This is a genomic window from Streptomyces sp. NPDC051913, assembly GCF_044593635.1.
Taxonomy (GTDB): Bacteria; Actinomycetota; Actinomycetes; order Streptomycetales; family Streptomycetaceae; genus Streptomyces.
Genome location: NZ_JBIUCI010000033.1, coordinates 1 through 42,223, shown reverse-complemented (window position 1 = coordinate 42,223; position 42,223 = coordinate 1). Strand labels below are relative to the sequence as shown.

At 70.2% G+C, this 42,223-nt stretch carries 36 protein-coding genes, 1 tRNA gene and 3 pseudogenes; 20 read left to right on the top strand and 20 right to left on the bottom strand.

The window, feature by feature from the left end:
• Positions 1 to 133: 133 nt before the first annotated feature.
• Positions 134 to 388: pseudogene (locus ACIHIX_RS46500) on the top strand (sigma-70 family RNA polymerase sigma factor); the annotation flags it as partial.
• 81 nt (positions 389 to 469) lie between these two features.
• Here ACIHIX_RS46500 and ACIHIX_RS46495 read toward each other — a convergent pair.
• The 3 genes from ACIHIX_RS46495 to ACIHIX_RS46485 form a co-directional block, all read right to left on the bottom strand.
• The gene (locus ACIHIX_RS46495; RefSeq protein WP_399966732.1) at positions 470 to 817 is read right to left on the bottom strand and encodes a YciI family protein; all 348 of its coding nucleotides are present in this window, start codon (positions 815 to 817) and stop codon (positions 470 to 472) included.
• Positions 818 to 884: 67 nt separating this feature from the next.
• The gene (locus tag ACIHIX_RS46490; protein WP_399966731.1) at positions 885 to 1,793 is read right to left on the bottom strand and encodes a virginiamycin B lyase; all 909 of its coding nucleotides are present in this window, start codon (positions 1,791 to 1,793) and stop codon (positions 885 to 887) included.
• Between the two features lie 78 nt (positions 1,794 to 1,871).
• On the bottom strand, positions 1,872 to 3,341 hold the full coding sequence (locus ACIHIX_RS46485) for an MFS transporter (protein WP_399966730.1): 1,470 nt from the start codon (positions 3,339 to 3,341) through the stop codon (positions 1,872 to 1,874).
• Positions 3,342 to 3,489: 148 nt separating this feature from the next.
• Here ACIHIX_RS46485 and ACIHIX_RS46480 point away from each other — a divergent pair, with 148 nt between their 5' ends.
• On the top strand, positions 3,490 to 4,059 hold the full coding sequence (locus ACIHIX_RS46480) for a TetR/AcrR family transcriptional regulator (protein ID WP_399966729.1): 570 nt from the start codon (positions 3,490 to 3,492) through the stop codon (positions 4,057 to 4,059).
• Positions 4,060 to 4,104: 45 nt separating this feature from the next.
• Here the strand turns inward: ACIHIX_RS46480 and ACIHIX_RS46475 are convergent, their stop codons facing one another.
• Positions 4,105 to 4,488 carry a VOC family protein gene (locus ACIHIX_RS46475; protein WP_399966728.1) on the bottom strand — a complete coding sequence of 128 codons (384 nt, stop codon included), beginning with the start codon at positions 4,486 to 4,488 and terminating at the stop codon, positions 4,105 to 4,107.
• A gap of 80 nt (positions 4,489 to 4,568) precedes the next feature.
• On the bottom strand, positions 4,569 to 5,474 hold the full coding sequence (locus ACIHIX_RS46470; protein ID WP_399966744.1) for an alpha/beta fold hydrolase: 906 nt from the start codon (positions 5,472 to 5,474) through the stop codon (positions 4,569 to 4,571).
• Positions 5,475 to 5,737: 263 nt separating this feature from the next.
• On the opposite strand from ACIHIX_RS46470, the gene ACIHIX_RS46465 reads away from it, so the two are divergent.
• Positions 5,738 to 6,895 (top strand): lipid II:glycine glycyltransferase FemX, encoded by a 1,158-nt coding sequence (locus ACIHIX_RS46465; protein ID WP_399966727.1) that lies wholly within the window; start codon positions 5,738 to 5,740, stop codon positions 6,893 to 6,895.
• Position 6,896: 1 nt separating this feature from the next.
• Here ACIHIX_RS46465 and murF read toward each other — a convergent pair whose 3' ends face one another.
• A complete protein-coding gene (gene murF / locus ACIHIX_RS46460; protein WP_399966726.1) occupies positions 6,897 to 8,243 on the bottom strand; it encodes a UDP-N-acetylmuramoyl-tripeptide--D-alanyl-D-alanine ligase in 1,347 nt (448 codons plus the stop codon).
• 127 nt (positions 8,244 to 8,370) lie between these two features.
• Here murF and ACIHIX_RS46455 point away from each other — a divergent pair, with 127 nt between their 5' ends.
• Genes ACIHIX_RS46455 through vanX form a run of 3 tightly spaced genes read left to right on the top strand, consistent with a single transcriptional unit; the run spans position 8,371 to position 11,043 of the window.
• Positions 8,371 to 9,360 carry a D-isomer specific 2-hydroxyacid dehydrogenase family protein gene (locus tag ACIHIX_RS46455; RefSeq protein ID WP_399966725.1) on the top strand — a complete coding sequence of 330 codons (990 nt, stop codon included), beginning with the start codon at positions 8,371 to 8,373 and terminating at the stop codon, positions 9,358 to 9,360.
• Positions 9,353 to 10,411 carry a D-alanine--(R)-lactate ligase VanA-Sc gene (gene vanA-Sc / locus ACIHIX_RS46450; RefSeq protein WP_399966724.1) on the top strand — a complete coding sequence of 353 codons (1,059 nt, stop codon included), beginning with the start codon at positions 9,353 to 9,355 and terminating at the stop codon, positions 10,409 to 10,411. The genes ACIHIX_RS46455 and vanA-Sc overlap by 8 nt, the downstream gene beginning before the upstream one ends.
• 5 nt (positions 10,412 to 10,416) lie before the next feature.
• Entirely contained in the window at positions 10,417 to 11,043 is a 627-nt protein-coding gene (vanX, locus tag ACIHIX_RS46445; RefSeq protein ID WP_399966743.1) for a D-Ala-D-Ala dipeptidase VanX, read from the top strand.
• A gap of 87 nt (positions 11,044 to 11,130) precedes the next feature.
• Here the strand turns inward: vanX and ACIHIX_RS46440 are convergent, their stop codons facing one another.
• The gene (locus ACIHIX_RS46440) at positions 11,131 to 12,513 is read right to left on the bottom strand and encodes a DUF2252 domain-containing protein (RefSeq protein WP_399966723.1); all 1,383 of its coding nucleotides are present in this window, start codon (positions 12,511 to 12,513) and stop codon (positions 11,131 to 11,133) included.
• Positions 12,514 to 12,816: 303 nt separating this feature from the next.
• Here ACIHIX_RS46440 and ACIHIX_RS46435 point away from each other — a divergent pair, with 303 nt between their 5' ends.
• Entirely contained in the window at positions 12,817 to 13,071 is a 255-nt protein-coding gene (locus ACIHIX_RS46435; RefSeq protein WP_399966722.1) for an amphi-Trp domain-containing protein, read from the top strand.
• A 70-nt stretch (positions 13,072 to 13,141) separates the two neighbouring features.
• On the opposite strand, the gene ACIHIX_RS46430 is transcribed toward ACIHIX_RS46435, so the two are convergent.
• From ACIHIX_RS46430 to ACIHIX_RS46405, 6 genes are all read right to left on the bottom strand, one after another.
• On the bottom strand, positions 13,142 to 13,444 hold the full coding sequence (locus tag ACIHIX_RS46430; RefSeq protein WP_399966721.1) for an SHOCT domain-containing protein: 303 nt from the start codon (positions 13,442 to 13,444) through the stop codon (positions 13,142 to 13,144).
• A gap of 100 nt (positions 13,445 to 13,544) precedes the next feature.
• Entirely contained in the window at positions 13,545 to 13,991 is a 447-nt protein-coding gene (locus ACIHIX_RS46425; RefSeq protein ID WP_399966742.1) for a DUF6325 family protein, read from the bottom strand.
• 249 nt (positions 13,992 to 14,240) lie between these two features.
• Positions 14,241 to 15,098, bottom strand: coding sequence for a DUF1963 domain-containing protein (locus ACIHIX_RS46420; protein WP_399966720.1), 858 nt, complete (start codon positions 15,096 to 15,098; stop codon positions 14,241 to 14,243).
• A gap of 102 nt (positions 15,099 to 15,200) precedes the next feature.
• Complete coding sequence (locus ACIHIX_RS46415) at positions 15,201 to 15,512, bottom strand: hypothetical protein (RefSeq protein WP_399966719.1); 312 nt, start codon at positions 15,510 to 15,512, stop codon at positions 15,201 to 15,203.
• A 36-nt stretch (positions 15,513 to 15,548) separates the two neighbouring features.
• Positions 15,549 to 17,192, bottom strand: coding sequence for a hypothetical protein (locus ACIHIX_RS46410; protein ID WP_399966718.1), 1,644 nt, complete (start codon positions 17,190 to 17,192; stop codon positions 15,549 to 15,551).
• Between the two features lie 350 nt (positions 17,193 to 17,542).
• The gene (locus ACIHIX_RS46405) at positions 17,543 to 18,784 is read right to left on the bottom strand and encodes an RNA-guided endonuclease InsQ/TnpB family protein (RefSeq protein ID WP_399966717.1); all 1,242 of its coding nucleotides are present in this window, start codon (positions 18,782 to 18,784) and stop codon (positions 17,543 to 17,545) included.
• A gap of 550 nt (positions 18,785 to 19,334) precedes the next feature.
• On the opposite strand from ACIHIX_RS46405, the gene ACIHIX_RS46400 reads away from it, so the two are divergent.
• Positions 19,335 to 22,310 carry an AAA family ATPase gene (locus ACIHIX_RS46400; protein WP_399966716.1) on the top strand — a complete coding sequence of 992 codons (2,976 nt, stop codon included), beginning with the start codon at positions 19,335 to 19,337 and terminating at the stop codon, positions 22,308 to 22,310.
• Positions 22,311 to 22,335: 25 nt separating this feature from the next.
• Here ACIHIX_RS46400 and ACIHIX_RS46395 read toward each other — a convergent pair whose 3' ends face one another.
• The 4 genes from ACIHIX_RS46395 to ACIHIX_RS46380 form a co-directional block, all read right to left on the bottom strand.
• Positions 22,336 to 23,193: a hypothetical protein gene (locus ACIHIX_RS46395; RefSeq protein WP_399966715.1), complete on the bottom strand. Its 858-nt coding sequence runs from the start codon at positions 23,191 to 23,193 to the stop codon at positions 22,336 to 22,338.
• 111 nt (positions 23,194 to 23,304) lie between these two features.
• A complete protein-coding gene (locus tag ACIHIX_RS46390) occupies positions 23,305 to 24,171 on the bottom strand; it encodes a hypothetical protein (protein ID WP_399966714.1) in 867 nt (288 codons plus the stop codon).
• 137 nt (positions 24,172 to 24,308) lie between these two features.
• Entirely contained in the window at positions 24,309 to 24,857 is a 549-nt protein-coding gene (locus tag ACIHIX_RS46385) for an AAA family ATPase (protein ID WP_399966713.1), read from the bottom strand.
• A gap of 402 nt (positions 24,858 to 25,259) precedes the next feature.
• Positions 25,260 to 25,339 (bottom strand) — tRNA-Asp (locus ACIHIX_RS46380).
• A 140-nt stretch (positions 25,340 to 25,479) separates the two neighbouring features.
• Here ACIHIX_RS46380 and ACIHIX_RS46375 point away from each other — a divergent pair.
• Both ACIHIX_RS46375 and ACIHIX_RS46370 read left to right on the top strand, forming a co-directional pair.
• On the top strand, positions 25,480 to 26,064 hold the full coding sequence (locus tag ACIHIX_RS46375; protein ID WP_399966712.1) for a dihydrofolate reductase family protein: 585 nt from the start codon (positions 25,480 to 25,482) through the stop codon (positions 26,062 to 26,064).
• The gene (locus tag ACIHIX_RS46370) at positions 26,061 to 26,474 is read left to right on the top strand and encodes a VOC family protein (RefSeq protein WP_399966711.1); all 414 of its coding nucleotides are present in this window, start codon (positions 26,061 to 26,063) and stop codon (positions 26,472 to 26,474) included. The genes ACIHIX_RS46375 and ACIHIX_RS46370 overlap by 4 nt, the downstream gene beginning before the upstream one ends.
• Before the next feature lie 112 nt (positions 26,475 to 26,586).
• Here ACIHIX_RS46370 and ACIHIX_RS46365 read toward each other — a convergent pair.
• Positions 26,587 to 26,670, bottom strand: a pseudogene (locus ACIHIX_RS46365) (epoxide hydrolase); the annotation flags it as partial.
• A 117-nt stretch (positions 26,671 to 26,787) separates the two neighbouring features.
• Here ACIHIX_RS46365 and ACIHIX_RS46360 point away from each other — a divergent pair.
• Positions 26,788 to 27,276, top strand: a complete 489-nt coding sequence (locus tag ACIHIX_RS46360) for a hypothetical protein (RefSeq protein ID WP_399966710.1) — start codon at positions 26,788 to 26,790, stop codon at positions 27,274 to 27,276.
• 181 nt (positions 27,277 to 27,457) lie between these two features.
• Complete coding sequence (locus ACIHIX_RS46355; protein ID WP_399966709.1) at positions 27,458 to 28,366, top strand: hypothetical protein; 909 nt, start codon at positions 27,458 to 27,460, stop codon at positions 28,364 to 28,366.
• Between the two features lie 53 nt (positions 28,367 to 28,419).
• Here ACIHIX_RS46355 and ACIHIX_RS46350 read toward each other — a convergent pair whose 3' ends face one another.
• Both ACIHIX_RS46350 and ACIHIX_RS46345 read right to left on the bottom strand, forming a co-directional pair.
• Positions 28,420 to 29,052 (bottom strand): DUF4232 domain-containing protein, encoded by a 633-nt coding sequence (locus ACIHIX_RS46350; RefSeq protein WP_399966708.1) that lies wholly within the window; start codon positions 29,050 to 29,052, stop codon positions 28,420 to 28,422.
• 247 nt (positions 29,053 to 29,299) lie between these two features.
• Complete coding sequence (locus ACIHIX_RS46345; protein ID WP_399966707.1) at positions 29,300 to 29,776, bottom strand: hypothetical protein; 477 nt, start codon at positions 29,774 to 29,776, stop codon at positions 29,300 to 29,302.
• A gap of 281 nt (positions 29,777 to 30,057) precedes the next feature.
• On the opposite strand from ACIHIX_RS46345, the gene ACIHIX_RS46340 reads away from it, so the two are divergent.
• The 8 genes and pseudogenes from ACIHIX_RS46340 to ACIHIX_RS46305 form a co-directional block, all read left to right on the top strand.
• Positions 30,058 to 30,702, top strand: a complete 645-nt coding sequence (locus ACIHIX_RS46340) for a GAP family protein (RefSeq protein WP_399966706.1) — start codon at positions 30,058 to 30,060, stop codon at positions 30,700 to 30,702.
• Between the two features lie 413 nt (positions 30,703 to 31,115).
• Complete coding sequence (locus ACIHIX_RS46335) at positions 31,116 to 33,389, top strand: M4 family metallopeptidase (RefSeq protein WP_399966705.1); 2,274 nt, start codon at positions 31,116 to 31,118, stop codon at positions 33,387 to 33,389.
• 265 nt (positions 33,390 to 33,654) lie between these two features.
• Complete coding sequence (locus tag ACIHIX_RS46330) at positions 33,655 to 35,415, top strand: S8 family peptidase (protein ID WP_399966704.1); 1,761 nt, start codon at positions 33,655 to 33,657, stop codon at positions 35,413 to 35,415.
• A 209-nt stretch (positions 35,416 to 35,624) separates the two neighbouring features.
• Complete coding sequence (locus ACIHIX_RS46325; RefSeq protein WP_399966703.1) at positions 35,625 to 36,287, top strand: DUF7019 family protein; 663 nt, start codon at positions 35,625 to 35,627, stop codon at positions 36,285 to 36,287.
• A 5-nt stretch (positions 36,288 to 36,292) separates the two neighbouring features.
• Positions 36,293 to 40,612, top strand: coding sequence for a protein kinase (locus ACIHIX_RS46320; protein ID WP_399966702.1), 4,320 nt, complete (start codon positions 36,293 to 36,295; stop codon positions 40,610 to 40,612).
• Positions 40,609 to 41,325 (top strand): hypothetical protein, encoded by a 717-nt coding sequence (locus ACIHIX_RS46315; protein ID WP_399966701.1) that lies wholly within the window; start codon positions 40,609 to 40,611, stop codon positions 41,323 to 41,325. Before ACIHIX_RS46320 ends, ACIHIX_RS46315 begins: the two co-directional genes overlap by 4 nt.
• Before the next feature lie 115 nt (positions 41,326 to 41,440).
• On the top strand, positions 41,441 to 41,923 hold the full coding sequence (locus ACIHIX_RS46310) for a winged helix-turn-helix domain-containing protein (RefSeq protein WP_399966700.1): 483 nt from the start codon (positions 41,441 to 41,443) through the stop codon (positions 41,921 to 41,923).
• Between the two features lie 53 nt (positions 41,924 to 41,976).
• A pseudogene (locus ACIHIX_RS46305) lies at positions 41,977 to 42,223 on the top strand (IS630 family transposase); the annotation flags it as partial.

Below are 42,223 nucleotides of genomic sequence, written 5' to 3'. Positions count from 1 at the left end.
CGCCAGAAACAACCGCTGGACCCGCCCGTTTTCAACCCCTGACGTCGCACTTCGCCCCCGCCAGGGGCGATAAGTCCGACGTCAGCCTCGATACCGTGCATGCAGCCAGACGGTTCGACGACGGGTGTGCCGCATGCATGATGAACCTGTGGATCTCGAGCCGTACCGCAGTGAGTTGGTGGCCTTCTGCTACCGGATGACGGGTTCGGTGCACGACGCCGAGGACCTGGTGCAGGAGACGTTGCTGCGCGCGTGGAAGGCTCGTGAGCGCTACGACCCCGCACGCGCGTCGGTGCGGACATGGCTGTACCGGATCGCGACCAACGTGTGCCTGACCGCGCTGGAAGGGCGCGGGCGGCGTCCGCTGCCCTCCGGCCTGGGTGTGCCGAGACGAAGCCGGGCGGCACGACAGCGACGGCCCCGTGGCCGCCGGGCGCTGTCGTGCCGCCCGGGTCGTCGTCGGTGTCGCTCAGGCGGATTCGAGGATCGGGCGGATCTCGACGGTCTCCGGGGTGGGAAGGCTCTTGGCCAGTTCGAGGGCTTCCTCGCGGTCGGTCACCTCGACGATGAACCAGCCGCCGAGGGTCTCCTCACCGGCCTGTGCGGGGCCGTCGGTCACCGTCGACGTCCCGTCGGCCGCGGTGCGCACTGTCGTGGGAGCCGTGTGCTCGGTCTCCAGGGCGTCGCCGCCCACCAGCTTTCCGGCCGCGGCGAGTCCGCCGATCCAGCCTTCGTACTCCTTGCGGTACGCGGCCCGGTCTTCCTGGATCCGGCGGCGCGACTCGTCCGTCTCGAAGATCACGAGCGCGTATTTCACGGGAACTCCTCTCGGCCGTCCCACGGGCGACCGTTGCGGTTGACGGATGGGGGAGGGGGTGGCCTGTTCAGGTCGTGCCGTCGGCTGCGGCGACGCGGGCGAGTGAGCCGATCTCCAGCGCGGTCCACAGGGCGCCGTCGGGGCCGACGGTGATGCCGTGCGGTTCGGAGCGCGGGGTGGGCAGGTCGTGGACGGTGAGGGAGCCGTCGAAGGTGAGCGAACCGACGCGATTGGCGCCCCATTCGGTGAACCAGACGACGTCGTCGCCGTCGAGGGTGACGGCGTGCGGTCGGGCGGCGCGGTCGGGCAGCGGGAACTCGGTGATCTTCCCGTCGGGAGTGATCCGTCCGATCTGCCCTGCGGCGATCTCGACGAACCACAGCACTCCGTCACGGCCCGCGGCGATCCCGACCGGCGCTGCGGCCTGGGTCGGCAGGGGATACAGCGTGACCGCACCGTCCATGGCGATCCGCCCGATGGCGTTGCCCTGGTTGAGGGTGAACCACATCCCGCCGTCGCCGCCGGCGGTGATCGCCGAGGGGAACGCGCCGGTGACGGGCAGCGGGAACTCGGTGACACTGCCGTCGACGGTGACGCGGCCGATGCGGTCGGCTGCGGTCTCGGTGAACCACAGGGCGCCGTCCGGCCCCGCCGCGATACCGAACGGCCCGCAGCCGGGCGTGGGCACGCCGAATTCGTCGATCACGCCGTCCGTGGTGATCCGCCCGATCCGGTCCGCCCGGTACTCGGTGAACCACAGCGCTCCGTCCGGGCCGGGGACGATGACGGTCGGCCCGCTGTCGGGGTCGAGCCGGTGACGCGTCGGCTCCTCGCCGGGGACGAGCCGGCCGATCTGGCCGCTGTGGACGAGGGTGTACCACAGCGCGCCGTCCGGTCCCGTGGTGAGGGCGTAAGGCCCTGCGCCGCTGTCGCCCACCGTGTGCTCTTCGATGGACACCTGGGTCACATGATTCAAGGGGGATTCCCGTTTCCGTGCTCGGTGGCGATGCGTGCGATGCCGTGGGCCATGCCTCTGGTCATGATGGCGGCGGTGTCAACGGCTTTTCACAGATGCCTCGTTCGAGGAGGGGGCCGTGTCGGGATCGGTGGAACGGTACGTCACCGCAGGGCCTTTCGCGGGTTCGGACCTCGCCAGCCACAGACCGGTCAACACGGCCGTGGCGAGTGTGACGGCGCCCGCCGCGACGAAAGCGCTGTTGAGGCCGGTCTCGAAGGAGGCGCCGCCGGACTGCCGGGTGCGGACGACGACTCCGAGCAGCGCCACGCCGAGCACCGCGCCGATCTGCCGGGTGGTACTGCTGACCCCTGAGGCGAGGCCGCCTTCCTGCGGGCTGACCGCCTGGATGGCGGCGCCTGTGAGGGGGGACAGGGTCAGGGCGAAGCCGACGCCGACGACTGCCAGCCGCCACCACACGTTTCCGTAACCGGTGTCGGCGTGCACCATGCCCAGTGCCACCAACCCCCCTCCGGCCAGGGCCAGACCGACGGTGACCACGACACGGAAGCCGTACCGGGCGGCGAGCCGGCCCGCGTACGGGCTGACGATCACCATCGCGAGGGACATGGGCAGGGTCTGCAGGCCGGCGCGCAGGATCGAGCTGCCCTGGACGTACACGAAGAACTGGGAGAAGAAGAACGACGAACCCATGAGCGCGAACCCCACCACGACCATGGCGGTGTTGGAGACGGTGAACAGGCGCTGCCCGAACAGCCGCAGCGGCAGCATGGGTGCGCGACGACGGGCTTCTACGGCGATGAAGGCCGCGAGGAGGATCGCCGCGGCGGCGAAGCTGCCCAGGATGGCCGGTGAGGTCCAGCCGCGTGCACCGCCCTCGATCAGTCCGTAGGTCAGCGACCCCACCGCCAGCACCGACAGCACCGTGCCCGGGATGTCGATCGCGGGGGCGTTGGGATTACGGGACTCGTCGAGGTGGCGCAGGCCGACCAGCACCAGGACCACGCCGATGGGGAGATTGACCAGGAAGATCGCGGGCCAGCCGAAGGCTTCCGTCAGCACGCCGCCGGCCACGGGCCCCGCGGCCAGACCGATCCCACTGAATCCGGCCCACATCCCGATCGCCTTCATCCGTTCCTGCGGCACGGGATAGGCGGCGGCGAGCAGGGCGAGCGAGGCAGGGCTCAACGCCGCGGCCCCGATGCCCTGGAGCACCCGGCCGGCGATCAGCCAGCCGAGCGTGGGCGCGAGGGCGCAGACCAGGGACGCGGCCGTGAACACCACCACGCCGGTCAGGTACACCCGCTTGCGGCCGAAGCGGTCGGCGAAGACACCGCCGGACATCAGCAGCATGGCGACCAGCAGCACGTACGCGTCGACGATCCACTGCAGACCGGTGAGCTGGGTGTGCAGCCGGTGCTGCATGTCGGGCAGTGCCGCCCCGACGATCGTGTTGTCGAGCAGGACCATGAACTGGCCCAGGCAGGTCAGGGCGAGCAGCAGGGTCTGGTGCGACCGACTGTCTGGCCTCGCGTGCGATACGGCCATGGATCCCCCTCGGTGGTTGTCCGCGCCGGCTGCGGCCGGTACGGGCGGCGGTACAGCACAGCCTCCTAACGCAGGTGCTGGCTGCGTTAGAGCACTGTAGGGAGGTCCGCGTCATAAACGCAAGTGATAACTGCGTTAAGGTGGCGGCATGGATGATGAGGGACAGCGAGCCCGGCGCCCCGGCGGGCGCAGTGCCCGTGTCGGCGCACAGGTGCACCAGGCCGTCACCGACCTGGTCGGTGAGCGCGGCTACGGCAACTTCACCGTCGGCGAGGTCGCGACCCGCGCAGGGGTGGCCGACAGCAGCATCTACCGACGGTGGGGCAGCCTGGAAACCCTGCTCGCCGAGGTGGCGCTCACCCGCCTCAACGCGCAGTCGCCGATGCCCGACACCGGGAGCCTCGACGGTGACCTGCGCACCTACGCGGCCCAGGTGGCCCGCGAGATCACCGGACCCGACGGTCCGGCGGTGCTGCACCTGGCCGTCGCCCTGTCGAGCAGCGGTCAGCAGGGTATGCAGGCCGGCGCCGACCTGCGCGCCGAACGCACCCGGCAGCTCCAGGCCATGCTCGATCGTGCCCGCGAACGCGGCGAGAACGCACCCGACGCGTTCGAGGTGCTGGACCACATCCTGGCCCCGATGTACATCCGCGTCCTGTTCGGCATGGTCCCGCTCACGCCGGACTACATCGACGGCCTGGTCGACCGGCTGCTGTGACCGCACCGGATCAAGAGTTGTGTGCGTGACGGGTGGGTGAGCCGGTCATCCCTCGTCGAGACAGAGGCAGAAGGGGTGGCCGGCGGGGTCGAGCAGCACTCGGACGTTGTCTTGCGGCTGCTCCTCGGCCACCGTGGCGCCCAGGGCGACGGCCTCCGAGACCGCCGAGTCCAGGTCGCCGACCTGGAAGTCGAAGTGCATCATGGGACGCTGTTCGCCGTCGATCGGTGGCCACACCGGAGCCCGGTAGCCTTCGGCCCGCTGGAAGACGAAGAACGGCCCTTGCGGGGAGGCGGCGACGATGGCGGTTCCGGGTTCCTCGTGTCCGATGTGCCAGCCGAGGAGTTCGGCGTAGAACCTCGCCAAGCCGCTGGGGTCGGGCGCCTCGATCGCCGTTCCCCACCACATGCCGTCAGTTCGAGATTTCATTCCGGCAGCCTGCCTCATGATCCCGCGCTTGTCGCGGACGAGGTGCGGTCAGCCGACGGTGAGTTCGTCCCCGGCTGCGCTCATGCCGCGAGTGCGTCCAGCGCCTCCGCGACGGAGGCAGGATCCAGCGGGCCCACGTGTGACGCCTCGGGAAAGTCATGCACACGGAAGCGGTTGCCGGGTGTGAGTGCGTCGGCCTCCGTGACCATCCTGTCCTGGAGCGCGGTGGCGATCGTCCGGTCCTGACCGAAGCGCAGGTAGGTGCGGGGAACGCGCCCCCAGCTGTCAGCCCGGCCGACCGCACGGCCCGCGTACGCGGTGATGGGCTCGTCGGTCTGCATGCCGGCCAGAATCCGGCGGAAGTCGGCGTCAGGGTAGTCCGCGCAGATCATCTCCTTCAGGAGGGCCAGTCCACGGCTGTCGCCGGTCCGGAAGTTCAGCCGCAGCACCCCGAGTTGGTCCGGGTCACCGACCGTCAGCTCGACCGGGCTGACGGCGTTGGCGTTCTCGGGTGCCGCCGTGCAGGCATCAGCGGTGGGCAGCGTACGGCTGGGGCAGAAGGCCGCCATGTAACAGAGGTGGTGAAGCAGGTGCGGGACGGCGTCGCCGACCCGGCTGACCGATACGCCACCCAGGCTGTGCCCGACCAGCACCACCGGGCCGTAGTGCGCCGCCCGCCGCACGACACCCGTGACGCGCGCCTCGTAGTCGTCCAGCCCGAGTCCCTTCAGCGGCGAGGGCTCGACCGCCATCGCGTCGAGGTCCTGCCGCTGGTACGACTCCGGGACGAAGGCCTGCGCCCCGTGCCGCGGTTGATCCACCATCACGACGCGGTGGCCGCGCAGCGTCAGCTCTCGCGCGATCGGCATCCAGAACGCGCCCGCGCTGTGGGTACCGTGCACCAGCACGTAGGTGGTGGGCCTTCGACGTGGCGCCGCCGCCGCTCGTGAGGTTCCGAGCCCACCGGCCAGTGCCGTACCTCCCACCGCGAGTCCCAGACCGCGCAGTGCCGTCCGCCTGGTAGTACCGGTTCGTTGGTCGTTCGTGGCATCCGTCATGCTCCGACGCTATGAGCGGCCCGCTGGGCGAACCAGCGGCCCAGCACCCCGGCGGGGGTGGGCCTGGCACCACCCTCCGACACGGAAGCGAAGGACACGCCCACGGCACTGACGTTACGAGGCGACCCATATCGTCCGCGTATCGAGAACCGCATACGCCCGGACAACACCCCGTCACCTTGACTCCCGGCATGTCCTCCAGCGAACCAGTACGAGCAGCAGCCGGGACTCCGGTCGTCAGGGCGATCAGCGCCGCCGAGCACTTGGCGTTCGTGCGGACCCAGCGGTCGGTCAGCTTTCTGCAGACCCCGGCCTGGGGCCGCGTCAAGACCGAGTGGCGCAGTGAGTCCCTCGGCTGGTTCCACGGTGGACGCCTGGTCGGCGCCGGGCTCGTCCTGCACCGCCCGGTCCCGCGGCTCGACCGCTTCACGCTGGCGTATCTGCCCGAGGGCCCGGTCATCGACTGGAGCGGCGAGATCGGCGCGTGGCTCGATCCGTTGGCGGCCCACCTCAAACAGCACGGCGCGTTCGCGATCCGGCTCGGCCCACCGGTGGTCACCGACATGTGGAGCGCCGCCCAGGTCAAGGAGGGCATCGCCGCCCCGGAAGTCCGGCGGCTGACCGACCTACCCGGCCAGTGGGGCGATCCGGTCGGGGCTCGCGTGAGCAGCGAACTCAGGGCGGCGGGCTGGCTGCCGCAGAACCCGCAGGACGGGTTCGGGGTCGGGCACCCACAGTTCAAGTACGAGATCCCGCTGGCGGGCAGGACCGAGGACGACCTGCTCAGGGGCATGAGCCAGCAGTGGCGCCGGAACATCAGGAGGGCGGCCAAGGAAGGCGTCGAGGTCACGGCCGGCGCCGGGGGCCCGGAAGACCTCAAGGCGTTCCACGACCTGTACGTCCACACCGCGCAGCGCGACCGCTTCACACCCCGGCCGTTGCACTACTTCGAGACCATGTTCGCGGCGCTGAGCGCCGAGGACCCCGAGCGCATCACGCTCTATCTGGCCCACCACCAGGGCGACTTGGCCGCCGCCACCGTCCTGGTCCGCGTCGGAACCCACGCCGTGTACGCCTACGGCGCCTCCGCCACCGACAAACGCGAGGTGCGCGGCTCCCACGCCTGCCAGTGGGCGATGATCCGCGACGCCCTCACGGCCGGCTGCGATGTCTACGACCTGCGCGGCATCACCCCCACCCTCGACGCCGACGACCCGCACGTCGGCCTGGTCCGGTTCAAGGTCGGTACCGGCGGGCGGGCGGTGCGCTACGTCGGCGAGTGGGACCTGCCGCTGCGACCGATGGTCTACCGGGCCTTCGACCTCTACATGAGGCGGCGCGGACGCTGAACTAACCCAGTGCGGCGGCGACTTCGTCGAGGCGGACCCCGCGTGACGCCTTGACCAGGACCACATCACCGGTGGTGAGGTGGTCGCGCAGCCAGTGGACGGCCGCGCCGTTGTCGGCCAGGACCAGCGCCCGCGCTCCCGCGCCGTCGGCGATCGGGCGGGCGACCTCGCCGACGGCGACCACCACGTCCGCCCGGGCGGCGGCGTACGTCCCGACGCCGCGGTGCTCGGCCTCGCTGTCGTCGTCGCCGAGTTCGAGCATGGCGCCGAGCACGGCGATGCGGCGTCCGCCCTCGATGGCCGCCAGCGCGTCCAGGGCGGCGCGGGTCGAGTCGGGGTTGGCGTTGTAGGAGTCGTTGATCAGCGTCGCACCGCAGGCGAGGCCGCGCGACTCCAGGCGCCAGGGGGACAACGTGGCGCCGGCCAGTGCCGCCGTGGCCGGGGCGAGCGGTACACCGGCCGCGAGCGCTGCCGCCACGGCAGCCGACGCGTTGAGTGCCTGGTGGGCGCCGATGAGCGGCAGGGAGATGTGAGCCGAGCCGGCGGGGGTCCGCAGAGTGCAGGACGGCCGGCCGAGCCGGTCGAGGGTCAGGTCGAGTGCCCGTACGTCGGCATGGGCCGCCCGGCCGAAGGTCACTACCGGCCCGTCGGTGAGCGCGCGCATCGCGGTCACCCGGGGATCGTCCGCGTTGAGGACGGCGGTGCCGCCAGGCGCAAGTCCCTGCACCAGTTCGCTCTTGGTCCTGGCGATGGCGGCGCGCGACCCGAACTCGCCGAGGTGGGCCAGCCCGACGTTGAGGACGACGGCGATGTCGGGCGCGACCAGTCCGGTGAGTGCGGCGATGTCTCCGACATGGCGGGCCCCCATCTCCAGGACGAGGAACCGGGTGGCCGCCTCGGCGTGCAGCATGGTGAGCGGCACACCGAGCTCGTTGTTGAACGAGCCGACCGTGGCGATGGTCGGCCCGGCTTCCGAAAGCACGGCCGCCAGCAGGTCCTTGGTGCCGGTCTTGCCCTGCGAGCCGGTCACCCCGACAACGGTCAGTTGCTCGCGCAGCCGGGCCACGACATGCGCGGCGAGCCTTTGCAGCGCACCCCGTACGTCCTCGACGACGACCGTGGGCAGCGGCGTGGGCCGGGAGCCGAGCACGGCCACCGCACCGGCCCGCCCGGCCTGTTCCGCGAAGGCGTGGCCATCGGCCTGCGCGCCGGCGAAGGCGACGAAAAGGCCACCCGGCACGGCCTGCCGACTGTCGAGCACGGCCGGCGCGGTCACGGTCGCAGAACTTTCACCCTCGGTCGTTCCGCCGACGATGTCGGCGATCTCGCCGAGCCCGAGCGGGATCACGCCGACCCCCTGGAGGCCATCTCCGGTATTGAGTAAGTCATCTGCTCAGTCAAGGGAGTTGGCTGTATCGCGGGCATATCGAAAAACCCATACGTTCCGGCAACAGCACCCCGCCTTGACTGAAGACATGACCCACAGCGAAACGACCCGCATCACCATGTACGGGTGCGGCCCGGACGAAGCCGCTCTGTTCCGCGAGTTGGCGCCCGGCCTCGGTGTGCGGCCGACCATCACCGACGCACCGGTGTCCGAAGCCAATGCCGAACTGGCCTCCGGCAGCCGATGCATCAGCGTCGGCCACAAAACGCCCATCACCCGTGCCACCCTGCGTGCGCTCCGTCGAGCCGGCGTCATGTACATCTCCACGCGCAGCATCGGATACAACCACATCGACCTGGAACACGCGGTCAGCGTCGGCATCTTGGTCGAAAACGTCTCCTACTCCCCGGACAGCGTCGCCGACTACACGCTGATGCTCATGCTGATGGCGATACGGGACGCGAAATCCCTCGTCCGCCGCACCGACATGCACGACTACCGGCTGAGCGATGCACGCGGGAAGGAACTGCGCGACCTGACCGTCGGCGTGATCGGTACGGGCCGCATCGGAACGGCGGTCATGGACCGGCTCCGTGGCTTCGGCTGCCCCGTCCTGGCCCACGACCATCGCCCCTCGGACCGCCCCGCCACCGCGGTCGAATACGTTCCCCTGGACGAACTGCTGCGGCGCAGCGACCTGGTCACTCTCCATGCACCACTCACCGCTGCCACCCACCATCTGCTGAACCGGCAGCGCCTGGCGCGGATGAAGAACGACGCCCTGATCGTCAACACCGGACGCGGCGCGCTCATCGACACCGAGGCCCTGCTCCAGGAACTGGAAAGCGGCCGACTGGCCGGCGCGGCGCTGGACGTAGTCGAAGGCGAGGAAGGCATCTTCTACGCCGACTGCCGAGACAATCCCCTTCAATCCAAAGCCCTGTTGCGGCTGCAAGAGCTGCCGAACGCGGTCATCAGCCCGCACACCGCCTATTACACGGATCACGCCCTGCGCGACACCGTGGAGAACTCCCTCACCAACTGCCTGACATTCGAAAGCAGGATTCAGCATGCCTAGGCTCAAGGTCGGCATCATCTTCGGGGGCCGTTCCGAGGAGCACCCCGTCTCCGTCAAGTCCGCGCGCGAAGTGGCCCGGAACCTCGACCCCGAGAAGTACGACCCCTTCTACATCGGCATCACAAAGAACGGAGCCTGGAAACTCTACGACGGTGACGGTGACGGCGACGGGCCCGACGCGGACTGGGAGAACGGCAACTGCCGCTCCGTCGTGCTGTCTCCGGACAGCGACGTGCACGGACTTCTCACCCTGGAGCAGGGGAGTTACGCAACGACACGACTGGACGTCGTAGTGCCCGTGCTGCACGGCACCCTCGGCGAGGACGGCGCGATGCAGGGTCTGCTGGAGCTCTCCGGCATCCCCTACGCCGGCTGCGACGTTCAGAGCTCCGCTCTCTGCATGGACAAATCGCTGGCCTACGTCGTCGCCCGCAGCGCGGGCATCGCCACCCCGAACTTCTGGACCGTCACCGCGGACGACACCGTCGACACCGCCCAACTCTCCTATCCGGTCTTCGTGAAACCGGCGCGATCGGGGTCGTCCTTCGGCGTCACCAAGGTGTCCCGACCAGAGGAACTCCCGAGCGCGGTGGAAGCGGCACGGCGGTACGACCCCAAGGTGCTGATCGAGGAGGCCGTCGTCGGCAGCGAGATCGGCTGCGCGATCCTCGGGAACGGCTCGGATCTGGTCGCGGGTGAAGTGGACCGTATCGCGCTCTCGCACGGATTCTTCCGGATCCACCAGGAAGCCACCCCCGAGACCGGTTCCGACAACTCCACGGCCATCGTTCCGGCCGACATCCCGGAAGAGTCGCGGCTCCTCGTCCAGGAGGCTGCCAAGACCGTGTACCGCGCGTTGGGATGCCGCGGTCTTTCGCGGGTGGACATGTTCCTCAAGGAGGACGGAGAAGTAGTCCTCAACGAGGTCAACACCTTCCCCGGCATGACCTCGTACAGCCGCTATCCGAGGATGATGGCGGCCGCGGGCCTGCCGCTCTCCGAGGTGATCGACCAGGTGGTGTCCCTCGCCTTGACGGGGAAGAGTCGATGAAGCCGATGCAGCCGACCGATTCGACGAAGGACGACTTCGTCTATGTGGACGACCTGATGTCCGGCATACGCTGGGATGCCAAGTACGCCACATGGGACAACTTCACCGGCAAACCGGTGGACGGATATCTGGCCAACCGAGTCGTCGGTACGAGGGCACTGTGCGCGGCCCTGGAGAACGCCCGGGAGCAGGCCGCATCACTGGGCTTCGGCCTTCTGCTCTGGGACGCCTATCGCCCGCAGCACGCCGTCGACTGCTTTCTGCGCTGGGCGCGGCAGCCGGAGGACGGCCGGACGAAGTCGCGGCACTATCCCCGTATCGGCAGGACCGAGATGTTCGACAAGGGCTATGTGGCCGCCAGATCAGGCCACAGCCGGGGCAGCACCGTCGACCTCACGCTGTATCACCGGACCACCGGCGAACTCGTCCCCATGGGCGGCGACCACGACCTGATGGACCCCGTCTCGCACCATGGCGCACAAGGGATCACCTCCATCGAAGCGCACAACCGTAAGCATCTGCGGTCCATCATGGAGACCTGCGGTTTCAGCGCGTACGAGCGCGAGTGGTGGCATTACACACTCGACAACGAGCCCTATCCGGACACCTATTTCGACTTCCCCATCACATAGGCCGCCGGGGAGACAACGACACACCCGTGCCGCTGACCCGAGCCGCCTCCTTACGAGCCCGACCACCTGGACGTGCGCCCGGGGAGCTCAGGAAGGGAGGGAGGGCAGGCGGCCGTCGGCGATGGCCTGGGTGAAGGTGCTGTAGTCGTCCTGGGTCTGCTGGGCGTAGCCGACGGCGAACGCGGCGACGGCCCGGTCGAAGGAGTCGTCGTCGCCCAGGTAGGCGGCGATGGCGGCGCGGTTGCCGGAGCGGGCGTGGCCGCGGGCCAGCGCGCGGCCGCAGAGACCGGCGTACTGGTGCATCAGGCTGTCGGACAGGCTCTGGACGGCCGCGGACCCCTTCATGTCGAGCAACTGCCGCCAGTAGAAGTGGCGTCCGGTGGGCCCGGTCGACCACCCGAGGAAGATGTCACCGAACGCCTGAAGCAGCCGCTGTCCTTCGACCACGCGCCGTCCCTCGTGGGCGACGGGCACCCGCACGTAAGGGGCGAGGACGGAGGGTTCCGCCTCCTTGGCCTGGAGCAGCAGGAGTTCGCCCGCCACGCGCCCCTCCAGCAGCAGGACCCAGCAGCGGGTCCCGACACTGCCGATACCGACGACCTTGCGCGCCGCGTCCAGGATGCGGAAGCGGTCCAGCAGCCTGGCCTGGGCCGACGGCAGGGTGGCGCGATAGTCCTCAAAGGCGTGCTCCACCGTGTCACGGTCCTCCTCCCCGACCGGTTCGACCAGGGGCGGCGCGTGGACGAAACGGGGCCGCCCGTCGGGACCGGGCTCGGTGAGCTTGACGACGGCCTTGCCGCTGTCCGTCTGCCGTGCCTGGTCCAGGGTGCGCCGCAGCCGGGCCTGCTGCAGCGAGTTGCCGACCTCCTGGAGCAGGTCGTCGGCCGCGATGTGCTCGTACCAGACGGCGAGTTCGGTGGAGGAGGCGAGTTCGCCCAGATGCGTACGGTAGCCATGGGCGGCCTCGGCCGCCGCGGCCGCGGCGGTCTCCTGGGTCGCACCGTTGTCGAGCGCGGCCACAACGATGCTGGCGGCCAGGCGCTTGACGTCCCATTCGAAGGGGCCCGGCAGGGTCTCGTCGAAGTCGTCCAGGTCGAAGACCAGTCGGCGCTCCGGGGAGGCGAACAGGCCGAAGTTGGACAGGTGCGCGTCCCCCGAGAGCTGCACGGTCAGCCCGGAGTCCACAAGCCCGGCCAGGTCGGCGGCCATGACGGCGGGAGTGCCCCGGTAGAAGGCGGACAACGAACCCGTCATACGGCTGTACCGGAACGGCAGCAGCTCGGGGATCCGCGGCGCGGCCTCCTCTTCCAGGATCTCCACGAGGTCACGCCGCTGGGTGGAGGGGACCCACTCCCCGTGCGTACCCAGAGGGAGGCGTTCGCGCGCCGCCCGCCCAGTCGCGGAGGGATCCTCGGGCGGCGCGAGGCCCCCTGCGAGCGGGCGGCCGGGGGAACGGGGGAGCGTGGACACGGGATGGCTCCTCTGGGGCGAGAGCGGGTCTCGGGCGAGGCGTGGCGCCGTCGGCGGCACGTTCGATTACCGCGCCGGGACACGGTCGGCCACGGTGCGAGCCATGGCCGCGGTGCGGCCCCTTTGCCGACCCGGGATGTCATCACGGGCTGGTTACCGGCCATGGGCCTGTTCACGAGTCTTCTCCCAGCGTCCCACGGCTGCCGACGTCCGCCACTTCGGGCGACCGCCGCCTCGCCGGGCCGATGCGGCGAAGCGGCGTGACAATGAAAGACGCCCGCTCTTCAGGATCTGGGAGGCACCGTGAGCGATCTCGAATTCGAACAGAAGCGGACGCTGTCACGCGTCGAGGCGGCCGACCAGCTCGAGGCCGTGGCAGCGGCACTCAGGCGCGGTGGCCAGGCGGAGTTGGATCTCGGCCCGGGTCGGCTGACAGTGCGGATCCCGGACGAGCTCCACACCGAGCTGGAGGTCGAGCTGGAGGACGGCGAGATAGACCTGGAGATCGAACTGTCCTGGCAGACGCCACAGCCGCACCGGACGGCGCGCGAGGACTGACGGGAGCCAGCCGGAGCCGCTCGGTGCAGACATCGCCGCCGAACGGTCGTCGTGCCGCTCCCGGTGCCCGTCAGCCGAGGATCCGGCGCTTCTGCGCCTGCATCTCCTCGTCGGTCAGGATTCCCTGCGCCTTGAGGTCGGCGAGCTGCTTGAGCTGGTCGATCTTGCTGGTCATGTCGTCGCCCGCGGAGGACGGTGCCGGCGTCGGGGGCGCAGCCGGAGGCTGGGCGGCAGCAGGCTGCTCGTAAGCGGGCTGCCGCTGCTCCTGCTCTGCCCAGCGGCCGGCCTGACGCCTGGAGACACGGTTGGACACCGCGGTGGCGGTGCCTGAGATCACCGCGGTCCGTGCGATGCCTCGAAGAAGTCCTGGCATGCTGCGTCATCTCCCAAGTCGAGTGATGAAGGGGGTGAGCGGGGGCGTGGTCAGCCGTGAGGTCGGGCCGCGCGCGGCCCGCCGGGAGGGCCCGGCGTCGTCAGACGGCCGCCGGTCCGCTCGACGTCGGCGGCGTGGTCTGCTCGATCGCCTCCAGCGACGCCAGCAGCGCCTGCACCGGAATCCTCCCGCTGGCCACCATCGAAGCGCCGCCGCGTCGCAGCTCGCGGGCCAGCGGCGCGGCCCAGGTGTTCTCGTACACCAGGATCGCGGCGGAGGTGTCGGCCTCCAGGGCAGCGGCGGCGTCCTGAAGGTCGGTGTGGTCCAGCAGGCCTGAGGAGGCTCCCTCGAACACCGTGAGGTCGACCCCTTCGCCGAGCTCCTGAAGTTCCAGCCCGGCCACCGAGCCGTCCGCGTCCTTGCGGACGAACACCAGGTCGAGGATGCGGATGATGCCGCGGTCGACGAGGTCGAGAAGCAGGGGGAACCCCCCTCCCGTCATGCGGTTGCCGGGAAATTCGAGGACCAGGTAGTCGACAGGTCCCATGTCGTCGAGCTCTGTGTTCACGACCACTCCCCAGAAGCGGATTCGGTCCAACGGGGCGTCCGGAGCAAGTGCACCCGGGCCGGCACGTCGGCGACCGCAGGGGTGACTTCCGTCAGCCCATTCCAGCATCGGGCGGGCGCCCCCGCACCTCGTGCCGGACAGGGCACCGACGACGACCGGGGCCGTGGGCGTACGCCACCGCACCGCCCGCCGCATCCGCCCGGGGTCTGCTGCCGGTCCCGACGACGCCTACGCCTGGATGACGAGCCGGACCTGGTCGAACCTGTACGCGGCGAGATCGTCGGGGCGTATGAGCCAGTAGAGCGCGCCCTCGCCGCCCCACATCATGGTCGTCTCGTGGTCGCCTGCGAACTGTGCGAGCAGAAGCCAACGTTCGGCTTCCTCGTCCAGCGCCGGGTCACCCCACTCGTGCCTCTCCGCGAGAGTGGCGTTCGCGATGTCGTACTCCACCGGGCCCTGAAGGGGGTAGGCATGACCGCCGATCTGGTGGTCGATCCGGGTGCGCAGGCGCGCGAAGGCGCGGACGAACGCCGCGAGTTCGCCCGGAGTGTCGCGGCGGCGGGACGGCCAGGCGCGCGTGTCGCCGAGCAGCGCCCGTCTGGCCCGCGGCAGCCACAGATCAGGCGCGCTCTGTTCGATCTCCGCGGTGAGATCGACCCGTGGGTACGGCTCCAGGACGGGTGGCGTCCCAGCCGGGCACACGGGTGTGTTCTCCGGTACGTACAGCACCTGTGCGCCGGCCCAGGTATCGGTGTCGTCGACGCACACGACGGCGTCTGCCTGCGTCTGACCGTCGAAGCAGAAGAAGAGAAGCGTGCCGTCCTGCGGGAACTCCGCGCCGAGCCCCTGCTGGGGCAGAGCGGCCCACCGCACCGACGCGATGAAGGACAAGGGCCCGCGGCCGGGCCATTCGGGCCAGATGACCCCGGCGGGCAGATGCGGGGCCCCGCCCAGAACGGCCACGACCGCCTCGCCTGCGTCGGCCCGGCGCAGACGTGCGCAAGGACGCAGGAGCGCTGTCCAGCGCTGAGCCAGATCGCCGGGAAGGTGCGCGTCGGCAAGCGCGGAGTACGGCCCATCAGACATGCCGTGCATCATGGCCGATCCCGCCGGCACTGCCGTACCGAGGGTCTGCACGTTGTTGGCGTGTGCCGCGGGCCGGGTCACCGCTCGCGGGACGGACGTAGGTCAGGCGTCCGGCGAGGCCGCCGTGACGGAGACCCGAGCTGTCCAGGACCCGGGTTGCCGAGGCGGATCCCAGGTCACTTCGACGTCAGTGTGGTGGAAGTCGTGCGCGAGCGCCGCGACCAGGGCGGCCGCAGCGGCCCGTGCTTCGGACGCATCGGCGTGGGCCGGCACGTCGACAAGGCGCCCGCAGACCATGGCGCCTTCCTCGGTGAGCACACTGTGGCGGTACCCATCCGGCGTCGCGAGCAGAACGATGCCGGCCGGCATGCCGATGGGGGGTCGGGTCTTCGTCACACGATCTCGCCGCGCCATGGACCCATTGAACCCGCGCCGCGCCCCTCCCGTCGGTCACCGTCGCAATTCGCTGATCAGCATCCCGGCGTGCACGACCAGGGCGAGAAGCGGGATGACCAGGAATGCCTTGCCCATGCGCGCGAGCCGGGCGGTGTTCATCCGATACCCGAGCCCCCGGCGCCGTACGCCGACCGCAGCGAGGGCGAGTTGGAGGGCTTTCGCCACCTCGTGGGCGGGCGACAGGTGGCTCTTCTCCCCGGGCAGCGGACCGACCGGACACACCTGGGCCCGCCAATGCGCATCGAAGGACACAACGGCCGACGCCCACCCGTTGCCACTGAGGTGCACCGCGTCGGCCGCGCCGGAAGGAGCCGGCAGCGAGGCGTCAAGCCGCTCTGTCAGTCCGGTCGGCAACGGCCGGCCAGGCAGCAGGGCCAGCACCTTCTGCGGCGGCACATGCCGCACGGCATGGTCGAACTCCCACCACAACTGCTCGCCTTCCCCGAGGCGGATGACCACCAGCCGGGACTGCTCCATCAGTTGAGCCACGGCCGACTGCCAGGTGTCCGAGGGGAAGTACAGGCGTACGGCTCCCATGGGGGGAAGCCGTTCGTCGGGTCGGCCGACGGCCACGACCGGGCCGAAGGCGCCGAGGACCGTGGCGAAGAGCTCCTCGCGGGTTTCGAACCCCGCGAACTGCAGCATCCCCGGAAGGGGGATGTCACCCGTCAGAGCCGCTTCTTCGTCGTCCACGAAACTGCGCAGGTACAGCACCGGTGCCTGCCCGCCGCGGGCCAGCGCCCGGATCGGGTCGACCCGGGCCCGAGGCCGGCAGTGACGCAGGAGGACGGAGCCGGAGACCGCGAGCGTGAGGCCGCCGACCAACAGCAGTGCCCGGACACCGATGTTGATGCCCAGACTCCACGCCGTGACGGCGGCCGTTCCGCCGAAAATCCCTGTCAGCAAGAGGACGTACCCCACGCCGGTCAGCAGACCGTGGAGAGACCGGTACCACCAGGGGCGGACCGGGGTGAGCTCGCGGGCCATCCGCACGACATCGGACGCGATCTGCACACCACGCCGGCGCCGGCGCCGCGCGAGAAGCACCCAACTCGCAGTAAAGGGCAGGGCGGCGGCGCCGCACGTCAGAAACGCGCCGCGTTTGCGGGTGACGTCCGCGGCGGTGCGCCGCCGTTCCCCGGCGACATCCGACGGCACGTCGCGCAGGTAGGTTTCCGCGGTGACCAGATCGCACGCCGGGTCCGCTCGGGTCGGCAGGGCCTTCCCGGGGCACCGATCGCTCGCCTGCTCCGCCCAGGGATCCTTCGGCAGGGACCCTGTCCGGCGATAGCTCCGCCACTGTTCGAGTGACTCCGTCGCCAACTCCAGCGACAGGGTGGCCCGGTAATGACCGGGAGGCGCGGCATGCTGGAGGGAGCGGGTCTCCGCGTCGATGTCCCGCAGCGCCGTCCGTTCCGGCTGTGTCAGTGCGGGGCCGGCGGGGTGGGCGACCGAGCGCAGGCGGGCCGCCGCGGAGATCAGCTCCTGGGCCTGCCGGGGCGCGTCCTGGAGCATCCGCTGCTCGTGCAGCGACCCACTCCAGGAGAGAAGGAAGTGGGCGGCGAGGTACAGCAGATTGCAGGCGATGAAGGCCGAGGCGCGCAGCGCGAACCCTTCGGGAATGCTCTTCCGGCCCACGGCGCCCCCCGGCGATCCGACATGCACAGCCACGAACCGACCGCCCACGAGCGCCGGTGCTGTGATTGTGCCGTACGGTGACCGGACCGTGGCCCGGAGTTGTGGAAGACGCTTCTGCCGTGCAGGGGCGGGCCGAGGGTGGCTGCGACGGCTCGGGTCAGGGCGCTCGTCGTGTGCCGGGTCGCCGGGTTGCCGCCTGCTCTCCTCACGCCGTGGCGTCCCGGAACTGCCCCAGCCAGCGGAACCTCCCGCCCGCCACCTGGAACAGGTACAGGGCCTCCATGGTGAAGCGCGTACTGAGGCCCGTTTGACTTGCACCGCGGGCTGAAGCCCGAGGATTCTGGCCTTCTCTACCGGTTGCTGTGCCGCTGCGCCGCACGGTGTCCGGTCGGGAATCCGTGGCTTCCTGTTTCTTCGCGCTGTGCCGGGATTGCTCCCGGTCTTACCGGCGCTCCGCAGGCCGTTACCGCCAGTCCGGCGGCCGTCTTCACGTTGATTGCGGCGTTGTGGTCCCGGTCGTGGACGGTGCCGCAGTCACTACAGGTCCATTCCCGGACGTTGAGGGGTTTGGGTCCGTCCACGGCGCCGCAGGTGGAGCAGGTCTGGGAGGTCGGCGTGAACCGGCCGATGGTGACCAGGGTCCGGCCGTACCGTTCTGCTTTGTACTTCAGCATGCCGATGAACTGTGCCCATCCGGCGTCGTGCACGGACTTGGCCAGCCTTGTGCGGGCCAGTCCCGCCACTGACAGGTTCTCCACGGCGATCCCTTGGTTCTCGGAGATCAGTTTCGTGGAGAGCTGGTGGTGGAACTCCCGGCGTGCGTCAGCCACTTGGGCGTGGACGCGGGCGACCTTGAGGCGGGCCTTGGCCCGGTTCTTTGATCCCTTCTGCTTGCGGGACAGCTCCTTTTGGGTTTTCTTCAGTTTCCTCTCCGCGCGCCGTAAAAAGCGAGGGGAGTCGATCTTTGTGCCGTCGGAGAGGACGGCGAAGTGGGTGAGGCCGAGGTCGATGCCGATGGTGCGGCCGGTTGCCGGCATCCGGGCCGCGTCGGCGGTGGGATCGGTGTCGATGACGAAGGAGGCGAAGTACCTGCCGGCCGCGTCCTTGATGACGGTGACGGAGGTGGGGGTGGCGGGCAGGGTCCGGGACCATTTCACCTTCACCGCGCCGATCTTCGGCAGGCTCAGACGGCCATGATCGGTGATGCTCCAGCGGGCATTGGCGGTGAACCGGATCGACTGCCGGCTGTCCTTGCGGGACTTGAACTGGGGCGGGCCCAGCTTTGGGCCCTTGCGCTCGCCTTTGAGGGAGGCGAAGAAGTTGCGGTACGCGGTATCGGCGTCCCGCAGGGACTGCTGGAGCACGACGGCCGACACTTCGCCCAGCCAGGACCGCTCCACCGTCTGCTTCGCCTCGGTGATCAGCCTCTTCGACAGCTCTGCGGCGCTGGGGAAGGGCTGATCGGCCTTTCGGGCGTCCTCGCGGGCGCGGACCGCGTCGTTGAACACGACACGGGCGCACCCGAATGCCTTCGCCAACGCAGTCTGTTGGCCGGTGTCCGGGTACAGGCGGAAGCTGTACCTGAGCTGCATGACCGTCACCCTAGATGCTTGGGTTATGGGTGAGATGCAGGAGATCAGAACTGGTCGTCACTGTGCTTTCGTGATGCACGTGCAAGTTCGCCGTGACCAAGCTGGTCAACTCCCTCAAGGGCGTCTCCTGCCGCCGTCTGCGCCAGGAATTTCCCGGCCTGGTGCGCCACTAATGGCGGGCTAACAAGCTCTGGTCCGGCTTCTACTTCGCCAGCACCCCGCTCTCCGTGGTCAAGGAGTACATCGAACAGCAGAACCGGCCAGTGTGTATCGCGCCGGCTCCGCCGGGACGGCCCTGCGACGCTCCGCGCCACGGATGAGAAACACACCATCCGGCTCCGCCGGACAAGATCCCGCGACGCGCCGCGTCGCAGCCATCAGATTCGCTTCACCACCGGGCTGAAGCTCGATGCGCTGCGAATGAATCTCAGTGGCCGGTTACGTATTCCGCGATGTGACATCCGTCCGTTCCGGGGCGGAGATGCGGCGGTTATGTCGATCAACAGGTGAGAATGATGTGTGAGGGGAATGTCAAGACAAGGGGGTAACTGTGGTGGCGGACGGGGTGGTTGGGGAGACCGGGCACGGGGCGCCGTTACTGAGCCGGTCTGTTGAACTGGCCCGGTTCGACGAACTGCTCGACCGTGCGGCCCGCGACGCCCGCGCTGCGACGAGGGGCGGGGAAAGCCGTGACACGGGCCGATCCCAGCTCGTCGACATCACCGGTGCGGCGGGCATCGGCAAGAGCAGGCTGCTCGGCGAGGTCTGCGCGCGGGCGCGCCGACGCGGCCTGACCGTACTGCGCGGCAGAGCCACCGAGTACGAGCAGCAGGTGCCCTTCCAGGTCTTCACCGACGCACTCGCCGACCTCGACCCGCACACCCTGGACGACTTCCAGGACGCCGACGCCGTATCACCCCTGCTGCAACGCAGCGCCGCTCGGCACAGCGACGCGGCCGACCGCTTCGGACTGCACCGCTCCACAGCGGCCCTGCTCGCCCGGCTCGCCGCCCCGTCCGGGCTGCTGCTGGCCCTCGACGACCTGCACTGGGCGGACTCCGCCTCACTGGAACTGCTCGATCATCTCGTACGCCATGCCGTGCACGCCCCCGTCGTCCTGGCCGTGACCCGCCGGGACCGCCAGAGCCCCGAGTCGCTCGCCGCCAGACTCACCCGCGGAGTCGACGACGGCACGGTCGTCAGGCTCGGACTGGGGCCGCTGAGCGCACACGACTGCGCCGAACTGGCCGGCCCCGGCATGTCACCCGCGGACACCGCCGCACTGTACGCCGCGAGCGAGGGCAACCCGCTGTACTTCCTGACCCTCCTTCAGGCCCGCCGCGGGGGTACGACGTCCGAGTCCTCGTCGCCACCCGGGCTCGGCGCCCTGCTGCTGGAGGAACTCACCGCGCTGACCCCCTCCCAGCGCGGCATCGTAGAGGCCGTCGCGGTGCTGGGAGAGCATGCCACCCCGGCGATGCTGGGCCGGGTGACCGGCCGCTCCGGCACCGCGTTCACCGACGACGTCGACACCCTCACCCACCGCGATCTGCTGCGCTCCGACCCGCAGGGCCTGTTGACCCTGCGGCATCCGGTCGTCCGCACCCTCGTCCACGAGCGCACACCCTTCTCGAGACGCGTGGACATCCACCGGCTCGCCGCCGAGGAGCTGGCCCTCGCCGGTGCCTCCGCCGCCGAGCGGGCCCACCATGTGGAGCGGTCGCTGACCGCCTGGGACCCGGCGGCGGTGGCCGTACTCGACGAGGCCGCCGCACGAACAGCCCGCACGGCCCCGGCGAGTTGCGCCCACTGGCTCGACGTGGCGCTCCGCCACCTTCCGCACACCGTCGAACACGCCCCACGACGGCGCGAGTTGACGCTGCGGCGAGCCCATGCCCTGGCCGCGTGCGGAGGACTGCGCGAGAGCCGCGACCTGCTCCAGGAACTCATAGCCACCCCGTCCCGGTCGTCCGATGGCCACGCCACCGACGAGGACCACGACCTCAGGGTGCGCGCGGTCGTGCTGTGCGCGCTGGTGGAGCGCCACCTGGGGCGCTGCACCGAGGCCGTCGCCCTGCTGCGCCGCGAACTGGCCCGCGACCCCGCACCGGCCGATGTCGTCCGGCTCGGCCTGGAACTCGGCTCGGCCGCGCCCCAGGGCACCGGCACCTCCTACCCCCAGGTCCGCGCCGAGGTCGAGGCGGCCCTCGCGGCGGCCCGGTCGATGGGCAACGAGGCCGGTGAGGCGGGCCTCCTCGCGGTCGCCGCCCTGGGGGAGGCGTACGAGGGCAACATGAGCGCGGCGCACGAACTGGCCCGGCAGGCCGCCGCCCTGGTCGACTCGCTGCCCGACAACGACCTCACCGCCCTGTGCGAACCGCTCGCCAGGCTCGGCTGGGCGGAGGCCTTCCTGGAGCACTACCCGGACGCGGAGCGGCACGCCGAGCGCGGCCTCGACATCGCCCGCCGCAGCGGCCAGCTCTACGTCATGCCTCATCTGCTGCTCTGTCTGTCCCATGTCCGGGTGCAGACCTGCCGCGTCTCCTCCGCGGTGGAACTCGCCGACCTGGCGGAGGACATCTCCCGCGGCATCGGCAGCGACCAGCTCCTCACGTTCGCGCTGGCGAGCAAGGCCTCCGCACTCGTCGCCTCCTGCCCGCCGGGCGATCCGCGTCCCCGCGCCGTCGCCGAGGAGGCGGTGGCCGCGGCCGGAACCGGGGTGAACTGGTGGGCCTCCACCGCCTGGTGCATCTTCGGCTGGGCGTCGCTCATGGCCGGAGATCCGGTCGGCGCCAGGGACGCGCTGCTCCAGGCGGGCGGCCCCGAACTGCACCGGATCCAGCCCTCGATGCGGCCGCTGTACCTGGAGATCCTGGTCACCGCCGCACTGGTCACGGGCCGATCCGAGGAGGCCCGTGAGCGGGCCGAACAGGCCCGCAAGGAAGCGGAACAGCTCGGACTGCCGATGCAACGGGCCTCCGCGCTGCGCAGCACCGCCCATCTGCCGCTGGCGCAGGGGGACACGGCCGCGGCGGCGGACCTGTTCGCCCAGGCCGCGACGGAGAGCGCCCGCTGCGGCGCGGTCTTCTGGGAAGCCCTCTCCCTGCTGCTCGGCGCCCCGCTGGAAACGGCGGCGGGCCGCGCCCGCGACGGCACGCTCGCCTGGCTGAGAGGCCGACGGCTCGCCGAGGCGGGCGGCAGCGGCATGCTGGTGGCCCTCGCCGACGCCACCCGCCCGCCCGACGGCGGATCCGAGACCGCGTACGGCTCCCCGGACCGCGCCGAACTCGCCGAACGGCTCGCCACCCTGACCGCCAGGGAACGGGAGATAGCCGAGCTGGTGGCCCAGGGACTCACCAGCCAGGCCATCGCCGACCGGCTCTACGTCAGCCGGCGCACCGTCGACACCCATGTCTCGCGCGCCTTCCGCAAGACCGGGGTCTCCTCCCGCACCGCCCTGGCCACACTGATGGCCCGCCGCCGCACCGGAAACCGCTTCGTGGACGCCAGGCCGGATCAGGACTGACCCCAACCAGGGCGGGCGGGGCCGCCTATTTGACGTCGATGAAGTCGCCGGTGGCCGTCGCGGAGCCGGTGGTGGCGGTGCCCGCGAAGGCGAACCGGTAGTACCCGTCAGAGGTGGCCTTGACGGTGGTGCTCAGGTTCCCCGTCGAGTTCGTCTTGACGGTTTTGACGGTGGTGTAGGTGCTGCTGCCCTTCTTGCGGAACTGCAGCTTCACGGGCTGGGTCGAATAGCCCGCGTACTTGCCCGTCGTCCAGTTGGCGCGGCTCAGCTTGCCCGTGACCGTGATGGTCTTGCCCTTCTTCACCGGCTCGGGGGAGGCGTTGGCGGTGAGTTTCGCGGCCCGCTTGAACCGGGTCCTGGTGACGTCGTCGTCGTAACTGGCGTTGGCGTACAGGTCGTAGGCGCCGAGGAAGAGCTTCCAGGTACCGGCGGTGCCGTTGCCGTCCTTGAAGGCGACCGCGGGGTCGATGGTGAAGACCGCCTTGCAGTTGTAGCTCCAGCCGCCCTCGGCCGGTGACTCCGTGCACACGGGGTCGTCGTCCGACTGGAACGAGCCGGTGATGGTGTCCGTGCTCGAACTGTCGGTGCCCTGCCACAGGAACGCCTGGGTGAGGGCGACGCCTTCCGCGTCGAAGGCGCTGAAGGTGACGGGAACGGCCTTCTTGCCCGTCACTCCGAGGACGATGTCCTTGCCGCCGTTGACGACGCCGTCCGAGAAGGTGGTCCCGCCCAGCGCGTCCTGCGGCTCGACGCCGCCGGAGGCGAAGGCGCCGAGAGGCGTCGCCGCCCCCGGACGCTGTGCTGCCTGCGCGGCGCCCGGGAGGGCGAGCGCCGAGACGACGACGGCGCTGGTGAGGACGGTGGCGGTGGTGCGCATGCGCATGCGGTTCCCCATGGTGAGGTCGGTGTCCGGTCGGACTGCCCTGCCGGCAGGGCCTGTTGATGTGATGAGAAGGTCGGATGCCCGCTCGGACTCCCGCGGGGCAACGCTCGCTCAGGGCGTGGGGGAGCGGAGGATGTCGTCGAGGTCGAAGCTGTAGCTCGGCGACGGGTAGAGGCCCGTCGGATACAGGTCCGTCGGCTCGGCGCTCGGAGGCGGCACATCGGCCGGGTCCGCGGTGGGCCTGCCGTCCGGACTGCACACCTGCGGCGCCGAGGGCTGGGAGAGCTCGTAGTCGGCGACCCGCTTCGAGCGGAACTCGACCGTGTCGCGATCCCAGATGTCCTGGGTCCCGCCGACCTCGACCTCCTTGGGCAGTTCCTTGCTCTTGAGCGGCTTGCCCACGGTGATCGTGAGCAGGGCGCCCACACAGGGACTGCGATCCTTCGCGTACAGGGACTTGGGCAGGGCGATCTTTCGCTCACTGCTGGCGTCCGCCCGCAACTCGACGCGCTTCACACGGCGAAGGTCGAAGTAGTAGTCGGGCCGCGTCCCGTCCGAGAGTGACTCGCCGTCGCCGCCGTCCGCGACGCCGTACACCAGCTTCCAGAACTCGACCTGCACGGTGATCTTGTGACAGAGCGGTCCGAGGTATCCCGGCATGCTGGAGAACTCCAGATCACCAGAACCCGAGTTCTGCTTGGGAGTGTCGACGTCGAGCTTCACCCAGTCCACGGACTCCGCCGTCGTCCACCCCTTGTTGTCATGGCAGCCCGACGCTCCGGTCGGATACGGGGGAGTCAGGGACGGCGTCGGCGACTCGGTGACCTCCGTCGCGCTCTGGCTCGGACTCTCGTACGCGGAGGTGTCGTCGCCGCCGCCCGAGCACCCCGCGGTGAACAGACCGACCAAGGTGAGCGCTGCGACGACAGACGGAGCGGACCGCTTCGTCATGACAGCGTGCCGGACACTCTTCGGCATCTGCGCTCCCCCACCCGGTGTCGTCATGCACACAAGGAAATGACATGGATGCCGGGAACACGTCGGTAGGAGTACGTATTCCATGTACGTAGGGGTCCCGTGACGCAGGACCGAAGGCCGTATCGGCGGCGTCCACCTCAGGTGTCGGTGCACGAAGGCCAGTGGTCCACCGCCCACTCCGGCCAGCCCTGCCACCCCTTCGGCGGGGCGGGGATCTCGCCCCCGGCGATTTCCGCGGCGCCGGGCACCTCGAACTGCTCCCGCCATTGCTCCACGTCGGCCTCACTCATGGGAAACGTCTGATGCGGCGCCGTCGCCTGGCGATGCGCGATACGGGCGAGCTGGACCTCCTTGTCCACGCGCACATAGACCACCTCACATGCCGCCCCGGCCGCGCGTGCCAGCCATCGCAGTGCCGAACGCTCATCACGGCCCCAGAGGCCGTAGTCGAGCACCACGTTGGTCCCCAGTCGCAGCGCCTGGAGGGCGACCGAGATGAGCCGCCCTTCCAGCACCCAGCGCTTTCCCTCGGCCATCGAATCCCCGAACAGCGGGATCATCCAGTCGTCCGGCGTCAGTCGCAGTGCCCGACGGGTCACGGCGAGCTCTTTGGCCCGGGTGGTCTTCCCGGTTCCGGGGAGCCCGACCATCAAGAACAGCGTGGCGGCAGGTGGATCCTGCGGCATGCGGGCGAGGGGACGTGGTCCCGTACTGGTGTGTGGTGCACCGAAGCGCTGCGGCTGAGACATGACACCCCTGATCAGGCAGGATGGCCCGGCAGCACAGCGATGAGCGAGTGGCTGCCGACGGGACTCTGATCCGGCGGTACGTCGTGACACCGGCCCCGGCCGGGACCGTCAACGAGGCCGCGGTGATGGGCAACCGCGGTTACCGCCGCTAAGCGGCGGTGCGGGTGGTCATGGCGGCGCAGCAACACATGCCTTCACCCTAGCCGACCCACCTGGACAGGCACGACGAAGCCGCCCGCCGGTTTTCCCCCGTGGCGGGCGGCTCGTGCCGTGGTGTTCAGAGATCAAGGTCGGCGGCGGCGACGTTGGCGTCCTGGGCCGCTGGACGACACCGGCCGGGGCCGGCGGCGGGATTCGAACCCGCGTCACCCTCTTGACAGGAGAAGTACCCGCAGCCTTCGCACCTGAACAACGCCAACCGTAGACGGCCTGATCCATCAACGCACCCCTTTTTGGGTGCTCCCGAAGGGGCCCCGCCCGGACGCCGAACGGCGCGCCGGACCGATGAGTTCGCCGGTTGACTGAAGTCTTTCCTCACCGAGGAGAGAGGGAGACCAGGATGAACAATCCGATTCGGCTCTACATGTCGATGTCGCTCGACGGCTATATCGCCGGCCCTGACGATCGGCCAGGCCAGGAGCTCGGACGCGATGGCGGACGGCTCTTCAACTGGCTCGACGACCGGGAGTCCGACGGTCCCAGCGGCCAGGTCTATCGCGAGGCACTGGCGACCGGTGCGCTGATCTCCGGCCGTCGGACCTTCGAACTCGCCGGGCGCTGGCGAGGCGATCACCATGACGGCGTGCCGATCTTCGTACTCACTCACCAGGTGGATGACGGGGACGTCCCACCAGGCCACGCGCGTTTCGTCACCGACGTTGAGGACTGCGCCCGTCAGGCACGCGCAGCCGCCGGGCACCGGCCGGTCATGGTCCACGGGGCCGGGGCGGCCCAAGCGCTTCTCCGAGCCGGCCAGCTGGACGAGATGGAGATCCACCTGGTTCCGGTCCTCCTCGGCGGCGGCCGACGGCTGTTCGACCACCTGGGTGGCGATCACATCGAACTCGACCTGGTCCGACGGCTTGAGGACCGCGACGTGACGCATCTGCGCTATCTGGTGCATCGCCCCGAGGAGGCCGCGTGAAGACGCTCTTCGTCTCCTACCGCGTCACCGACCTGGACCGCTCGCTCGGCTTCTACACCGCCCTGGGCTACACCGAACTGGGCAGGGTCGAGATCGGCGACGGGGCCCGCCTCGTGATCCTCAAGTTCCCCGAAGAACCAGCGGCCTCGCTCGAACTGGTACACCGCCCCGGCGCCGGACCGGTCGACGTCGGCACCGGCTTCGACCACCTCGCGATTCAGGTGGAGGGTCTCGCCACCACCCTGGAGACGCTGACCGAAGCCGGTCTGAGGCCCGAACCCCTCCAGTACCCGGGTGGCCCTCATGGCCCGAAGACGTCATGGCTCACAGACCCGGACGGCTACCGGATCGAGCTGGTGGAGTGGCCGTCCGGACATCCCGACGGCATCACCGCAGCAGACTTCGCCTGAGGAGCGGACCGCAGACGTTCGGTGCAACTCCCGATGCAACTCCCCATGAAACTCACGATGATGGAAGGTGCACCGGACCGGGCGGTCATCGCGCGCCGGCACCCGGGCGCGTTCACCGAGGAGCGGCCAGTACTGCCGCGAGTCCTTCTCGCAGATCCTTGACGAAATACTCGGGAACCTCCAGCGAAGGGAAATGCGCGATGCCGCCCCTCCAGAGAACAGGCATCGCGCGGGCAACCAGCCCCTGGTAGGGCCTTCCTCCGACCGTCTTCCCATGAGACGTCAAGTGACAAGTGACTGACATGCTGGTTCCATGCGATTGTTCGACTGTGATGGGCACGGCATTGAGCTGGGGGTTGTGAACTACCAGTTCCCCGATGACGCCCATGAGGGCAAACGTCGGAGCTGGCTGATCATCGAAGGCACTGCGCATTGCCCACAGGGAGCGTGGACTTTCCGTTGGCAGGCACTGACTCCGGAGGACGCGGTCGTGTTGGCCACCTGGCTCCGCGACATTGCTCGCGCGACCGGCGGTCGCCAACCAGAGGATCGCAGCCTTGAGTTCATCGAGCCGAACTTGGCCTTCACGGCCGACCGGACCGATGCACGGCACATCGCCCTCGAGATCCGCCTGGATCTCGAGTTCTCGCCGCCCTGGCGCAAGCGGAATCAGGCAGGAGACCCGTTCACAGTCGTGTGTCGGATCACGCCAGAGGCGCTGCTGAGAGCCACGACTGAGTGGACCGCCGAGATCGCCCCTTACCCGCCGTGGACCCCAGGCGGACAGAGCGGACCTTCGTGACGTCAAAGGAGCTGTCGCAGGTCGGAACCCGGGGCCGGATCAGGTCCCTGGGAGGATTTCGTGAAGTGGGCACACCAAGGCAACGGTCCCCTTCGCCCGGGTTGGTGAATGCGCGGCGAAGAAGGCCGTGTCACGCGGCGCGGCCCGGCAGCGGGCGGCCAACGGGGCAGAGGGTGGGGGTGTGGATGTTGAGGAGGTCATCGGCGCGTTGTACCGGCTGCGGCCCGAGGAGTTCGTCGCCGAGCGGGATGCACGGGTGGCGGAGGCCCGCCGGGCGAAGGATGCGGTTGCGGCGCGGCGGATCGCCGGACTGCGGCGGCCCACGCTCGCGGCCTGGGCGTCGAACCTGTTCGTACGCCAACACCCTCAGGAGGCAGACCGCCTGCTGGAGCTGGGGGAGACGTTGCGGCAGGCGCATCGGACGCTGGATGCCGGGCAGCTGCGTCAGGCGAGCCGCCAACAGCATCAGATGATCGCCCTGCTGGCGCGGGAGGCGGCCGAACTCGCACAGCAAGCCGGATCGCCGTTGACACAGGCGGTCCGGTATGAGGTCGAGCAGATCCTGCACGGTGTCCTGGCCGACCAGAAGGTCGCCGAGGAGTGGGCGGCGGCCCGGCTGACCAGAGTGCCGGCGGCAACGGTGGACTTCACCGCCGTCACCCCCGAGGCCCTGCCCGAACGCTCCCGGCCGCCGGCGACTACGGCCCCCACGGCGGCGACCCGCGGGACGAGATCCCGGGCGGACAATCCCGATCGGCGCGCCCAGGCGCGGCGCGAGCGAGTGAACCGGGCCCGCGCGCGCAGCGAGGAGACGGCAGCGGAGGCCCGCCGAAGCCAGGACATCCTCAGCACCGCGAACGACACGAAGCAGGCCGCCGACACCCGCGCAGAAGGAGCCCGGGCCCGGGTGAGCGAACTGGAGGAGCATCTGCAACAAGCCCGTGAGGAACTGCGCGAGGCCATGGAGACGGTAGCCCTCGCCGACACCGCGGTGAAGGACGCTGCCCGTGCCGCCGACAAGGCCCGCCGGTCCGCGGACCGGGCGAGCCGAGAGCTGGCCAAACTCACCGAGGACACGGACGAGGCCTAGCCGGCCTCGGCCGTCGTACCAGTGCTGGGCGCGCCTGTTGCGCCGGGAATCGGTCAGGAAGGTTCGACTGCTGATACGGCGGTGACGGTCACGGTGTCGTCGCACTCGGCGAACTGTCCGTCGTCCAGGGCCACCTGGTGTGCCCCGGATCCCGGCAGCCCGATCACCATCGTGGGATACACCACGGGGGCCGAACCGGACACGCAGTATCCGTCGGCCTCTCCCTGCACCTGCACGAACGTCAGCTTCACCCACGCTTTGGCACCGGGCAGTACCGTCACCGCCGTCGCGGTTCCGGTCGGTTTGACGGTGAGCGGCACGTTCATCTCGGGAGAGCCGTTCCCGGCTCCGGCCACCGTGGGGTGACCTTTGAGGATGCACGTGTGTGCGGACACGTTGGTGAACTCGACGACGGCTGCCCCGGTACCGGTGCCGTCCGGCCGCACGGCGGCCTGACGGGAGGTCGCTTCGAGACTGCTCGCGGCGCACGTCGCTGCCGAAACCGGTGCGGATGCCGAAGGCGCGGAGGGAGAAGCCGTTGCTGTGCTGGCGGCCCCGGACGAGGTGGCGCTGCCGCCTCCGGTGCCCGCATCGGCCTCACCGGGCTGACACCCCGCCACCGCCAGAGCGGCCGAAGCTACGATGACCGCTACCGCCGTATTGCGCATCGCGCTCACATTCCGCATGCCGTCCCCCAAGTTCCGGTTGTCCGGAGCGCGACTCCAGTCGCCCCGTCGAACCAGACAGAACCGCGGGGCCGGCAGTTCTCCCGCACACCGACCTGTGACCCGCCGGTGACGAATTCCCGCTCTCACGGTGACGGAGCGTCAGCGGACAGCAGGTCACGACAGCACCCCAACACCGTGCAGCCGTTGTGGTGCTGGAGTGGGTGCGGCGGTTGAAAGCCGAGCGGTGATCGGGACAGAGCGGCCCCTACCTGGGCCCTGACTGGTCGTCCGGCGTGGGCAGGGCTGAAGGGTCGAGATCTCGGCGCATGCCGGCACGCATGGCGTCAAAGGCGTCGAACCATGGCCGACACTCACTCTTGAGCTCCGCCCAGGTGTCGTATCTGCGGCCGGCGATGAGCTGTTGAACGAGGTCGCGCATGCCCTTCATGGTCTTGTCGGAGAGGGCAACGATCTCAGGTGGCGCTGTGATCGCCAGCTGGTACCGCAGCTCGTACACCCCGCCGTTGCGGTAAGCGACTTCCGCCTGACGCGCCCGCTCCGGCCAGGGCTCCGTGCTGTCGATGACGACGGCGCGGATGTCGTTCCAGGTCCTGGCCACCGCTGCCAGGTAGGCGGCATACAGGTCGCGTCTGACCTCAGTACGGCGCTCGCTCTGCTCGCGGCGCCACTTGGCTCGGTCGGCTATCGATGTGGCGCCCACTCCGATGACTGCGCCGGTCACTGTGCCTATGAGGGTCCCCCATTCCATCGCCTCAAGATAGGCCTTCCCTCACGTGCCCATCTGACTGGCCTCCTGCCTGGGGTTGCCGTCCGTAGGTGATCAAGCGGCTGGCCCCTGGGTCCGCAGACAGGTCAGGCGTCATGGGCGTGGCCTGCTTGACCCGCCAGGCCGCCACCAGCACAGCCGTGAGGCGGCACCGTGGTCAGCGCCGCGATCTTCTGCCGGCTTGCCTCTGGTGCATGGATGGTGGCCGGCCTCGACGTCCAGGAGCGATTGGTTCGATGGTCCTCAACCTGGTGGTGATCGGCACGGCCGTCACCCTGGGGCCGTTGCACAACAGCGCCTTCATCCTGCTGCTGTCCTCGCGGCACGGTATCCGTCAGGGTCTGGCATTCCTCTTGTCGTGGCTGGCCAACCTGATCGTCGTCATTGCCGTCGTGGTGCTGCTCACCGGCGGTCAGCCGCCGGATCGCCACAGTGCGCCCTCGGCCGCCGCGATCGCCGCGAAACTCGCCATCGGTCTGGGGCTGGTGGTCTACGGCGCGCGCCGGCGGCGCCGACCGCCCCGCCCGCGCGGTCCTGTGCGCTGGGCCGCGCGGATCGACAACGCCTCCTGGGTTACGGCGGCCGGTCTGGCGTGGCTGCTGCAGCCTTGGGCGCTGGTCGGCGCCGGTGCCGCAACGGCCCTGGAGGCGGACCTATCCACCGCCCACGACTGGATTGTGCTCAGCGGCTACTGCCTGTTGGCCACCCTCAGCCTCATCGTCATGGAGATGTACGCGGTCTGGGCGCCTGCGGCCGCGGAAGCCCGGCTGAACGCCCTGCGGATGTGGCTGAGTGAGCACCAGGAGCAGCTGGTCGTCACGCTCTCCCTCGCCGCCGGACTGTGGCTGATGGCCGCCAGCATCTACCAGCTGGTCGCCTGATGCGGATGGCCGGTCAGAGAAGGCGGCAGCAGCCGGAACGGGGTGCAGCCGCGGCAGCCTGACCACTCGTCTGACCAGCACCATGACACCGCAGTTGCGGAATCCACACGGCATGCCGTGAAGCCCTCCCTCTGAGGCGAGGCCGAAAAGCGGCGCAGCCTGTGCCGATATGCCCGCCCGGCATGGTCATTTCCAGCCGTTGCTTTGGCATTCCCATGACAAACCTGTGTGTGCGGTGCCACTCTTCTGCAGAAGTTCACGGTTCGTCGACGTAATCCCCACACAGAGCACCCCCCACCCCCCACCTCCTTCCACCCGCATGCCGTGCAGCGCTCCGGATCGGCGCACCCCGCCGCTCCGTCTCGTCCACGACCCTGCATCACGGGCCGTCCGTTGTGTTGAAGGAGAACCCGTTGCCCTTGCGACGCCGCGCTCTTGCCGGGCGCAGACGCGCCACCACCACCGCCCTCGCTCTGACCGCCGTAGGCTCCCTGCTCGCCCTCGCCGCCCCGAGTCCCGCCACCGCGGCCCCGGCGGAGCCGACCCCCACGAAGATCACCGCCACCCCCAGGAGCGGCGCCGCGCAGCCGTCCCTGACCCCCGCCCGCCGAGCCGCCCTGCTCCAGAGCGCCCGGTCCGCGGCGCCCCGCACGGCGGAGCGAATCGCCCTCGGCGCCCAGGAGAAGCTCGTCGTCAAGGACGTCATCAAGGACGCCGACGGCACCACGCACACCCGTTACGAACGCACCTACGCGGGGTTGCCCGTCCTCGGCGGTGACCTGGTCGTCCACGACCAGAGCGGTCGTACGACCGTCACCAAGGCGAGCCCCGCCCGACTTGAGGTCCCCTCGCTCCGTCCGACGATCACCGCCGCGGGCGCCGCCGCCAAGGCCCTCGGCGTCTCGAAGAAGGACGAGGTCAAGGGGTCCCGGACGGAGCGGGCGCCCCGCCTGGTGGTCTGGGCAGGGGCCGGCAAGCCCGTGCTGGCGTGGGAGACCCTCGTCGAGGGGGTTCAGGTGGACGGCACTCCCAGCGAACTCCAGGTCGTCACCGACGCCGCCACCGGCAAGGAGCTCCTGGCCGCGGAGCATGTCCATACCGGCTCCGGCACCGGCCAGTACGTCGGGGAGGTCCCAGTCGGCTCCACGCTGTCCGGATCGACGTACCAGCTCGTGGACCCCGACCGCGCCGGGCAGCGGACGTACGACCTCAACCAGGGCACCTCGGGCACCGGCACCCTGTTCACCGACGACAACGATGTCTGGGGCAACGGACTTCCGGGCAACCGTCAGACCGCCGGTGTCGACGTGGCGTTCGGTGCCGCGGCCACCTGGGACTACTACAAGGAGACCTACGGCCGCAACGGCATCCGCAACGACGGTGTCGCCGCCTACAGCCGTGCCCACTACGGCAACAACTACGTCAACGCGTTCTGGCAGGACGCCTGCTTCTGCATGACGTACGGCGACGGCTCGGGCAACACCCATCCGCTGACCGCGCTCGACGTGGCAGCCCACGAGATGAGCCACGGCGTCACCGCCGCCACCGCGGGCCTGGTGTACTCGGGGGAGTCCGGCGGGCTCAACGAGGCGACCTCCGACATCTTCGCCGCCGCCGTCGAGTTCTACGAGAACCTTGCGGCCGACCCCGGGGATTACCTCGTCGGTGAGAAGATCGACATCAACGGTGACGGCACACCGCTGCGTTACATGGACAAGCCCTCCAAGGACGGCGCGTCCCGCGACAGTTGGAGCTCCGCCCTCGGCGGCATCGACGTCCACTACTCCTCGGGCCCCGCGAACCACTTCTTCTACCTGCTCTCCGAGGGCAGCGGCGCCAAGACCGTCAACGGCGTGGACTACGACAGCCCGACGTACGACGCCCAGCCCGTCACCGGCATCGGCATCCAGAACGCCGCCGCGATCTGGTATCGCGCGCTGACGACGTACATGACCTCCACGACCAACTACGCCGGTGCCCGCACCGCCACCCTGTCGGCCGCCGGCGACCTGTTCGGCACCTACAGCCCGACCTACCTGGCCGTCGCTGACGCCTGGGCCGCGATCAACGTCGGCAACCGCATCGCCCTCGGCGTCAACCTCGCCCCGACCGCCGACCAGTTCAGCGGCGTCGACCAGAACGTCAGCCTCCAACTGGACGCCTACACCACCAACACCGGCGCCGCTCTGACGTATGAGGCCACCGGACTGCCCGACGGCCTCGGCATCAGCCCGAGCGGTCTGATCAGCGGCACCCCGACGACCCTCGCCACCAGCGACGTCACGGTCACCGTGACCGACAGCACCGGGGCGACGGCCACGGACACCTTCACCTGGAAGATCGGCTACGTCTACGCCAACGCCACCCGCGTCGACATCCCGGACAACGGGGCCGCCGTGGAGTCACCGCTGACCATCACCGGCCGCGAGGGCAACGCCTCCGCGACCACCTCGGTGTACGTCAACATCGTCCACACCTACCGCGGCGACCTCACCATCGACCTCGTCGGGCCCAACGGCACCGTCTACTCCCTCCTCAACCGCAGCGGCGGCTCCGCCGACAACGTCGACCAGACCTTCACCGTCGACGCCTCCGCGCAACCGCTCAATGGCACCTGGACCCTACGGGTGCAGGACCGGGCAGCCATCGACGTCGGGTACATCGCCCGCTGGCAGCTGATTCCCTGACCCCCAGTCCGACCGCACGACGCCGCCCGGGTCCCGAGGATCCGGGCGGTGCCATGAGGTACATCAGCCGGAGAGTGGCGTCTCTTTTCAGCCAGGTCCTCGCAACGTCCCTGCACGGAAAGGTACTTCCCCACAAGGGCATGCACCTGACATCTTGCACCCACCACTTGTTTCGTACGGCCAGGTCGGTGCCACCAGCACGGCCGGGCCGTCTTCGGAGGACGCATTGATACCCCACATATTCAGCCGACCGAGACGCACACTGGTGCTGGCGGCCACGCTCGGCGCCGCCCTCGCGTTCGGCGCCCCGGGCGCCCTCGCGGGTACGCTCCCGGTCGTCCCCTCCACCGCGCCGGCCGCCAAGGCCCACACGCCGGCCGTCGCGCAGGCTTCCCGGAGCGCGGCATGGGTGGCCGGCACACGCGCTTACCTCGTGATCACCGCCCCGGGTGACAGTTCGTCGGTCCGCTCCGCGATCACGGCCAACGGCGGCACCGTCTTCTCCAGCTTCGACGCCATCGGCGTGATCGTCGCCCACTCGGCGTCCAGCACCTTCGCCGCCACCATGCGCGCCGTCACAGGCGTCCAGCAGGTCGGCGCCACACGCACCTCGGACGTCCCGGCCGCCGCCTACGACCCGGCGCTCCCGCCCAACCCGGCCCAGGCCTCGACCCCGGCCGGAGAACCGGTCCGGGCCGACATGAGCCAGATCAAGGCCGACCAGGCGTGGGCCGTGAACCCGGGCTCCGCCTCCGTCACGGTCGGCGTCCTGGACACCGGTGTGGACGACCAGCACCAGGACCTCGCGCCCAACTTCGACGCGGCCGACTCGGTCTCCTGCGCCTACGGCAAGCCCGACACCCGTGCCGGCGCCTGGCGGGACGTCGACACGCACGGCACCCACGTGGCGGGCACCATCGCCGCGGCCAAGAACGGCAAGGGCGTCGTCGGCGTGGCACCCGGGGTGAAGATCGCCGCGGTCCGGGTCGCCGAGCCGGGCAACTCCTTCTTCTTCGCCGAGAACACCATCTGCGGCTTCGTCTGGGCCGGTGACCACGGCTTCAAGGTCACCAACAACAGCTATTACACGGACCCCTGGCAGTTCAACTGCCCGGACAACATCGACCAGGCCGCCATCATCGAGGGCGTCAAGCGCGCCCAGGAGTACGCCGAGGGCAAGGGCTCCCTCCAGATCGCCGCCGCGGGCAACGAGAACTACGACCTCGCCCACAAGACGACCGACTCCGCGAGCCCGAACGACTCGACGCCGGTCACCCGCACCATCACCAACGCCTGCCTCGACATCCCGACCGAGCTGCCGGGCGTGGTCACGGTCGCGGCCAACGGCACGGGTGTCACCAAGGCCTCGTTCTCGAACTACGGCCAGGGCGTCATCGACGTCGCGGCGCCGGGCAGCAACGTGTACTCCACCGTCCCCGGCGGCGGCTACGGCAGCAAGAGCGGCACCTCGATGGCCACTCCGCACGTGGTCGGCGTGGCGGCACTCCTCGCCAGCGCCAACCCGGGCATCACCCCGGCGCAGCTGCGCGCCAAACTGGCCGAGCAGGCCAACGACATCGCCTGCCCCTCGGACAGCCGCTGCACGGGCACGACGGCCAACAACTCGTTCTTCGGCGAGGGACAGGTCGACGCCCTCAAGGCCGTCGGCACCACCCCGCCGCCCGGCAAGTACTTCGAGAACCTCGCGGACTTCACCATCAACGACAACGCGACCGTGGACAGCCCGATCGCCGTCACCGGTGTGACCGGCAACGCCCCGGCCACCCTCAAGGTGGGTGTGGACATCAAGCACACCTACATCGGCGATCTGAAGGTCGACCTGGTGGCGCCGGACGGCACCGTCTACACCCTGCACAACCGCACCGGCGGCAGCGCCGACAACATCGCCCAGACCTACACCGTGAACGCCTCCTCGGAGGTCGCGAACGGCACCTGGACGCTGCGCGTCAACGACAACGCCGCCTCCGACACAGGCAAGATCGACGCCTGGAACCTGACCTTCTAGCACCGGGCCCGACAGCGCCCCAGTCGTGCTGTTCGGGCACATCGGTCTCGGCCGCGGTGGACGCCGCGGCCGAGACCACCCTCCTGGAGACCCGGCCCCGCCCGGACGCCGTCGCCGCACCGCTCAACTCCCCTCGCCTGCGCACCCCATGGATCACAGCGGGTCGTGATCGATAGGCTGGGAAGGTCGAGGCGTGGGAGGATCCGGCAGTGTCGCTGAGCTACTACGTGTACATCTCGGACAGCAAGGTCGACATGCTGTTGCCGCAGATCGACCCCGGATTCGGGGCCAAGCGGCAAACGGAGGTGGGTGTGAACCTCTCCGTGCTGTCGGCGAAGCGCACCACCGAGGGCCCGGCGAACGACCGGATCACGCGTCTCGAGGCGGTCGTCCGGTACCTCCGCGATCACGGTGACCTCGGCACGGTGGACGCCCCGGGCCAGTACTTCTGGGGCTCGCTGCGGATGCGATGGGGCGCGTTCCGCGACGACCCCGCATCCTCCCTGGTGTTCTTCGGCGGGCGCAGCGAGGACACCGTCGTCGCCCTGGGTGGCTCGTACCGGCACGTGTACGACTACGTGCCGGACGCCGAGGCACACGGCGTGGGGCGCTCGATGATGTCTTCGATGCTCGACGGCCTTGGGATCACCTCCGACCTGGAGGACGAGTACGTCGCCGACGCGGTGGACGGCGACCTCGACCACGTCGATCGCATGGCACTGGGCCGCGTCGAGCGGGTCGTCGCGCGACTGCGCTGGCCGGCTCAGCACGTCGAGTTCGTGGCGAAGCGGCTGCTGCACGGCGAAAGCCCGGACGGCACCGGCAGGTCGGTGCTGCTCGGAACACCCCTGTACGCCGCCGTGGTGGACTGACGCCCATGGCCACCTGGCGCCGCGGGGACGTCATCCTGGACCTGTACGAGGTCCTGGACGTGGTGCGTACCGGCGGCCTGGGACTGGTGCACCGGGTCCACCACCGCGGCTGGGACATCGACCTGGCGGTGAAGACCCCGCGCCCCGCCGTCGTCCGCTCGCCGGACGGGATCGGGGACTTCGAGCGGGAGGCGGAGGTGTGGGTGGGTCTGGGCCTGCACCCGCACATCGCCAACTGCGTCTACGTGCGCACCCTGGAGGACGTGCCCAGGGTCTTCGCCGAGTGGGCCGACGGCGGCAGCCTCGCGGAAGCCGTCCGCAACCGGACCCTGTACGGCGACGATCCCCTCGCGACCCTGCTGGACGTCGCGATCCAGTCCGCCTGGGGCCTGGAGCACGCGCACGAGAACGGCGTCGTGCACCAGGACGTCAAGCCCGCCAACGTGATGCTGACCCGGGACGGCACGGTCAAGGTCACCGACTTCGGCCTGGCACGGGCCCGCGCGGCCGGGGACGCGGAGCCGTCCGTCAGCCGCGGCGGCCTCGACCCCGCGTACTGCTCGCCCGAGCAGGCCCGGTCACCGTCCGGGCTCACCCCGGCTACGGACATCTGGTCCTGGGCGGTCACCGTGTTCGAAATGCTCCTGGGCAGGCCGCCGGTGCGGGACGGTACCAGCGCCGGCCAGGCCTTCGAGGGCTACACCCGGTCCCGGACGCCGGGCACGCTCCCGCGGGTGCCGGTCGAGTTGCTGGACGTACTGCGCGAGTGCTTCGCGGAGGACCCCGCCGTACGCCCTTCCCGGCTCGGCCCGCTCGCCGAGCGGCTGGTCGCGGTGTACCGGTGCGAGGTGGGTCCCTATCCGCGCCGCGCCCCGTCCGCGGCCACCCTGCTCGCCGACAGCCTCTCCAACCACGCGCTGTCGATGCTGGACCTCGGCCGCCGCGACAGCGCCGAGGATCTGTGGACCCGTGCCCTGCGTGCGGACCCCCACCACCCGCACGCCCGCTACAACCGCGGGCTGCACCGCTGGCGGACGGGCGTGATCACCGACGCCGAGCTGGTGGACGAGCTCGAGTCCGTGCGCTTCGGCGACCCCGACGACGGCACGTACCTGCTCGCGCTGGTGCACCGCGAGCGGGGCGACGCGCCTGCCGCGGCCGAACTGCTGCGGGACGCGTCCGCGCGGATGCCCGACGACCAGCAGATCGCCGCCGCCCTGGCCTCGGTGCTGGACGCGCCCGCCCCGGCCCAGTCCGTGCTGCCCGGGGAACACGACGACTGGATCACCGCCCTCGCCCTGACCCCGGACGGCACGACGGGCATCTCGGCGGACGGTTCCGGCGGGCTGCGGATCTGGGACCTGGCCACGGGGGAGTGCCGGCAGGAACTGCGGCTGGAGAACTACCGGGCCTCGGCACTCGCGGTCCGGGACGACGGACGCGTCCTGATCGTCGGCGGTGGCACCGGGCGCGCGCTGGTGCTCGATATCGCAACCGCCTCAGGTTTCGACCTGCCCGGGCACCCCAGCTGGGTGCTGGCGGTCGCGCTGACGGAGGATCAGCGGCACGCGGTCACCAGCGGGTACGAAGGGGAGGTCGTCACCTGGGACCTGGAGACCGGCGAACCCGTGGAGGTCCGGGAGTTCGAGGGCAGGGTCGATTTCCTGGGCGCCCGGGGCACCCTGTGCTGCATCGTCGACCACACGCGCCGGACGAGCTCGGTGCACGACGTCCGCACGGGAGCACTGGTCCACCGGTTCGATCACGCCTGCCTGCGCGTGCGGTTCACCGACGACGGCCGACGCGTCGCGGTCAGCGGCGGGAGCACCCACGTCCGACTGGCGGACCTCGGCTCCGGTGATGCCCCACGGGTACTCAGGACCGGATACGGCCAAACAGCCCTGAACACGGACGGCACGGTCGGCTTCTCCAGCGGCGGACGCGCCGAGCCGTCACGGGTGTGGGACCTCGACACGGGCCGCTGCCGCCTCTCCCTGGAGGCCACGCCCGACACCAAGGAGGTCGCGCTGAGCGCGACCGGCCACCGCGCGCTCACCGCCGAGGGCAAGACCGTGCGCGCATGGCACCTGCCCCCTGCCGGACCGCCGGCCCCTTGGAGCTACGTCCGCCCCCACCAGGCCAGGGACGTCAGCGCCGCGGCCACCCGAGTGGCCGAACTGCTGGACCAGGCGGCCACGCACGGCGCGGCCGGACGGCTGGAACAGGCGGCCGAACTGATCCGCGCCGCCCGCGCACTGCCCGGCCACCGGCGCCACTCCGAGCCCGTACGCCTGTGGCGCAGACTCGGTGCCCTCGGCCGCCGTACGGCACTGGTCGACGCCTGGTCCGCGGGCCGGATCACCCCCGACGACGACCGGTCCTGGGCCCTGGCCCTGAGCGGACGCAGCCCCACCGCGCTCGCCCGGGCGGGCAGCTCCGAGGCCTGGGTCTTCGACGTGGAGACCGGGCAGCTGCTGCACACGCTCAGCCTGCACACCGGACACCTCGGCGCCCTGGCGATGACCGCCGACGGCCGGCTCGCCGTGTCCGGGGGCGAGGACGGCCGGGTCGTCGCCTGGCAGCCCCGCGACAAGCGCCTCGTCCAGCTGTTCACCAGCCCCCGCGACCACGTGTACTACGTCGCCGTCAGCGAGGACGGCCAGGTGGCCCTCTCCGGGACCGCCGACGGCGTCGTCGCCGCCTGGGACATCCCCAGCGGCAGGTCCCTCGGACGCTGGGAGGCCCACCCCGGAGCCGTGCTGGACGTGGCCGTCAGCGCCGACCACCGTTACGGGCTCTCCCGCGGCCAGGACGTCACCGTGAAGATCTGGGACCTTTACGCAGGCGAACTGCGGTGGGTGCTGGGCGGGCACGAGGAGTGGATCGGTGCCGCACGGCTGAGCGAGGACGGCCGCTACGTCGTCACCGGCGGCGCCGACGCGACCGTACGCGTCTGGCGGACCGCCGACGGACAGTGCGAGGCGGTGCTCACCGGACACACCGACGCCGTGGTCGACGTCCTGCCCGGCGGCGACGGCCGGCATCTGCTGTCCTGCTCCGCCGACGGCACCGTGCGGCTCTGGGACGTCGCCGCCGCCCGCTGCGTCCATGTGCTCACCGGACACACCGCCGCCGTGCGCAGCCTCGCCGTCACGCCTGACTTCCTCCTCGCGGTGTCAGGCGGCGAGGACCGCCAGGCACGCCTGTGGGACCTGACGACCGGCCGGGAACTGCGGGCCTTCACCGGCTTCTCGGACGCGGTATCCGATGTCGCGCTGGCCCCTGACGGCGCTCTGCTGCTGGCCGGCGACGAAGGCGGCCGCCTGCTGACCTGGGCCCTGGACTGGGAGTACGACTTCGGCTCGGCACCGGGAGTGCTGCGCGCGGAGGCCGAGCCGGTGATCGAGGAACTGCGGGCCGAGGTCGCCGTCGAGCTGCCCTCCCGTGACGACAGCCGCCCGGCCCTCATCGAGGCGATGGCGCGCATCGGCGAGCGGCAGCAGCGCGCTGTCACCCGCACCCTGGAACTCGCCGCGGAACTGGACAAGGTGCCGTCCCGCAACGACACGGGCTACCGCCTCTACATGCACTCCGTGGCCGAGGACCTGGCGAGCCGGGAGCCCGACAAGACACCGGGCACGGCCGAGGCGCTCACGCTGCTGCTGAGACCGGAGGAGGAACTCAACCGGTCCGAGACCTTCTGGGCCAACCACTTCGCCGACCAGCTCCAGGACGACCTCGTCACGCTCGCCGAGGCCGCTCCCCTCCTGCACCGCGAGGGCGATCCGGTCGCGGCCGAGCTGACCTGGCAGCTCGTCGTCGACGTGCGCTCCCACCTGTGGGACGCCGGGCACGTCGAGACCCAGCGGGCGATGCTCGGCTGGGCCGCCGTACTGATCGATCTGCGCCGGCAGACGGAAGCCCTGGCCCTGATCCGGGCGGTGACCGCGGAACGCGAACGGGACCTGGGAGCGGACCATCCGGCCACCCTGGAGGCGATCGCGGCACTCGCGTCCCTGCTCACCGACAAGGGCGAACTGGACGAGGTCGAGCGGATGTACGACGTGCTGGTGCCCCAGCTCGTGCGGCGCTACGGCCCCGACGGCCTCCAGACCCTGGAGGCCCGGGTGGGGCTGGCGCGGGTGCACCGCCGGCTCGGACGGCACAGTGACGCGGCTCAGGTCCTGCGCGAAGTGCTGGCGAAGCGGCGGCTGCGTCTGGGCGAGCACCACCCGGACACCCTCGTCGTGCAGGCGGAACTGGACAGTCTGCCCAGCCCCGTACCACCCAGACCGACACGGAAGGGATGGAGGAGACGGCGATGATTCCGGACCGGTCCAGCATCGGCGCCCTGATCACCGGCAAGGCGTTCATGGCGGAGGTCGGGGCGTACTTCCCCGTGAGCATGGCCTTGCGCGGTGACGTGTTCGAGGCCGTGTTCATGATGCGGGAGAGCGACCTCGGGCACCGCACCAACGGGCCCTACTCGCCGCAGCGGCTCCCGTCCGACGCGATGAACTGGGCCCAGCTGCGGACGGGGATGGGCATGGCGGGCTGCTTCCCCAGCTTCCGGATCGAGGCCGGGGGACACTGGCCGCGTATCCACATCGCCCTGTCGGGCACTTCCGTCCGCGGCCTGATCGTGATGCCGGAAGAGGTGACCGCGGAGACGGTGAACGCGCCCTACCTCGGCAAATGGCAGGACCAGGCATCCTCCGACATACGGATCGGGCTGGACTACCTCGCCAACTGGCTGGGCTCCTGTCACCACGAGGCGGGCGGCTCGGCACCGTCGATCGATCTCGACCTGGTCTACCGGCCGTTCGACTACGAGGCGAGCCTGGCCAGGTACGAGCAGCGGATACGCGAACTCATCCCTCCGGTGCGCCCGGTCCTCGAACTGCGTTGGCGCTCGGCCACCCCGGCCCAGCGCAGGGCCTTCGTGAGAAACCTGAAGGGCGCCCGGAAGTGCGGCTCCCGGCTCGACCGACGCTGGAACTACCGGCTCGGCGGCATCGAGGTGGAAGTGCCACGCTGAGGCGGTGCTGCACCCTCCCGGCCGCAGCAAACGTGGCCCCCTCACACGGGCCCCGCGGGACTACTGATCTCTTCGGACTGTTGTCGGATGCTGATCCCTGCGGTAGGTCGGTGGTATGCGGTACGCGCAGGGTGGTGGGCTGACCGCCGAGCGGCGGCAGTTTCGTGAGCGGATCCGGTACCAGGCCGGTGAGCGGTTCGCACGCAGTGAGAGAACCGCGGTGATCGCGAGGGATCTGCGGGTGAGTGAGCGGTCGGTGGAGCGCTGGCGTCGTGCCTGGCAGGAGGGCGGGATGGACGCCCTCGCCTCCACGGGACCGGCCAAACTCCCCAAGGTGTCCGACGGCCAGTTCGCCGTGCTGGAGGAGGAGTTGGCCCTCGGGCCGGCCGAGCATGGCTGGGAGGACCAGCGGTGGACCCTGGCACGGGTCAGAGCGCTGATCGCCTGGAAGCTCGGCATCGACTGCTCCCCGGCGGCCGTCTGGCGGCTGCTGCACCGGCACGGCTGGTCCTGGCAGTGCCCGGCCCGCCGCGCGCTGGAACGCGACGAGCATGCGGTCGAGCTGTGGAAGAAGGGTGTGTGGCCGCACGTGGAATGACCGCGGCGGCGCTGGGGGCCTACATCGTCTTCGAGGACGAGGCGGGGTTTTCCATGACACCGCCGCGGGCCCGCACCTGGGGCCGACGTGGGCACACGCCCGTGGTCCGGGTGCGCGGCCGCTCCTGGCGCCGCTGGTCGATCGCCGCCATGTGCTGCTACAAGCAAGGAGAAACCTCCAGGCTGATCTACCGGCCGCGGCGCCACCGAAAGCACAAAGGCAAAGGGCGCGACAGCTTCTCCTGGCGCGACTACCGCGACCTGGCGGTGCGCGCGCACCTCCAGCTCAAGGCCCCGATCG

Coding starts and splice junctions, on each gene's coding strand:
- ACIHIX_RS46315 (WP_399966701.1), top strand. CDS start 40,609: ATGATTCCGGACCGGTCCAGCATCGGCGCCCTGATCACCGGCAAGGCG.
- ACIHIX_RS46320 (WP_399966702.1), top strand. CDS start 36,293: ATGGCCACCTGGCGCCGCGGGGACGTCATCCTGGACCTGTACGAGGTC.
- ACIHIX_RS46375 (WP_399966712.1), top strand. CDS start 25,480: ATGAACAATCCGATTCGGCTCTACATGTCGATGTCGCTCGACGGCTAT.
- ACIHIX_RS46340 (WP_399966706.1), top strand. CDS start 30,058: ATGGTCCTCAACCTGGTGGTGATCGGCACGGCCGTCACCCTGGGGCCG.
- ACIHIX_RS46360 (WP_399966710.1), top strand. CDS start 26,788: ATGCGATTGTTCGACTGTGATGGGCACGGCATTGAGCTGGGGGTTGTG.
- ACIHIX_RS46425 (WP_399966742.1), bottom strand. CDS start 13,991: ATGGGACCTGTCGACTACCTGGTCCTCGAATTTCCCGGCAACCGCATG.
- ACIHIX_RS46475 (WP_399966728.1), bottom strand. CDS start 4,488: ATGAAATCTCGAACTGACGGCATGTGGTGGGGAACGGCGATCGAGGCG.
- ACIHIX_RS46350 (WP_399966708.1), bottom strand. CDS start 29,052: ATGCGGAATGTGAGCGCGATGCGCAATACGGCGGTAGCGGTCATCGTA.
- ACIHIX_RS46480 (WP_399966729.1), top strand. CDS start 3,490: ATGGATGATGAGGGACAGCGAGCCCGGCGCCCCGGCGGGCGCAGTGCC.
- ACIHIX_RS46430 (WP_399966721.1), bottom strand. CDS start 13,444: ATGCCAGGACTTCTTCGAGGCATCGCACGGACCGCGGTGATCTCAGGC.
- vanA-Sc (WP_399966724.1), top strand. CDS start 9,353: ATGCCTAGGCTCAAGGTCGGCATCATCTTCGGGGGCCGTTCCGAGGAG.
- ACIHIX_RS46310 (WP_399966700.1), top strand. CDS start 41,441: ATGCGGTACGCGCAGGGTGGTGGGCTGACCGCCGAGCGGCGGCAGTTT.
- ACIHIX_RS46415 (WP_399966719.1), bottom strand. CDS start 15,512: ATGGCGCGGCGAGATCGTGTGACGAAGACCCGACCCCCCATCGGCATG.
- vanX (WP_399966743.1), top strand. CDS start 10,417: ATGCAGCCGACCGATTCGACGAAGGACGACTTCGTCTATGTGGACGAC.
- ACIHIX_RS46420 (WP_399966720.1), bottom strand. CDS start 15,098: ATGTCTGATGGGCCGTACTCCGCGCTTGCCGACGCGCACCTTCCCGGC.
- ACIHIX_RS46485 (WP_399966730.1), bottom strand. CDS start 3,341: ATGGCCGTATCGCACGCGAGGCCAGACAGTCGGTCGCACCAGACCCTG.
- ACIHIX_RS46465 (WP_399966727.1), top strand. CDS start 5,738: ATGTCCTCCAGCGAACCAGTACGAGCAGCAGCCGGGACTCCGGTCGTC.
- ACIHIX_RS46405 (WP_399966717.1), bottom strand. CDS start 18,784: ATGCAGCTCAGGTACAGCTTCCGCCTGTACCCGGACACCGGCCAACAG.
- ACIHIX_RS46395 (WP_399966715.1), bottom strand. CDS start 23,193: ATGCGCATGCGCACCACCGCCACCGTCCTCACCAGCGCCGTCGTCGTC.
- ACIHIX_RS46390 (WP_399966714.1), bottom strand. CDS start 24,171: ATGCCGAAGAGTGTCCGGCACGCTGTCATGACGAAGCGGTCCGCTCCG.
- ACIHIX_RS46385 (WP_399966713.1), bottom strand. CDS start 24,857: ATGCCGCAGGATCCACCTGCCGCCACGCTGTTCTTGATGGTCGGGCTC.
- ACIHIX_RS46455 (WP_399966725.1), top strand. CDS start 8,371: ATGACCCACAGCGAAACGACCCGCATCACCATGTACGGGTGCGGCCCG.